39 protein-coding genes and 1 riboswitch are annotated in these 49,857 nt (G+C 45.2%); of the genes, 25 read left to right on the top strand and 14 right to left on the bottom strand.

What is annotated here, in order from left to right:
* The first annotated feature begins 4 nt into the window (after nucleotides 1–4).
* The 10 genes from Xets_RS00365 to Xets_RS00320 all read left to right on the top strand — a co-directional run bounded on the left by Xets_RS00365 (nucleotide 5) and on the right by Xets_RS00320 (nucleotide 14,160).
* Complete coding sequence (locus Xets_RS00365; RefSeq protein WP_370588188.1) at nucleotides 5–142, top strand: hypothetical protein; 138 nt, start codon at nucleotides 5–7, stop codon at nucleotides 140–142.
* 336 nt (nucleotides 143–478) lie between these two features.
* Nucleotides 479–862 (top strand): preprotein translocase subunit SecE, encoded by a 384-nt coding sequence (secE, locus tag Xets_RS00360; RefSeq protein ID WP_099130913.1) that lies wholly within the window; start codon nucleotides 479–481, stop codon nucleotides 860–862.
* A gap of 2 nt (nucleotides 863–864) precedes the next feature.
* Nucleotides 865–1,410: a transcription termination/antitermination protein NusG gene (gene nusG / locus Xets_RS00355; RefSeq protein ID WP_092519796.1), complete on the top strand. Its 546-nt coding sequence runs from the start codon at nucleotides 865–867 to the stop codon at nucleotides 1,408–1,410.
* A gap of 215 nt (nucleotides 1,411–1,625) precedes the next feature.
* Nucleotides 1,626–2,054, top strand: a complete 429-nt coding sequence (gene rplK, locus Xets_RS00350; RefSeq protein ID WP_074020842.1) for a 50S ribosomal protein L11 — start codon at nucleotides 1,626–1,628, stop codon at nucleotides 2,052–2,054.
* Nucleotides 2,055–2,057: 3 nt separating this feature from the next.
* A complete protein-coding gene (rplA, locus tag Xets_RS00345) occupies nucleotides 2,058–2,759 on the top strand; it encodes a 50S ribosomal protein L1 (RefSeq protein ID WP_074023706.1) in 702 nt (233 codons plus the stop codon).
* Nucleotides 2,760–3,095: 336 nt separating this feature from the next.
* Nucleotides 3,096–3,593 carry a 50S ribosomal protein L10 gene (gene rplJ, locus Xets_RS00340; RefSeq protein ID WP_187651028.1) on the top strand — a complete coding sequence of 166 codons (498 nt, stop codon included), beginning with the start codon at nucleotides 3,096–3,098 and terminating at the stop codon, nucleotides 3,591–3,593.
* A gap of 63 nt (nucleotides 3,594–3,656) precedes the next feature.
* Nucleotides 3,657–4,022 carry a 50S ribosomal protein L7/L12 gene (rplL, locus tag Xets_RS00335; protein WP_045972989.1) on the top strand — a complete coding sequence of 122 codons (366 nt, stop codon included), beginning with the start codon at nucleotides 3,657–3,659 and terminating at the stop codon, nucleotides 4,020–4,022.
* 382 nt (nucleotides 4,023–4,404) lie between these two features.
* Nucleotides 4,405–8,433, top strand: a complete 4,029-nt coding sequence (gene rpoB / locus Xets_RS00330) for a DNA-directed RNA polymerase subunit beta (RefSeq protein ID WP_099130912.1) — start codon at nucleotides 4,405–4,407, stop codon at nucleotides 8,431–8,433.
* A 148-nt stretch (nucleotides 8,434–8,581) separates the two neighbouring features.
* Nucleotides 8,582–12,808, top strand: a complete 4,227-nt coding sequence (gene rpoC, locus Xets_RS00325; RefSeq protein WP_099130911.1) for a DNA-directed RNA polymerase subunit beta' — start codon at nucleotides 8,582–8,584, stop codon at nucleotides 12,806–12,808.
* Between the two features lie 89 nt (nucleotides 12,809–12,897).
* Entirely contained in the window at nucleotides 12,898–14,160 is a 1,263-nt protein-coding gene (locus tag Xets_RS00320; RefSeq protein WP_187651027.1) for a polysaccharide deacetylase family protein, read from the top strand.
* Nucleotides 14,161–14,618: 458 nt separating this feature from the next.
* Here Xets_RS00320 and malM read toward each other — a convergent pair whose 3' ends face one another.
* From malM to malK, 3 genes are read right to left on the bottom strand one after another with little or no spacing between them, the layout of a single operon-like run.
* Nucleotides 14,619–15,605 carry a maltose operon protein MalM gene (gene malM, locus Xets_RS00315; RefSeq protein ID WP_099130909.1) on the bottom strand — a complete coding sequence of 329 codons (987 nt, stop codon included), beginning with the start codon at nucleotides 15,603–15,605 and terminating at the stop codon, nucleotides 14,619–14,621.
* Nucleotides 15,605–16,870 (bottom strand): maltoporin, encoded by a 1,266-nt coding sequence (locus tag Xets_RS00310; protein WP_099130908.1) that lies wholly within the window; start codon nucleotides 16,868–16,870, stop codon nucleotides 15,605–15,607. Before Xets_RS00310 ends, malM begins: the two co-directional genes overlap by 1 nt.
* 34 nt (nucleotides 16,871–16,904) lie before the next feature.
* Nucleotides 16,905–18,014 (bottom strand): maltose/maltodextrin ABC transporter ATP-binding protein MalK, encoded by a 1,110-nt coding sequence (gene malK / locus Xets_RS00305; protein ID WP_187651026.1) that lies wholly within the window; start codon nucleotides 18,012–18,014, stop codon nucleotides 16,905–16,907.
* Nucleotides 18,015–18,442: 428 nt separating this feature from the next.
* On the opposite strand from malK, the gene malE reads away from it, so the two are divergent.
* The 3 genes from malE (at nucleotide 18,443) to malG (ending at nucleotide 22,191) form a co-directional block, all read left to right on the top strand.
* Complete coding sequence (gene malE / locus Xets_RS00300; protein ID WP_187651025.1) at nucleotides 18,443–19,642, top strand: maltose/maltodextrin ABC transporter substrate-binding protein MalE; 1,200 nt, start codon at nucleotides 18,443–18,445, stop codon at nucleotides 19,640–19,642.
* An 89-nt stretch (nucleotides 19,643–19,731) separates the two neighbouring features.
* Nucleotides 19,732–21,288 (top strand): maltose ABC transporter permease MalF, encoded by a 1,557-nt coding sequence (gene malF, locus Xets_RS00295; protein ID WP_099130906.1) that lies wholly within the window; start codon nucleotides 19,732–19,734, stop codon nucleotides 21,286–21,288.
* A 12-nt stretch (nucleotides 21,289–21,300) separates the two neighbouring features.
* Nucleotides 21,301–22,191 carry a maltose ABC transporter permease MalG gene (gene malG / locus Xets_RS00290; protein WP_099130905.1) on the top strand — a complete coding sequence of 297 codons (891 nt, stop codon included), beginning with the start codon at nucleotides 21,301–21,303 and terminating at the stop codon, nucleotides 22,189–22,191.
* Between the two features lie 95 nt (nucleotides 22,192–22,286).
* On the opposite strand, the gene malQ is transcribed toward malG, so the two are convergent.
* Both malQ and malP read right to left on the bottom strand, forming a co-directional pair.
* Complete coding sequence (malQ, locus tag Xets_RS00285; protein ID WP_187651024.1) at nucleotides 22,287–24,431, bottom strand: 4-alpha-glucanotransferase; 2,145 nt, start codon at nucleotides 24,429–24,431, stop codon at nucleotides 22,287–22,289.
* Nucleotides 24,432–24,440: 9 nt separating this feature from the next.
* Nucleotides 24,441–26,885 (bottom strand): maltodextrin phosphorylase, encoded by a 2,445-nt coding sequence (gene malP / locus Xets_RS00280; RefSeq protein ID WP_099130903.1) that lies wholly within the window; start codon nucleotides 26,883–26,885, stop codon nucleotides 24,441–24,443.
* A 368-nt stretch (nucleotides 26,886–27,253) separates the two neighbouring features.
* On the opposite strand from malP, the gene malT reads away from it, so the two are divergent.
* The 6 genes from malT to Xets_RS00250 all read left to right on the top strand — a co-directional run bounded on the left by malT (nucleotide 27,254) and on the right by Xets_RS00250 (nucleotide 35,098).
* Entirely contained in the window at nucleotides 27,254–29,968 is a 2,715-nt protein-coding gene (gene malT, locus Xets_RS00275) for an HTH-type transcriptional regulator MalT (protein ID WP_099130902.1), read from the top strand.
* Nucleotides 29,969–30,204: 236 nt separating this feature from the next.
* On the top strand, nucleotides 30,205–31,458 hold the full coding sequence (locus Xets_RS00270) for an aspartate aminotransferase family protein (RefSeq protein WP_099130901.1): 1,254 nt from the start codon (nucleotides 30,205–30,207) through the stop codon (nucleotides 31,456–31,458).
* Complete coding sequence (locus Xets_RS00265; protein ID WP_099130900.1) at nucleotides 31,452–32,513, top strand: zinc-binding dehydrogenase; 1,062 nt, start codon at nucleotides 31,452–31,454, stop codon at nucleotides 32,511–32,513. The genes Xets_RS00270 and Xets_RS00265 overlap by 7 nt, the downstream gene beginning before the upstream one ends.
* Nucleotides 32,514–32,538: 25 nt before the next feature.
* A complete protein-coding gene (locus Xets_RS00260; protein WP_187651023.1) occupies nucleotides 32,539–33,207 on the top strand; it encodes an HAD family phosphatase in 669 nt (222 codons plus the stop codon).
* Between the two features lie 128 nt (nucleotides 33,208–33,335).
* Complete coding sequence (locus tag Xets_RS00255; protein ID WP_099130898.1) at nucleotides 33,336–34,487, top strand: MFS transporter; 1,152 nt, start codon at nucleotides 33,336–33,338, stop codon at nucleotides 34,485–34,487.
* 14 nt (nucleotides 34,488–34,501) lie between these two features.
* Nucleotides 34,502–35,098: a DUF1349 domain-containing protein gene (locus Xets_RS00250; protein ID WP_187651022.1), complete on the top strand. Its 597-nt coding sequence runs from the start codon at nucleotides 34,502–34,504 to the stop codon at nucleotides 35,096–35,098.
* 117 nt (nucleotides 35,099–35,215) lie between these two features.
* Here the strand turns inward: Xets_RS00250 and thiH are convergent, their stop codons facing one another.
* From thiH to Xets_RS00215, 7 genes are all read right to left on the bottom strand, one after another.
* Nucleotides 35,216–36,340, bottom strand: coding sequence for a 2-iminoacetate synthase ThiH (gene thiH / locus Xets_RS00245; RefSeq protein ID WP_099130896.1), 1,125 nt, complete (start codon nucleotides 36,338–36,340; stop codon nucleotides 35,216–35,218).
* Entirely contained in the window at nucleotides 36,337–37,107 is a 771-nt protein-coding gene (locus Xets_RS00240; RefSeq protein WP_099130969.1) for a thiazole synthase, read from the bottom strand. The genes thiH and Xets_RS00240 overlap by 4 nt, the downstream gene beginning before the upstream one ends.
* 19 nt (nucleotides 37,108–37,126) lie before the next feature.
* Nucleotides 37,127–37,327: a sulfur carrier protein ThiS gene (gene thiS / locus Xets_RS00235; RefSeq protein ID WP_099130895.1), complete on the bottom strand. Its 201-nt coding sequence runs from the start codon at nucleotides 37,325–37,327 to the stop codon at nucleotides 37,127–37,129.
* The gene (locus Xets_RS00230; protein WP_099130894.1) at nucleotides 37,324–38,109 is read right to left on the bottom strand and encodes a HesA/MoeB/ThiF family protein; all 786 of its coding nucleotides are present in this window, start codon (nucleotides 38,107–38,109) and stop codon (nucleotides 37,324–37,326) included. The genes thiS and Xets_RS00230 overlap by 4 nt, the downstream gene beginning before the upstream one ends.
* Nucleotides 38,103–38,777 carry a thiamine phosphate synthase gene (gene thiE / locus Xets_RS00225; RefSeq protein WP_099130893.1) on the bottom strand — a complete coding sequence of 225 codons (675 nt, stop codon included), beginning with the start codon at nucleotides 38,775–38,777 and terminating at the stop codon, nucleotides 38,103–38,105. The genes Xets_RS00230 and thiE overlap by 7 nt, the downstream gene beginning before the upstream one ends.
* Nucleotides 38,761–40,737, bottom strand: coding sequence for a phosphomethylpyrimidine synthase ThiC (gene thiC / locus Xets_RS00220; RefSeq protein WP_187651021.1), 1,977 nt, complete (start codon nucleotides 40,735–40,737; stop codon nucleotides 38,761–38,763). The genes thiE and thiC overlap by 17 nt, the downstream gene beginning before the upstream one ends.
* Nucleotides 40,738–40,884: 147 nt before the next feature.
* Nucleotides 40,885–41,009: riboswitch (TPP riboswitch) on the bottom strand.
* Nucleotides 41,010–41,079: 70 nt separating this feature from the next.
* Nucleotides 41,080–41,742: an HAD family phosphatase gene (locus Xets_RS00215; protein ID WP_099130891.1), complete on the bottom strand. Its 663-nt coding sequence runs from the start codon at nucleotides 41,740–41,742 to the stop codon at nucleotides 41,080–41,082.
* Between the two features lie 155 nt (nucleotides 41,743–41,897).
* Between Xets_RS00215 and nudC the strand changes: the two genes are divergently transcribed.
* From nudC to Xets_RS00185, 6 genes are all read left to right on the top strand, one after another.
* Nucleotides 41,898–42,665, top strand: a complete 768-nt coding sequence (gene nudC / locus Xets_RS00210; protein WP_187651020.1) for an NAD(+) diphosphatase — start codon at nucleotides 41,898–41,900, stop codon at nucleotides 42,663–42,665.
* A gap of 106 nt (nucleotides 42,666–42,771) precedes the next feature.
* Nucleotides 42,772–43,836, top strand: coding sequence for a uroporphyrinogen decarboxylase (gene hemE, locus Xets_RS00205; protein ID WP_187651019.1), 1,065 nt, complete (start codon nucleotides 42,772–42,774; stop codon nucleotides 43,834–43,836).
* Between the two features lie 4 nt (nucleotides 43,837–43,840).
* Entirely contained in the window at nucleotides 43,841–44,518 is a 678-nt protein-coding gene (gene nfi, locus Xets_RS00200) for a deoxyribonuclease V (RefSeq protein ID WP_187651018.1), read from the top strand.
* 76 nt (nucleotides 44,519–44,594) lie between these two features.
* Nucleotides 44,595–45,185, top strand: a complete 591-nt coding sequence (locus Xets_RS00195; protein ID WP_099130887.1) for a YjaG family protein — start codon at nucleotides 44,595–44,597, stop codon at nucleotides 45,183–45,185.
* 185 nt (nucleotides 45,186–45,370) lie between these two features.
* Nucleotides 45,371–45,643 carry a nucleoid-associated protein HU-alpha gene (gene hupA, locus Xets_RS00190; RefSeq protein ID WP_010848914.1) on the top strand — a complete coding sequence of 91 codons (273 nt, stop codon included), beginning with the start codon at nucleotides 45,371–45,373 and terminating at the stop codon, nucleotides 45,641–45,643.
* Nucleotides 45,644–45,690: 47 nt separating this feature from the next.
* A complete protein-coding gene (locus tag Xets_RS00185) occupies nucleotides 45,691–46,359 on the top strand; it encodes a DUF1481 domain-containing protein (RefSeq protein WP_244208840.1) in 669 nt (222 codons plus the stop codon).
* Nucleotides 46,360–46,399: 40 nt separating this feature from the next.
* Here the strand turns inward: Xets_RS00185 and purD are convergent, their stop codons facing one another.
* Together purD and purH are read right to left on the bottom strand one after the other, a co-directional pair.
* Complete coding sequence (gene purD / locus Xets_RS00180) at nucleotides 46,400–47,698, bottom strand: phosphoribosylamine--glycine ligase (protein ID WP_099130886.1); 1,299 nt, start codon at nucleotides 47,696–47,698, stop codon at nucleotides 46,400–46,402.
* A gap of 30 nt (nucleotides 47,699–47,728) precedes the next feature.
* A complete protein-coding gene (gene purH, locus Xets_RS00175) occupies nucleotides 47,729–49,318 on the bottom strand; it encodes a bifunctional phosphoribosylaminoimidazolecarboxamide formyltransferase/IMP cyclohydrolase (RefSeq protein ID WP_187651017.1) in 1,590 nt (529 codons plus the stop codon).
* Between the last annotated feature and the right edge of the window lie 539 nt (nucleotides 49,319–49,857).

Here is a 49,857-nt window from a genome sequence, read left to right as displayed (position 1 = left end):
AGAGATGGTAATGCCAGGTGACAACATCAACATGGTAGTTAACCTGATTGCGCCAATCGCCATGGACGAAGGTCTGCGTTTCGCAATCCGTGAAGGTGGTCGTACTGTAGGCGCCGGTGTTGTTGCTAAAGTGATCGCATAATTTTTTTAATGTGTTCATTTTGGAAGGGCATCGATAGATGCCCTTTTTATACGTTGTCTTAAGAAGAACCTATCTCATCAATAGTTGTTCATAATTGGATAATTAATGGCAGATAAATTGCTATTTGATTGCTATTCTTAATTATTGGTGAGATAGGCTCTGATACAACGGATGGGCTTAGATATCATCGATATACAAAAGTCCTGCTGAATTATGGTGCCGAGTCAGATACAATTACAATTATCTTTGGGTTCGGTCTGATTTGTTTTGCTCTTGCGAGGCAAGCTGGCTATCTATTTACATCATAGTTACTTACATATAGTTACAGGTTGGTTTATGAGTGCGAATAGCGATGCTCAAGAAAGCGGGCGTGGTCTTGATATAGCAAAATGGCTATTGGTAGCAGTGCTACTGGTGGTTGCTATTGTGGGTAATTACTATTACCGAGAGTATAACCTGCCTCTGCGCGCGATAGCCGTGGTTGCTATTGTTGCCCTTGCAGGAGCAGTTGCATTGTGGACTGTAAAAGGTAAAGTTGCATTAGCCTTTGCCCGTGAAGCCCGCATTGAAATGCGTAAAGTCATTTGGCCAACTCGCCAGGAAGCACTGCATACGACTTTAATTGTTGCAGTTGTGACGGCTGTCATGTCTCTTATCTTATGGGGGCTTGATGGTATTCTGGTGCGTTTAGTTTCATTTATTACAGGCCTGAGGTTTTAAAAATGTCTGAATCCCCAAAAAAGCGTTGGTATGTCATCCAGGCATTTTCTGGGTTTGAAGGTCGCGTCGCTCAATCTCTGCGTGAACATATCAAATTACAAGAGATGGAAGATTCTTTTGGCGAAGTGATGGTGCCGACAGAAGAGGTTGTTGAGATCCGTAGTGGCCAGCGCCGTAAAAGCGAGCGTAAATTCTTCCCTGGCTATGTCTTGGTACAGATGGTAATGAACGATGCGACTTGGCATTTGGTTCGCAGTGTACCTCGCGTAATGGGTTTTATCGGTGGTACTTCTGACCGCCCAGCACCAATCAGCGATAAAGAAGTTGATGCGATCATGAATCGCCTTCAACAGGTTGGTGATAAACCACGGCCAAAAACTCTGTTCGAACCAGGCGAAATGGTTCGAGTCAGCGATGGTCCGTTTGCAGACTTCAATGGTGTGGTGGAAGAAGTTGATTACGAGAAGAGCCGTTTGAAAGTATCGGTTTCTATCTTTGGTCGTGCTACACCTGTTGAGCTGGATTTCAGCCAGGTAGAGAAAGCCTAACCTGGTGATTAAGTAAGCGCTTATGCTTGCAAAGGGTGTGAAATTAGCGTACAATTTCGCGCCTTTTGTTTTTTATCCAGGCATCATTTTTAGATGATACTTAGATAATATTAGGTTAGTTAAAGTCTTAGGGGCCTGGTCTTTAATAGACGGGGTTCAAATTGTCAGGGGAGCCTCATCTTGAGGCGATAAGACCCGCATAGAGGAAAAAATAAATGGCTAAGAAAGTACAAGCCTACGTTAAGCTGCAAGTTGCAGCTGGCATGGCTAACCCAAGCCCACCAGTTGGTCCAGCTCTGGGTCAGCAGGGTGTTAACATCATGGAATTCTGTAAAGCGTTCAATGCTAAAACTGAAAGCATTGAGAAAGGCTTGCCAATTCCAGTTGTTATTACTGTTTACGCAGACCGTTCTTTCACTTTCGTTACCAAAACCCCACCAGCGGCTGTTCTGCTGAAAAAAGCAGCAGGCATCAAATCTGGTTCTGGCAAACCGAACAAAGATAAAGTTGGTAAAGTAACCAGCGCTCAGATTCGTGAAATTGCTGAAACTAAAGCTGCGGACATGACTGGTGCTGACGTTGACGCGATGATGCGTTCAATCGAAGGTACTGCTCGTTCCATGGGCCTGGTAGTGGAGGATTAATCAATGGCTAAACTGACCAAGCGCATGCGCACTATCCGTGAAAAAGTTGATGTAACTAAACAATATGACATCAACGAAGCTGTTACTCTGCTGAAAGAACTGGCTACTGCTAAATTCGTAGAAAGCGTTGACGTAGCTGTTAATCTTGGCATTGATGCTCGTAAATCTGACCAGAACGTTCGTGGTGCAACTGTACTGCCACACGGTACTGGCCGTTCAGTCCGTGTTGCTGTATTTACTCAGGGTGCAAACGCCGAAGCAGCTAAAGCTGCTGGCGCTGAACTGGTAGGTATGGAAGATCTGGCTGAACTGGTTAAGAAAGGCGAGATGGACTTCGACGTTGTTATCGCATCTCCAGATGCAATGCGTGTTGTTGGCCAACTGGGTCAAATCCTGGGCCCACGTGGTCTGATGCCAAACCCGAAAGTAGGTACTGTAACGCCTAACGTTGCTGAAGCTGTACAGAACGCTAAAGCGGGTCAGGTTCGTTACCGTAACGACAAGAACGGTATCATCCACACCACTATCGGTAAAGTTGACTTCGACGCTGACAAACTGAAAGAAAACCTGGAAGCTCTGCTGGTTGCGCTGAAAAAAGCTAAGCCATCTTCTGCTAAAGGCGTTTTCGTTAAGAAAGTTAGCCTGTCTACTACCATGGGTGCAGGTGTTGCGATCGACCAGTCTAGTCTGAACGCATCAGTTTAATGATTTAAGCTGAGAATAACGCTTTACCTTATCGTCAGATTTGTCTAAAATCTGACGCTTAAAATTTGCTGATCAGTGTGTTTTATAACATACAACCTTCGAAAAATAAGGCCGTATCGGCAAATAACAAGTTTTCGGTTGGAGCTTGGCCTAATCCAAGCCCCGTCCAAGACCGCAGGCGTAAGTAATTACTTAATATCCTGCGTAGACGGTGACAGAGCCAAATGAAATTTATTTTCTGGATTCTGCTCACCGTGTTTCAGCGCTCAGGCACATTTGGTGTTTTGAGTGAAGTGAGTCCCGGGTTTGCCCGGTTAATCCAGGAGCAAGAAGCTAATGGCACTAAATCTTCAAGACAAACAAGCGATTGTTGCTGAAGTCAGCGAAGTAGCCAAAGGCGCGCTGTCTGCGGTTGTTGCGGATTCTCGCGGCGTTACCGTAGATAAAATGACTGAACTGCGTAAAGCAGGTCGCGAAGCTGGCGTTTATATGCGTGTTGTTCGTAACACCCTGATGCGCCGTGCTGTTGAAGGTACTGAATTTGAGTGCCTGAAGGAAGCGTTTGTTGGTCCAACCTTGATTGCTTTTTCTAACGAACATCCGGGCGCAGCTGCTCGTCTGTTCAAAGATTTCGCGAAAGCGAACCCAGCATTCGAGATTAAAGCAGCAGCCTTTGAAGGTGAGTTTATCCCAGCGAACAACATCGATCGTCTGGCAACACTCCCAACTTACGAAGAAGCAATCGCACGCCTGATGTCAACCATGAAAGAAGCCGCTGCAGGCAAACTGGTTCGCACTCTGGCTGCGCTACGCGATCAGAAAGAAGCTGCTTAATTGCTTATTTCCTTCGTTGCTTTTTAACGTATAAATTTTTTCTGAATTTTAGGAACACTTGTTATGTCTATCACTAAAGAACAAATTCTGGACGCAGTTGCAGAAATGTCTGTAATGGACGTTGTTGAACTGATCAGCATGATGGAAGAAAAATTCGGCGTTTCTGCTGCTGCAGCTGTAGCTGTAGTTGGTGGTGCTGCTGAAGCCGTTGAAGAAAAAACTGAATTCGACGTAATCCTGACTGGCGCTGGTGCTAACAAAGTTGCTGTAATCAAAGCAGTACGTGGCGCAACTGGCCTGGGTCTGAAAGAAGCGAAAGACCTGGTTGAAAGCGCACCAGCAGCTCTGAAAGAAGGCATCAGCAAAGACGACGCTGAAGCTCTGAAAAAATCTCTGGAAGAAGCAGGTGCTTCTGTTGAGATCAAGTAAGATCTGTTTGAAGTTCGCAGCCTGATTTTTTAAGGCTGGCGGCTGGCGGTTTTTTAATCGCCAGCCTTTTTGCGCTGTAAGGGCATTGTCTGAAAATCAGATTTGCCTGAAAGGCATTAATAGGGAGTTAGTAGCATTTCACACTGTTTGGCTGCTAATAAACCCAAAATACTTCTTCCTATTGACGACTTAATATACTGCGTTCTCAGCTACGATCCACTCGGGTAGCTCGGTAGTAAGGTAACGCAATGAAATGATTTAAGAGTAATAGTAATGAGTATTACGGAAAATATTCTGTTTTCTGTTCGAAAAAATAGTGTTGCAGAGTGCTGTCCTTAAGGGCGGACAGAGTGGGTCACTTATCAGCGAGCTGAGGAACCCTATGGTTTACTCCTATACCGAGAAAAAACGTATTCGTAAGGATTTTGGTAAACGTCCACAAGTTTTGGATGTTCCATACCTTCTTTCTATCCAACTTGACTCGTTCCAGAAGTTTATCGAGCAAGATCCTGAAGGCCAAAATGGACTGGAAGCGGCCTTCCGTTCAGTGTTTCCAATTCAGAGCTACAGCGGCAATTCAGAGCTGCAATATGTAAGCTATCGTCTTGGCGAACCTGTCTTTGATGTCAAAGAGTGTCAGATCCGTGGAGTGACGTTCTCCGCACCTCTGCGCGTTAAGTTGCGTCTGGTGATCTATGAGCGCGAAGCGCCAGAAGGCACAGTTAAGGACATCAAAGAACAAGAAGTCTACATGGGTGAAATTCCACTCATGACTGATAACGGGACTTTCGTTATCAACGGTACTGAGCGCGTTATCGTATCTCAGTTGCATCGTAGCCCAGGCGTTTTCTTTGATAGCGATAAGGGTAAAACCCATTCATCCGGTAAGGTACTGTATAATGCACGTATCATTCCTTACCGTGGTTCGTGGTTAGATTTCGAATTTGATCCAAAAGATAACCTGTTTGTGCGTATCGACCGCCGCCGTAAGTTACCGGCTTCGATTATTCTGCGCGCGATGGATTATTCCTCTGAAGACATCCTGAATCTGTTCTTCAAAAAAACCGTTTTCGAAATTCGCGACAATAAATTGCAGATGATGCTGGTTCCAGAACGTCTGCGTGGCGAGACTGCTTCATTTGATATCGAAGCAAACGGCAAAGTTTATGTTGAAAAAGGCCGTCGTATCACAGCTCGCCATATCCGCCAGTTAGAAAAAGAGCAGGTAGACCGTATTGAGGTGCCTGTTGAATATATCGCGGGTAAAGTTGTAGCAAAAGATTACATCGACCAGAACACAGGTGAAATCATCTGTGCTGCTAACATGGAACTCTCTTTGGATCTGCTGGCCCGTTTAAGTCAGGCTGGTTACAAATCTATCGAGACTCTGTTTACCAATGATCTGGACCACGGCGCTTATATTTCCGAAACCCTGCGTGTTGACCCAACCAATGATCGCCTGAGCGCACTGGTTGAAATCTATCGCATGATGCGTCCGGGTGAACCACCAACACGCGAAGCCGCAGAAAACCTGTTTGAGAACCTGTTCTTCTCTGAAGATCGTTATGATCTGTCTGCGGTTGGTCGTATGAAGTTCAACCGTTCGTTGGATCGTGACGAGGTTGAAGGTTCCGGTATCCTGAGCAAAGAAGACATCATCGACGTGATGAAGAAGCTCATCGATATCCGTAACGGTAAAGGTGAAGTCGACGATATCGATCACTTGGGCAACCGTCGTATCCGTTCCGTGGGTGAAATGGCTGAAAACCAGTTCCGCGTCGGTCTGGTTCGTGTAGAACGTGCAGTGAAAGAGCGTTTGTCTCTGGGCGATCTGGATACCCTGATGCCACAGGACATGATCAACGCCAAACCAATTTCTGCGGCGGTGAAAGAGTTCTTTGGTTCGAGCCAGCTATCCCAGTTCATGGACCAGAACAACCCACTGTCTGAAATCACCCATAAACGCCGTATTTCTGCGTTGGGTCCAGGCGGTCTGACCCGTGAGCGTGCAGGCTTTGAAGTTCGAGACGTACACCCAACTCACTATGGTCGTGTATGTCCAATCGAAACACCTGAAGGTCCAAACATCGGTTTGATTAACTCATTGTCTGTTTATGCGCGTACCAATGAGTATGGTTTCCTTGAAACACCTTACCGCTTAGTTCGTGATGGTGTGGTGACTGATGAAATCCACTACCTGTCAGCAATCGAAGAAGGCAACTACGTCATTGCTCAGGCGAACACCGTATTGGATGAAGAAGGCCACTTCGTTGAAGAATTGGTCACTTGCCGTCATTACGATGAATCCAGCTTGTTCAACCGTGATCAGGTTCAGTACATGGACGTTTCGACACAACAGATCGTGTCCGTCGGTGCTTCTCTGATCCCATTCCTTGAACACGATGACGCCAACCGTGCATTGATGGGTGCGAACATGCAACGTCAGGCGGTTCCAACTCTGCGCGCAGATAAGCCGCTGGTCGGAACAGGTATGGAGCGTGCGGTAGCGGTTGACTCCGGTGTAACCTCTGTTGCTAAACGCGGTGGTGTGGTTCAGTACGTTGACGCATCTCGTATTGTTATCAAGGTTAACGAAGATGAAATGTACGCAGGTGAAGCGGGCATTGATATCTATAACCTGACCAAATATACCCGCTCAAACCAAAACACCTGTATCAACCAGACACCCTGTGTTTCTTTGGGCGAACTGGTAGAACGCGGTGACGTGCTGGCTGATGGTCCATCCACTGACTTGGGTGAACTGGCACTGGGTCAGAACATGCGTGTGGCGTTCATGCCTTGGAATGGTTATAACTTCGAGGACTCCATCCTCGTATCTGAGCGTGTTGTTCAGGAAGACCGTTTCACCACCATTCACATTCAAGAACTGGCTTGTGTGTCTCGTGACACTAAACTGGGGCCTGAAGAGATTACGGCTGACATCCCTAACGTGGGCGAAGCTGCTCTGTCTAAACTGGACGAATCCGGTATCGTTTATATCGGTGCGGAAGTGAAAGGTGGCGACATTCTGGTTGGTAAAGTGACACCGAAAGGTGAAACTCAGCTGACTCCAGAAGAAAAACTGTTGCGTGCGATCTTCGGTGAGAAAGCGTCTGATGTGAAAGACTCTTCACTGCGCGTACCAAACGGTGTTTCTGGTACTGTTATCGACGTACAAGTCTTTACCCGTGATGGCGTAGAGAAAGACAAGCGTGCGTTGGAAATCGAAGAGATGCAGTTGCGTGAGGCTAAAAAAGACCTGACAGAAGAACTGCAAATTTTCGAAGCTGGCCTGTTTGCTCGTATTCACTCTGTACTGGTTGCCGGTGGCATTGAAGCGGAAAAACTCAGCAAACTTCCTCGTGGGCGTTGGTTGGAGCTGGGACTGGCTGATGAAGAAAAACAAAATCAGCTGGAGCAGTTGGCAGAACAGTATGACGAACTGAAAATAGAGTTCGAGAAAAAACTGGATGCTAAACGCCGTAAGATCACTCAGGGCGACGATCTGGCACCAGGCGTGCTGAAAATTGTCAAAGTGTATCTGGCTGTGAAACGTCAGATCCAGCCTGGTGACAAGATGGCAGGTCGTCACGGTAACAAAGGTGTTATCTCCAAGATCAACCCGATTGAAGACATGCCTTACGATGAAAACGGTACACCAGTAGACATCGTACTGAACCCGCTGGGCGTACCATCACGTATGAACATCGGTCAGATTCTGGAAACTCACTTGGGCATGGCGGCGAAAGGCATTGGTGACAAGATCAATGCGATGCTGAAACAGCAGCAAGAAGTTGCCAAACTGCGTGAATTTATCCAGAAAGCTTATGATCTGGGTGATGATACCCGTCAAAAAGTTGACTTGAGCACCTTCACCGATGAAGAAGTGATGCGCCTGGCAGAAAACTTGAGAAAAGGTATGCCGATCGCAACACCTGTCTTTGACGGTGCAAAAGAGACCGAAATCAAAGAGTTGTTGAAACTGGGTGGCTTGCCGACTTCCGGTCAGATCACTCTGTTCGACGGCCGTACAGGTGAACAATTCGAGCGTCAGGTAACCGTTGGCTACATGTACATGCTGAAATTGAACCACTTGGTTGATGACAAGATGCACGCCCGTTCTACCGGCTCTTACAGCCTGGTGACTCAGCAGCCGTTGGGTGGTAAGGCACAGTTCGGTGGACAGCGCTTCGGTGAGATGGAAGTGTGGGCATTGGAAGCATATGGTGCGGCGTACACCCTGCAAGAAATGCTCACCGTTAAATCTGACGATGTTAACGGTCGAACCAAGATGTATAAAAACATCGTGGATGGTAACCACCAGATGGAACCAGGCATGCCGGAATCTTTCAACGTATTGCTGAAAGAAATCCGTTCGTTGGGTATCAACATCGAGCTGGAAGACGAATAAATCGTTTTCCCGCTGGTACTGCCCGATATAAGAATGTCGGGCGGTTTACCAGCCAGTGGTTGCACTGGTCCCAGTGGTTATACTGGTTATAGAGGGGAGTGGCATGGGCCACTCACCTAACAGGTCTAACTCCGACAGGAGCCATTTCGTGAAAGACTTATTGAAGTTTCTGAAAGCGCAAACCAAGACCGAAGAGTTTGATGCGATCAAAATTGCTCTGGCCTCTCCAGATATGATCCGTTCGTGGTCATTCGGGGAAGTAAAAAAGCCGGAAACTATTAACTACCGTACGTTCAAGCCTGAGCGTGACGGTCTTTTCTGTGCGCGTATTTTCGGGCCAGTAAAAGATTACGAATGCTTGTGTGGTAAATACAAGCGATTGAAACACCGTGGTGTGATTTGTGAGAAATGTGGCGTTGAAGTAACCCAGACTAAAGTTCGTCGTGATCGTATGGGTCACATTGAGCTGGCATCTCCAACCGCTCACATTTGGTTCCTGAAATCTCTGCCATCCCGCATCGGTTTATTGCTGGATATGCCTCTGCGCGATATTGAACGCGTACTGTACTTCGAATCCTATGTGGTTGTTGAAGGGGGTATGACCAGTCTTGAGCGTGCGCAAATCCTGACTGAAGAACAGTATCTGGATGCACTGGAAGAGTTCGGTGATGAATTTGACGCAAAAATGGGTGCAGAAGCAATCCAGGCTTTGCTGAAAAGCATCGATCTGGAAAACGAATGTGAAACCTTGCGCGAAGAGCTGAACGAAACCAACTCTGAAACCAAGCGTAAGAAGTTGACCAAGCGTATTAAACTGCTGGAAGCGTTCATTCAGTCTGGCAACAAACCAGAGTGGATGGTTCTGACCGTTCTACCAGTTCTGCCACCGGATTTGCGTCCATTGGTTCCACTGGATGGTGGCCGTTTCGCAACTTCAGACCTGAACGATCTGTATCGTCGCGTTATTAACCGTAACAACCGTTTGAAGCGTCTGTTGGATCTGGCTGCGCCAGATATCATCGTACGTAACGAAAAACGTATGTTGCAGGAAGCAGTTGATGCGCTGCTGGACAACGGCCGTCGCGGTCGTGCGATTACCGGTTCTAACAAGCGCCCTCTGAAATCCCTGGCAGACATGATCAAGGGTAAACAGGGTCGTTTCCGTCAGAACTTGCTGGGTAAACGTGTTGACTACTCAGGCCGTTCTGTAATTACCGTAGGTCCATACCTGCGTCTGCATCAGTGTGGTCTTCCTAAGAAGATGGCACTGGAACTGTTCAAGCCATTTATTTACGGCAAACTGGAACTGCGTGGCCTGGCGACGACTATCAAAGCCGCCAAGAAAATGGTTGAGCGTGAAGAAGCGGTTGTATGGGATATCCTGGATGAAGTCATCCGTGAGCACCCAGTTCTGCTGAACCGTGCACCAACTCTCCACCGTTTGGGTATTCAGGCATTTGAACCAGTTCTGATCGAAGGTAAAGCTATTCAGTTGCACCCACTAGTGTGTGCGGCATATAACGCCGACTTCGACGGTGACCAGATGGCTGTTCACGTACCGTTGACACTGGAAGCTCAGTTGGAAGCGCGTGCGTTGATGATGTCTACCAACAACATCCTGTCTCCAGCGAGCGGTGAACCAATCATCGTTCCATCTCAGGACGTTGTATTGGGTCTGTACTACATGACCCGTGACTGTGTTAACGCGAAAGGCGAAGGCATGGTTCTGACCGGTCCTAAAGAAGCAGAGCGCGTTTATCGTGCTGGTCTGGCTTCTCTGCATGCCCGTGTCAAAGTTCGTATCACAGAAGAAGTGAGAGATGGCGAAGGCAACGTGACTATCAACACAGGCTTGGTTGATACCACCATCGGTCGTGCCATCCTGTGGATGATTGTACCGCGTGGCTTGCCATACTCATTGATTAACCAGCCACTGGGTAAAAAAGCTATCTCTAAGATGCTGAATACCTGTTACCGCATACTGGGTTTGAAACCAACCGTTATTTTGGCTGACCAGACCATGTATACCGGTTTTGCTTACGCTGCTCGTTCCGGAGTATCCGTAGGTATTGACGACATGGTTATTCCTGAGAAGAAAGAAGGCATCATCGCGGAAGCAGAAGCAGAAGTGGCCGAAATTCAGGAACAGTTCCAGTCAGGTCTGGTAACTGCCGGCGAACGTTATAACAAGGTTATCGATATATGGGCTGCGGCAAACGAACGTGTTGCTAAAGCGATGATGGAAAACTTGTCTACTGAAACGGTTATTAACCGTGACGGTGAAGAAGAACAGCAGGTTTCTTTCAACAATATCTTTATGATGGCCGACTCCGGTGCGCGTGGTTCTGCGGCTCAGATCCGCCAGTTGGCGGGTATGCGTGGTCTGATGGCAACGCCAGATGGCTCCATCATCGAAACCCCAATTACTGCGAACTTCCGTGAAGGTTTGAACGTACTCCAGTACTTCATCTCAACCCACGGTGCTCGTAAAGGTCTTGCGGATACCGCATTGAAAACGGCGAACTCCGGTTACCTGACCCGTCGTCTGGTTGATGTTGCTCAAGACTTGGTAGTAACTGAAGATGACTGTGGTACTCTCGATGGTATCCTGATGACTCCGGTTATCGAAGGTGGTGATGTTAAAGAGCCACTGCGTGAACGTGTATTGGGACGTGTAGCGGCAGAAGACATACTGAAACCAGGTACAGCGGACATTTTGGTTCCACGTAACACATTGCTGAACGAAAAATGGTGTGATCTGTTAGAAGAGAACTCCGTTGACAGCGTGAAAGTACGTTCCGTCGTTAGTTGTGAAACTGACTTCGGTGTTTGTGCGAACTGTTACGGCCGTGACCTTGCTCGTGGTCATCTGATCAACAAAGGTGAAGCGATCGGTGTTATCGCAGCACAGTCAATCGGTGAACCAGGTACACAGTTGACGATGCGTACGTTCCACATCGGTGGTGCGGCATCTCGTGCGGCAGCAGAATCTAGTATTCAGGTGCGTAACAAAGGTCATCTGAAGCTGATCAACGCGAAATTCGTTACGAACTCAGCAAGCAAATTGGTGATTACCTCTCGTAATACCGAATTGCGTCTGATCGACGATTTCGGTCGTACCAAAGAGAGCTATAAAGTACCTTACGGCTCGGTATTGACGAAAGGTGATGGTGAGACAGTAACTGGCGGTGAAACCGTTGCGAACTGGGACCCACACACCATGCCAATCGTGAGTGAAGTATCCGGTATTATCCAGTTCTACGACATGGTTGATGGTCAAACCATTACCCGTCAGACGGATGAGCTGACCGGCCTGTCTTCACTGGTGGTTCTGGATAGTGCAGAGCGTACCGGTAGCGGTAAAGACCTGCGTCCAGCACTGAAAATCGTAGACGCCCAGGGTAACGACGTTCTGATCCCAGGTACAGATATGCCTGCTCAGTACTTCCTGCCGGGTAAAGCGATCGTTCAGTTGGAAGATGGTATGTCCATCTCTGCGGGTGATACATTGGCGCGTATTCCTCAGGAGTCTGGCGGTACTAAAGATATCACCGGTGGTCTGCCACGCGTTGCGGACCTGTTCGAAGCTCGTCGTCCGAAAGAGCCTGCTATCCTGGCAGAAATCAGCGGTATTGTTTCCTTCGGTAAAGAAACCAAAGGCAAGCGCCGTCTGGTAATTACTCCACTGGATGGTGGTGAACCTTACGAAGAGATGATCCCTAAATGGCGTCAGCTCAACGTGTTCGAAGGTGAAGTTGTTGAACGTGGTGACGTGATCTCCGATGGTCCAGAATCTCCACATGACATTCTGCGCCTGCGTGGTGTTCACGCGGTTGCTCGTTACATCACTAACGAAGTACAGGAAGTTTACCGTTTGCAAGGCGTTAAGATTAACGATAAACACATTGAAGTTATCGTTCGTCAGATGCTGCGTAAAGCAACTATTGCGAATGCGGGTAGTTCCGAATTCCTTGAAGGTGAGCAGGTTGAATACGCACGCGTTAAGGTTTCGAACCGCAAACTGGAGCAGGATGGCAAAGTACCAGCTATCTTCCAGCGTGACCTGTTGGGTATCACCAAAGCATCATTGGCAACAGAATCCTTCATCTCTGCGGCGTCGTTCCAGGAAACAACCCGCGTTCTGACTGAGGCAGCTGTTGCAGGTAAACGTGATGAACTGCGTGGCCTGAAAGAGAACGTCATCGTTGGTCGTCTGATCCCTGCGGGTACAGGTTATGCTTACCATCAGGATCGTATCCGCCGTCGTCAAGAAAACGAAGTGGTTGAAGCGCCACAATTTAGCGTTGACGAAGCCACTGCAAACCTTGCTGAATTGTTGAATGCAGGTTTTGGTAGCAGCAGCGATAACGAGTAATCGTGATGCGTAGGATACTCTATATAGATAGTTAATCGTGAAATGCCCTCTCCTGGTAGAGGGCATTTTTTATTGGATGGAAAATTAAAATGAGACGAATTATTTATGTTATTACAATGGGTTTCTTAGTATTTTTGATATTTTTTTCTAATCCGGTTTTATCGCAATACCACTATTTTCCACATTATCATTACATGGAAGTGACTAAAGAGAGTGAAATCTATTCTTGGGTAGGTGAGCATATCATTAAGGTTGGTTTATTCAAGAAAGAACAAGTCCTTAAAGTTGCTGAAGAAGAAGGGGAAGAAAGCGGTAACTATGCGTTTCATTTCGGAAATGGGATAGGGTATATAGCCAAAGGAAATCTAAAGGAAATTCAGAAAACTGCGTTCCCCAGTGATCCCTTTAGCACCAATCCTCTTCACAAAAAAGCCGCCCAAAATTTGATGATAACTAAGGTGGCTCAAGTCTATAGCACGCCTGATACGGATAGCCAACCAATTGCAATTTTGAGGGAAAATCTCCGCTATCCGGTTTTAGACAAATTACAAGATGTTTTCCACCATACTTGGTACGAAATTAATTTGGGTGATCGATTAGGCTACATTAGTGATCGGGATGCTGAATTGGACAATGGCATTCCTTTGTTAACTTATCATCATGTTCTTAAAGATACTAAACGTTTTTTACATACCTCAACAACAACATCCCTGGCTGCCTTTCGTGAGCAGATGGCTTATTTGAAGCGAGCAGGTTATACCACAATTTCATTATATGAATTAGAAGGCTACTTAAATGGTTCCATTAACTTGCCAGCAAAAGTGGTTGGCTTAACCTTTGATGATGGGTTGAAATCCGTTTATCGTTATGCCTATCCAATTTTAAAAGAGAATGGTCAGAAAGCGACACTCTTTATTATTTCATCCAGAGTTAAACGTCATCCGCAAAAATGGGATCCTGATACCCTGCAATTCTTGAGCCTCCCAGAATTATATGCCATACAAGATGTATTTGATTTTCAGTCTCATACCCATTTCTTGCATCGTTTTAGCAAGAATCAACAGCCCATACTATTAAGTCGATCATATCACAATATCCTGTATGATTTCAGGCGTTCCAGACGGGCATTATCACAATTAAATCCCCATGTGCTTCATCTCTCTTATCCTTTTGGTAGATATAATTTAAAGGCAATGAAAGCGGCTAAGCAAGCTGGATTTCATTTGGCTGTTACTACGGTAAAAGGAAAAGTTAAGTTGGGAGATAATCCCTTTTCTTTAAAACGGTTATATATATTGCGCACAGATCCGATTGAAAAAATGGCAAAAATGATTGCTAATAACCCTATTTAACGCCTTTAGGATCGCTTAATAATTGAATATAGGATGTAACATCATTTAGTTGATAAATAATAAGAGAACATTCCAAATGTGATGATTTTTTACTGAGGATAAAAGTGATGGATTTCCTGGGGGTAATATTGGAGTTTTTTACGGTTTCATAAAGTGTATTATCAAGTTCTTTGCATGGATGTTTAATATTGCCATAAAAGAAACTGTTATTTTATTGGTTTCTATAAGTGTTTTATTATTACTAATGTTTATTTGCTGGGTTTATTAAGTTATTGAAGGAAAAAATAATAAACTATCTGAATAAGAAAGAATTATTTTAAGTAAATATAATGGTAGCAATAGTATGGATATGTAATGAAAACTTATCTGAGAAGAATGATGAATTTTTATCATGTTAAGAGCCTATTCCCTTAGGCTCTTAAGTTAGATATATCTCTATAATTATTTGATGAATCAATTTATTTTTTGTTTTTTATCATCTTGATAAAAGTTTCCCGTGCAGTTGGGGAACCAAGTCGTTCTGCTTCATCTAACAGTTTCAATGCCTTATCAACATCACCATTGTTAATAGCTCTTTTGATAGCGTCATTGAAATACCGTTCGGTATCGTTCAGTACAGGTTTAACTACTGGGGCAGCAGATTGCGGTGCATCAGTCGGGGTTGTTCTTAACGGAGATGTAGATACTTGTGTAGAACCGATGGTGACTGGTTTAGGTGTAGGTGAAGAAAATACCTGGCCTATCAGGATATTACCTGCATTGCTTTCTGATTGCACTTTTAACGTTAATGTACCTGTTTCTGTGTGGTGAGCGATCGGATCTGGAATATCCGGCACAGAATTACCGACACCTTTAGCATAAGCCTTAGCAGGATCGACCATTTGTGTCGAAGCTTGTAAATCAGAACGAGTGGTATAAATCAGTAAATAGATTCTCTGTTGTCCCAATGCTGGTGTCAGCTTTAACACTCCTTCAAGCCGATCGGTGGACATAATACCTGGTTGTTGATAGCGGAAATAGTGGCTTGGATAAAAGGCCGCAGGATGGAGTTGTTCATCAAAGACTAAAACATTTGGTGAGTATACCTGCTTATCTTTTATCAGACTGTTCAGGGTGATTGCCAATGAGCCTTGATTGGCCGGTAAAGCAAATGTGGCTACCGCACCTTGAACATGATCATCATTAAGCTGCTGTGATGTGCTCTCAAGAATAATAGTCTGTGTGTCATGAGTATTGATGGGTTGCCACTGTAATTTCTGCAAGGTTGACAAAGGCAAAGTTGGCGCAGCACTGGTTGTTTCTATGCCAGGTTTTGCCCTATTGGTTATTGCGATACCGGATGTTGCTGTATCAGACAGTGCGATATCTGACGCGGCATAACTCACTGCCGGAATCATGTTGCAGAATAGGGCACTGAGGCAAAGTGAGAGTAATTGCTTTTTCATTACCACCAAGCCTCAAATTGGGCACCAAATGTAAACTCATCGCTGTTCCCACGACTGAATTGATGTACGGGTGTATCATGGTAGGCAATGCCATTGTCATAGCCCCATTTTTCATTCCATTTGGAGTAAGTGGTGAATAAACGGATAGCAGGGCGTGACCACATGCTGTCACCTGCTTGCCACTGTTGGGCCAGCGTGATTTTGAACTGATCATTGTTTGCTTTGGTGCGTTGTGACTTCACATGGTCATAACCCACTTCCATTAAGGTACTCATTATCGGTGTCCACTTATACATTGGGCGGACACCTACGGTGTACCATGTGTTGCCATTGTTATTGTCGAGGTCAATGTTTTGATACATGGCGGCATACATGAGATCCCATTTCTTGGTGATACTAATGGCACCATGATTCAGAACGCGCAGCATATGACCGTCATTATTCACATTAGCACCTTCGGCACGCCCATTACCGCTGGAAGTCATAGCGTCAGTTGCGTACTGTAAGACAAATTTGTTGAAACCACCTAACAGGCTTTGGGTATGTTCGGCAGTCAGCATTACGCCGTCTTTAGGTGCTTGTTTATTAAGGTGATATCCCTTACGTGTATTTGCCCGCCCATAATCAATACCAAGCTCCAGTGTACCGCCAGCATTAACAGGTAAGTTGGCTAACCGTATATCAAAAATGTCATTTGAGGTTGATTGACCTTTTTTATCGGATTTATCATCAATCCATCCATATGAACCGCCTTCTTCTGTATTACGGGTTACAGCGAAGGAAAGTTTGCCAAAACCAAGGTCAATATTTTCCAATCCTGCACCTGGACCAGAAATATCCCAATAATAGAAGTCGATCATATGTACATCGTGACGCTGGTAGAAACGTTTACCGGCCCACAGTGTTGAACCAGGCAACCAATCAATGAGATTGGTTGCTTGCACATTGACTTCACGAAAACCAGGTTTGGTATCTTCCCAGTCTTTTTGCTGACTGACGGAATAGGCTAAATTGGTATCAAAATAGAAACGTTTATTACCTTCTTTCCATAACTCTTGCCCTAACTTAAGTTCAGCATAGGTTTCACATTCGTTGCCGAGACGGTATTTACTCGGTGCTCCAGTGACTTTGGCACATTTCTGCTCACCACCATTACCAGTCCAGCCAATGCCTGAACGGGCATAGCCGTGGAAGTCAACAGCAATAGCTTGCGTGGATAATAAACCAGTAGTTAGCATAGCCAATGAGAGAGACAATATACGCATAATGATTCTCCTGTTATTTTTTATGGCCGCGGATCTAGATTCCGGGTTCTTTATGTAAACGCTGACATGCAGTTCCATCTTCACGGAAAAGATGACATCGGTGAGGAGCTAGTCCGATAGAGAAATCTGCACCTTCTTTAACGAGAACAATATCAGGTTGGCGGTAAACCAAATTTTGATGAATGGCAGGTATGCGGATGTGAATCTGGGTTTCGTTCCCCAGTTGTTCAACGATCTGTACTGTCCCCTCTAACGTAACATCGGCTACATCATTAGGCAAAAGATGTTCGGGGCGAATTCCCAAAGATACATTACTACCGACCGTTAGCCCTTTGCTTTCAACTGGCAACCAAACTGGCTGACCGTTAGGCAGGATGATTTGTACCTGATCAACAGCAATTGCTGAGACTTTGACTGGCAGGAAATTCATTTTCGGTGAACCAATGAAACCTGCAACAAAGCGATTGGCAGGATAGTGATAGATTTCAAGTGGCTTACCAACCTGAGCAATATTGCCCCCATCCAGAACCACAATTTTATCTGCCAGAGTCATGGCTTCGGTTTGGTCATGAGTGACATAGACCATTGTACGTTGTAGTCGTTTGTGTAGACGTGAAATTTCAATTCTCATCTGTACACGCAGAGCCGCATCCAGATTGGAAAGCGGTTCATCCAGCAGAAAGATATTGGGTTCAGCAACGAGTGTTCTGCCAATGGCGACTCGCTGGCGTTGGCCACCGGACAGTGCCTTAGGACGGCGTTCCAGTAGATGGGCAAGCTGGAGGGTTTCTGCAACTTGTTGCACTCGTTTGTGGATATCGCTTTTTTTGACTCCAGCCAGCTTCATGCCGAACGACATATTGTCTGCAACAGAGAGATGGGGATATAGTGCATAAGATTGAAAAACCATGCCGATACTGCGCTTGGCTGGTGGAACATCATTCATTCGTTTTCCGTCTATCAGCAAATCACCGGATGTAATGTCTTCCAATCCCGCGATCATCCTTAGTAGCGTCGATTTCCCACATCCTGACGGACCGACAAATACGACGAATTCTCCTTCCTGAATATCAAGATTAAGATTTTTGGAGATGACAGTTTCACCATATGATTTAGATACATTGCGGAATGTGATGCTAGACATTTGTTCCCTCCCTCGGATTTGCCATCTCAGTTTTTTTGTTCGTTTCCGATTCGTCTTCGTTTCCTATTTGTCGCCACGAGAAACTTAGTGAAAAACTGATGGCTGGATTGTGTATAAAATAACAGGCGCGACAATCCTCCATCCCAGAATTTTTGATGGTGGAGGAGCCAGGAGGACGAGATTAATGTGATTGAGAAAGAAAGAAGAAAATTGTCAGGTAAGATGTGATTTAAATCGCAAAAAAGGACGCTATATTGATGTTAACGTTCTGATTTTAATTGTTTTTGTAAGCGAGTTCACACTCATACAGTATGAGGCGTAGAACAGGGGAGGATGAGTCTTTTTTACATTGATTGCACACTGGTGCCATTTTATCGCGATGTAACAAAGATAATTATCTTGAACTAACAAATGAAAAAGGCGGAATGATGACCAAGAAAATTTTAAAAGTGGGGACTCATACCCTGATGCTTTCCGTTTTAACAACATGTGTATTGTCTGCTTCGGTTTTTGCGAAACCGGAAGAAGGAAAGTTGGTCATTTGGATCAATGGTGATAAAGGTTATAACGGACTGGCACAGGTTGGTGAAAAATTTGCAAAAGAAACGGGAATTCCTGTCACTGTCGAGCATCCAGACAAACTGGAAGAAAAATATACCCAAATTGCAGCCAGTGGAGATGGGCCGGATATTATTTTCTGGGCACATGATCGCTTTGGTGGTTATGCCCAATCAGGGTTAGTTGCTGAAATTACTCCTGATAAATCGTTTATTGATAAGCTATTTCCCTTTACGTGGGATGCCGTTCGTTACGATGGTAAATTAGTAGGATACCCTGTCGCAGTTGAAGCCCTTTCTCTTATCTACAATAAAGACTTGATTAAATCTCCCCCTAAAACATGGGAAGAAATCCCTGCCTTGGATAATGCGCTGAAAAAGCAAAATAAAAACGCAATCATGTTCAATTTGCAAGAACCGTATTTCACTTGGCCACTGATTGCTGCTGATGGTGGATATGCCTTCAAGGCAGAGAACGGTACTTATAATGTTAAAGACAGCGGAGTGAATAATGCGGGTTCTAAAGCGGGACTGAAATTTCTGGTTGATTTAGTCAAAAATAAACATCTCAATGCAGATATCGATTACTCCATCGCCGAAGCTGCCTTTAATAAGGGCAAAGCAGCAATGACGATTAATGGTCCTTGGTCATGGGCGAATGTCGATAAAAGTAAGATCAATTACGGCGTTACCCTATTACCAACCTTTAAAGGAAAACCCTCTAAACCTTTTGTTGGCATTTTAACTGCGGGAATTAATGCGGCCAGTCCTAATAAAGAGTTAGCGAAAGAATTTTTGGAAAATTACCTGCTTACCAATGAAGGGCTGGCAACGATGGACAAAGATAAACCGCTGGGAGCGGTGGCTTTGAAATCCTATCAGGAGATCTTGACGAAAGATCCACGTATTGCTGCCACGATGGCAAATGCTCAAAATGGAGAAATTATGCCGAATATTTCCCAAATGAGTAGTTTTTGGTACGCAATGCGTAGCGCTGTTCTTAACACGGTCAGTGGGCGTCAGACAATAGATGCTGCCCTTAATGATGCTGAAGCGAGAATGACAAAATAAACGAATGACAGGCTCCTGAGTTTAAGGAGCCTTAGCTCTTATTGTGATGGTGTTGGATAATCACAATTGTTGGTAACAGGAAGTGCAAGATGTCAGCGACATTAGAAAAAACAGTATGGTGGCAGCATCCTGCCCTGAAATGGTTTGCTGTAGGTATTTGCCTACTTTTTACAGGTTATCTGGTTGTGCTGATGTATGCACAGGGAGAGTACCTGTTTGCTATGGTGACACTGGTATTACTGGGAAGCGGTATCTATGTTTTTTCCAACAGGAAAGCATCTGTTTGGCGCTATACCTACCCTGGAATTGCTGGAATAGGGATATTTATACTGTTTCCACTTATCTGCACGATTGCTATTGCTTTTACAAATTATAGCAGTACCAACCAATTAACGTTTGAACGCGCTCAAGTGGTATTAATGAGTCGTCACTATCAGACAGGGGAACCATTTAATTTCAAACTCTATCCGGTATCTGAACAGTGGGTCTTGGCTTTGAGCGCTCCTGATAGCACTCATTTATTGGCATCAGAGCCTTTTTCGCTGGCGGGAACGGAAGAAATTATTCTGTCTCTCCATGAACAGGAGAAAAAACTTGAAGGCAATGCTGCGACATTGCGCACTATTACTCAGTATCGGCAGGCATTGAGCCAATTGGTAGTCGTTCTTCCTGATGGCAGTAAACTGAGAATGAGTTCCTTACGTCAGTTCTCTGCTATAAATCCGCTTTATTCCCTTGATGAAGATGGGATTACACTGACCGATAGACAAACTGGTATACGATACCAACCGAATATGGATACAGGGTTCTACCAATCCATTAATGCTGAAGGAGAATGGACTAAGGAAACGTTAAGTCCTGGGTTTACGGTTTCTATTGGTTGGAAAAATTTTCTACGGGTGATACAGGATGAGGGTATCCAAAAACCTTTTCTGTCCATTTTTGTCTGGACAGTAGTTTTCTCCCTAGTGACAGTGGCATTGACGGTTACCCTAGGAATGGTTCTCGCTTGTATTGTACAGTGGGAGGCGCTTAAGGGACGAGCGATTTACCGTGTACTGCTTATTTTACCTTATGCTGTTCCTTCGTTTATTTCCATTCTGATTTTCAAAGGATTATTTAACCAAAGTTTTGGTGAAATTAATCTGGTGCTAAATGGGTTGTTTGGTATTAAACCGGATTGGTTTACAGATCCGACACTAGCTCGAACCATGTTGATTATTGTAAATACGTGGTTGGGTTATCCCTATATGATGATTCTTTGCATGGGATTACTGAAATCTATTCCTGATGACCTTTATGAGGCATCAGCACTTGATGGTGCAGGGCCATGGCGGAATTTTACCAAAATTACTTTTCCATTATTGATTAAGCCATTGACGCCGTTGATGATTGCCAGCTTTGCTTTTAATTTTAATAACTTTGTCCTGATTCAATTGCTAACCACTGGTAAACCTGATCATATTGGTACATCGACCCCAGCGGGTTATACCGATCTTTTGGTAAATTATACCTACCGTATCGCATTTGAAGGGGGTGGTGGACAGGATTTTGGTCTGGCCGCAGCAATTGCAACATTGATCTTCTTATTGGTGGGGGCATTAGCCATCATCAATTTGAAAACTGCCCGCATGAAATTTGATTAAGGAGGAAAGAAGATGGCGATGGTACAACCCAAATCGCAACGATGGCGGGTATGGGGAACACATGTATTAATGCTGGCTTTTATTGCCATGATTTTGTTTCCTCTGCTGATGGTCATTGCTATTTCTTTGCGTCCGGGTAATTTTGCTACGGGTAACCTGATTCCAGACACCGTTTCATGGGAACACTGGAAGCTGGCACTTGGTTATAGGGTGGAATCTGCTGATGGACACGTCATGCTTCCCCCATTTCCGGTTATGCAATGGCTTTGGAACTCTGTAAAGGTTGCCTTGATTACGGCCACTGGCATTGTGGCATTATCAACGACGTGTGCTTATGCCTTTGCTCGAATGCGTTTTCGTGGAAAAAGCACCTTACTTAAAGCGATGTTAATTTTTCAAATGTTTCCGGCGGTACTTTCTTTGGTGGCACTATATGCCTTGTTTGATCGGTTAGGAGAATATATTCCTTTCCTTGGTCTCAATACCCACGGTGGTGTGATTTTTGCCTACCTAGGCGGAATTGCTTTGCATGTATGGACGATAAAAGGTTATTTCGAAACGATAGATCGTTCTTTGGAAGAAGCAGCTATGTTGGATGGCGCGACATCGTGGCAAATTTTCCGTTTGATACTGTTGCCACTGTCTGTGCCTATATTGGCTGTAGTATTTATTTTGTCGTTTATTGGTGTGATTACCGAAGTACCAGTTGCATCTCTGCTATTACGTGATGTGGATAATTACACACTGGCAGTGGGAATGCAGCAATATCTTCATCCACAGAACTATCTCTGGGGAGATTTTGCCGCTGCGGCTGTGCTGTCTGCTATTCCTATCACGGCGGTTTTCTTACTTGCCCAACGTTGGTTAGTAGGTGGATTAACATCGGGAGGCGTGAAAGGCTGATCCTCTCCCCAATCATATTTAGCTATATGATTGGGGATTTGTTTTATTGCCGCTGGGATGTAATTTGGGTAAATAGCTGTTAGTTCAGTCAGTTATTAACCCTGTTTTCGGCATTCTCCAATTGTTTGTAACAGATGGTTGATATGGGCATCTGCAAATATAGTTTCCAACGTAGAAGTAAGTTTTCGTCGCCAGTTGGGATATTCCTCTGTTGTGCCAGGAATATTAACGGGGCGTTCCATATCCAGCCAATCTTCAGGTTGTAATCCTAATAAGGCACAGGCGCTATGGGCTATATAGCGGTGTATGCTTTGATTTATAGCGTGTGACATCGGATATTCTATTTGTGCCAGTGATACCGCTCCCTGAAATGGGGAGAAGGTATCTGTCTTGGGCAATTCTTCTGGTAAATAGCCGTGACGATTTAAACTGGTTAATAGCGCTTGCTTGCAGCGTTTGCGTTCTGAATATAAATCAGCAAGAAGAGCTTTATCAGGGTATAAACCGATGGCTTCACCTAAGGTGAGATCTTCATTTTGCCAGAATCCGCGCAAAGTAGGTAAGTCATGGGTAGTAATGGTTGCCATTGCCTGCACGGGATATTCATCGGGAGAACGGTATTCACCCTGCTCATTGCGTTCGAAATAAAATACCTTATAGGAATAAACACCTCTGTCCCGTAACTTATCGACAATTTCTTCCGGTACAATCCCCAAATCTTCGCCTATCACCAGGCAATGATTGCGTTGGCTTTCTAATGCCAATATTGCCAGCAGATCGTCAACTGGATAATGGACATAAACGCCTTTATCGGCAGTTTCTCCTTGTGGTATCCACCAGAGCCTGAGCAATGACATCACATGATCGATACGCAATGCGCCGCAATGACGCATATTGCTACGCAGTAATTCAATGAAAGGTTGATAGGCTTGGGCTTTTAATACATGGGGATTCATTGGCGGAAGCCCCCAATTTTGCCCCCGTGGCCCCAGAATATCGGGGGGTGCTCCGACAGATGCCTTAGTGCAATAGATGCTTCGGTTACACCAGGTTTCTGAACCTCCTTGGGCGACACCGACGGCAAGATCGCGGTAAATGCCAATCGGCATGTGATGAGTTTGGCTGGTAGTGAAGCACTCGGCAAGCTGGGTATCAGCCAGCCATTGCAGCCAAAGGAAAAACTCTATCTCCTGTGGATGTGCATGACAGAATGCCTTAACCGCATCACTCTCTGGTTCATGGTATTCTTCCGGCCATACAGGCCAGCCCCAATAAACATTATTTTCCCCATATAGCTTATGGTGTAGAACATCATACACAGCTTGATAATAAAGGTTTTTGCCTCCTTTGATTACAAACTGTTGGAAAGCGATCTGTTGGGGGTCATCGTCAGAACGGCGCTTAAATTGCGGATAAGTCAGACGCAATGCAGCCATTTTTAGAGACATTACTGTGGTGTAATCAACCCATTCTTCTTGGCGGGCTTGCTGGAGTTTGGATTGTGTTTCCGCTGAATGCCACCACTCTTGTGCTTCGACGCTATAACTAAAGTCTTCTATCTGGTGCACGGCAATATAGATGATATTGAGCCAGTGGCGGGAAGATGGACTGTAAGGGCTGGCATTTTCAGGCATTGCAGGATATATGGTATGAAGAGGATTCAGGCCAACAAAGGCACCACCACGCTGTGCCAGTTCTTGCAGCATATATTTCAGATCGCCAAAATCACCAATTCCCCAGTTATTTTCTGATCGCAGGGTGTAAAGCTGGACGCAAGCACCCCAAAGTTTTTCTCCACGTGTTATGGCATCGGGTTCATAACAACGTTCAGGGGCAACAATAAGTTGTATAGAGTATTGCTGAGAGTCAGTTTCTGGTTTCGTCTCCGATATCAGGTTCAGCGTGTGGTATCCCAGGGGGAGATTTGCAGGCAACATGAGCTGATGTTGGCAGTAACCCTGGAATATCTGCCCTTGTTCAGTATGTATCTGCCACTGGTAATTATCTATATCCTCCAGAGGCAGGGTTATCCTTTGTTCCTGAATAACCACCTTAACATTAGGTAAGGGGGAAGCGTGTAAATGAGAAACCGGCCTCCCGACCGGTATATCTGTACTCATGGCTTCCAATATTCGATGCCTGATTTCAGCGGGGATCGCCTGGGGTTTTCCATAGGCATTAATATATTCGCTGACAATGCCGGCCTCAGTTGCCAATTCATTGAGGCAGTTGTTTTCCATACTAAACCCTTATTTGGTTTGCCAGATACGTTGTTGATAATCCTGAATAGCACGATCAGAACTAAAGTTACCCATTCGGGCGGTATTGAGTACAGTACTGCGCGTCCAGCCTTGGGCATCGCGATATCGAGTGTCAATTTGTTTGTGGGCATGGCAATAAGAGGCAAAATCAGCCAGCACTAAATAAGGGTCACCACCGTCAGTCAGGCTATGTATCATAAGATCAAATGCGTGCGTATCTCCGTGGCTGAATTCACCATTAGCAAGGGAACCAAGGATATCTTTCAGATGCTGATTCTGTTGAAGTACATCTTGTGGATTGTAGTCACTGTTTAGTAAAGCTTTGGCCTCTTCTACGGTCTTGCCGAAAATAAAGATATGGTCGTTTCCAACTTGTTCGGCAATTTCGACATTCGCGCCGTCTAGTGTCCCAATGGTTAGTGCGCCGTTTAAGGCCAATTTCATATTGCCTGTACCAGAGGCTTCTTTGCCCGCTGTAGAGATTTGTTCTGACACATCGGCCGCTGGGATCATCAGTTCCGCAGCGGAAACATTGTAATCGGGGATAAAAGCAATTTTGATGCGATCACGGACAAGCGGATCATGATTGATCTTTTCGGCGGCATGATTGATGGCCGAGATGATGTTTTTCGCCAGATAGTAGCCGGGAGCTGCTTTGGCACCGAACAGGAAAACACGGGGATGGATATCTAAGGCCGGATTTTCCTGAATCTGCCGATAAAGTGACAAGATATGGAGCAGGTTCAGATGTTGACGTTTGTATTCATGCAGACGTTTTATCTGTATATCGAAAATAGCATGGGGATCAATTTTCAGTCCCATTACTTTATTGACATAGTTGGACAGGCGAATTTTATTGTCTTGCTTAACGGCTCGATAAGTGTCACGGAAGGCAGAATCGTCGGCATAAGGTTCGAGTTGTTTCAAAGCAGCGAGATTATTCACCCACTCATGACCTAATGTTTGGTCAATTAACGAAGAGAGTGCAGGGTTACATTGTTTTAACCAACGACGCGGAGTTACACCATTAGTCACGTTGTGGAATTTAGTTGGCCATAGTTGGTGATACTCAGGGAACAGATCTGTCACTATCAAGGATGAATGTAGGGCAGCGACTCCGTTGATGGCAAAGCAGGCGACAACACACAGGTTAGCCATTCTGACCTGATTGTCATGGATAACTGCCAATTTTTCCCAGATTTGTTGGTTATCAGGCCAGATTTGTTCCACAGTTTTTTTAAAACGTCGGTTGATTTCCTGGATGATGCGGTGATGGCGTGGCAAAAGCTCACTCATCAATTGTTCATCCCAACGTTCTAGGCCCTCTGGCAGCAAGGTATGGTTGGTATAGGCGAAAGTTTTTCCTGTGATTTCCCATGCGGTTTCCCAACTTAACTGGTATTCATCAAGCAGAAGACGCATCATTTCAGGGATTGCGATAGTTGGGTGAGTATCGTTAAGCTGGATAACTTCGTATTGTGCTAGCGCTTCTATTTTGCGCTCTGCTTGTTGGTGGCGGCGCAGAATATCTGCCACGGCACAAGCACATTGAAAATATTGTTGCATCAGGCGTAGTCGTTTACCTGCCTGATGATTATCATTCGGGTAGAGAACTTTAGTCAGGCTGGCGGCTTCAATGCCTTGTTGTTCAGCGTGCAGGAACTCCCCATCATTGAAAAGTGACAAATCAAAGGGGTTATCGTATGTTGCTTGCCATAGGCGAAGTGGTTGGGTTACACCATTGTTATACCCAATCACGGGTAAATCCCATGCTTCACCAATCAGAGTAAACGCGGGAGCCCAATTTTCATGGCCATCGGCAGTTGTCACGATTTCGCCACCAAAACTGACGTTGACTTTTAATTGTGTGTTATGGCGAAACCACGGATAGGACTCGCGTTCCCAATTATCAGGTGTTTCAATTTGTTGCCCCTTTTTAAAGGATTGGCGGAAAAGACCATATTGATAATTGAGACCATACCCTGTAGCAGGTTGATTGATCGTCGCCATTGAGTCGAGAAAACAGGCTGCTAGCCTCCCTAACCCACCATTGCCCAATGCGGGATCGGTTTCTTCTTCCAGTACGTCACTCAACATGATGCCATCTTCTGCCAGATAGGATTGAATATCGTTATACCAACCAAGATTCAACAAGTTGTTGGCTGTCAGTCGGCCTATCAGAAATTCCATCGAGATATAGTTCACGTGGCGTTGGCTGTCAGAGGATGGATTGGCATGGTTTTGCTGAGTGGCTAGGGGGAGTAATTCAGATACCGCTGCACTAATGGCCTGCCACCACTGATGTGGAGTCATTTCCTGGGCTGAACTGAGACCGAAAGATTGCCATTGGCGTGTCAGTGCGGCTTGAAATAAGGCTTTATCGAGTTTCAGATTTTTATCTAATGTAGATGATTTTAATGTAGATAATTGCATGGCGTTGCATCCTGTCACTAACTGAGGAAAGTTTGGAGAATTATTTACGGGGATATGCTGAAGGTTAGTGGCTTGGGAAACATCATCCTGTGAAAATATTCGCGGGGGAGGAGCGCAAGGGCGTAGCTATTTCTTTCGAGCTTTTTCGCAATTTCATAGAGAAATAGCAAGGTTGCAACCAAAGAATGTGACAAGGTGCAATTTAACACAATGAAATTAATCAACTTGTTTGCAAAAGATGGGCGTTTCTCTACATTTGTTGGTCGTAAAGGAATGTTAATGTGTAAGTGACTTAATAGTGTCAAACAGAATTCAGGTATCAGTTTTATTCGTTGCTTTTATTCATTGCGTGTGAGGGGAGAAATTTAATGCTTATCCCATCGAAACTCAGTCGCCCCCTTCGACTCAATAATATGGTTATGCGGGAGCGCCTGTTGGAAAAGTTCAATGAAATTCAGGATTATCGATTGGTATTGATAACCAGTCCCGCAGGGTATGGCAAAACGACCTTGATGTCACAATGGGCTGCCGGACAGGAGCATCTGGGATGGTATTCTCTCGATGATAGTGATAACCAGCCAGAACGTTTCGCTAGCTATCTGATTGCAGCCGTTCAGCAGGCAACGCAGGGACACTGTGTGAAAAGTGAGGTACTGGCCCAGAAACATCAATATGCCAGCTTATCTGCACTGTTTGCGCAATTATTTATTGAACTTAGCGAATGGCAGCAACCGATTTTTTTGGTGATTGATGATTATCATCTGATAGTGAATGGGATTATTCATGAAGCAATGCGCTTTTTTCTCCGCCACCAACCAGAAAATTTAACATTAGTGGTGCTATCACGCCATTTGCCATCGTTGGGAATTGCCAACTTACGCGTGCGTGAACAGTTATTGGAGATTGATAGCCAGCAGTTGGCTTTTGATTATCAGGAAACCCAGCAATTTTTTGCTAAGCGGTTAGCCAATCCATTGGCGCCTGAACACTGCGAACAGTTATGTAATGACGTTGCTGGGTGGGCAACGGCCTTGCAACTGATTGCCCTTTCTGCCCGTCAATCCGGTAATACGACTGAAAGTTCAGCAAAGCGCCTTTCGGGGATTAATGCCAGCCATCTTGCTGATTACCTTGTAGATGAAGTTTTAAACCGAGTGGATCAGAAGACGCGGAATTTCTTGTTGCATAGTTCTATTCTGCGCTCCATGAATGATGGACTGATTACTTGCCTAACGGGAGAGGAAAACGGTCAGCAACGTCTGGAAGATATTGAACGACAGGGGTTGTTTATTCAGCGAATGGATGATTCTGGTGAGTGGTTCTGTTTTCATCCTTTGTTTGCTTCATTTTTGCGTCAACGTTGTCAATGGGAAATGGCAGCAAAATTGCCCGAGTTACATCGAGCAGCCGTGCGAGGATGGCTGATGCAGGGATATCCCGGGGAGGCTATTCATCACGCCCTGGCAGCGGGAGATACTATCTTGTTACGGGATATTTTGTTGCAACATGCCTGGGAGTTATTTAACCACAGTAAACTTTCCCTATTGGGAGAGTGTATGAATGCACTGCCGTATGAACAGTTACTGGAAAGTCCTCGCCTGGTACTGTTGCAAGCGTGGCTGGCACAAAGTCAGCATCGCTACTATGAGGTAAATGCATTATTGAATCAGGCAGAGCAATCACTAAAGCAGAAGCAAATAGCCATTGAGCCGGAATTACTGGCAGAGTTTGATGCCCTGAGAGCGCAAGTGGCGTTGAATGATGGGCGACCCGTCGATGCTGATGTTTTGGCCGAAAAAGCGTTGGCTAACTTACTTCCAAGTAATCAATATGGCCGTATTGTAGCGATGTCAGTAAAAGGGGAAGTATTGCATTGCAATGGTCAGTTGGTCAGTGCATTGGCATTAATGAAGCAAACGGAGCAGCTTGCCCGCCTTTGTCATGTTTATCACTATGCTTTATGGGCGTTATTGCAACAAAGTGAAATTTTACTGGCACAAGGTTATTTGCAGGCGGCTTATGATACCCAGTCCCATGCTTTTGATTTAATCCGTGAACAGCATCTGGAGCAGTTGCCGATGCATGAGTTTCTATTGAGGATACGTTCACAACTTTTGTGGTGTTGGGCCCGTATTGATGACTCAGAAGAGGCAGCGCGTCAAGGGTTGGAAGTGTTGGACAATTACCAGCCACAGCAGCAATTACAATGTCTTACCCAACTGGCGAAATGTTCTTTGGTAAGGGGTGATATTGATAACGCTCGCCGTTACTTGACTCGCTGCGAAAATTTACTGAGTAATGGGCAGTATCACCGCGATTGGCGAACGAATACTGACGAGTTGCGTGTCATTATTTGGCAGACTTTGGAAGATAGCAATTCCTTGACTCAATGGTTGGTACAGGCAGAACGACCAGAGAGCTTTTGTAACCATTTCAATCAAAATCAATGGCGCAATATTGCACGGGCTAAAATCTTACTGGATCAGCATGAGGAAGCTGAATCTATTCTGGTGAAACTGAATGAATATGCCAGAAAATTGGCACTGGTCAGCGATTTGAATCGTAATCTTCTGTTGTGTAATTTGCTTTATTGGCAGCTTGGACGCAAGGCTGAGGCTCAGGATGTTTTGATAGAAGCCTTGAATTTGGCTAACTGCACAGGGTTCATCAGCCATTTTGTTATTGAAGGTGAGTTGATGGCATTGCAACTGCGCCAGCTTATCCAACTGAATATCTTGCCTGAAATGGAACAGCATAGAGCTCAGCGTATTCTCCGAGAAATCAATCGACAGCACCGGCATAAATTTGCCCATTTTGACGAAACGTTTGTAGAACAATTGCTCACTCATCCTGATGTGCCTGAGCTTATCCGTAATAGTCCACTAACTCAGCGTGAATGGCAGGTGCTGGGGTTAATTTATTCTGGTTACAGTAACGATCAAATTGCTACGGAACTGGATGTGGCAGCGACCACGATAAAAACCCATATACGTAATTTATACCAAAAAATGGGAATTACTCATCGACAAGAGGCTATTCAACAAGCCCAGAAATTAATGCAAATGATGGGATTGGGAGTTTAGTTATTAATTTCTAAATGTGATTTGTTTTGTATTTAATATAATTAATAGATATTAATGAATAAATATATGATTTTTCAAGTTTAAATTAAATTTTAAATTTGCTTAATATTTTTTATGGTATTTTCGTGATCGAAATAAAATTTGGATGTGCTTAATCTAGTCTCATCACAGTAGGTATGGTTTTTCGTTGTTTTATATAACTAGTCGTTTAATGTAACTAATAGTGGTGAGTCATTATGGAAAATAGAAACCATCTTGAAAGCATGCTTTCTCGTTTTATCGGTCATGGCCCTTATTTGATCATTGATGGTGAAAAATATATTGATGCGGCATCGGGAACTTTTAATTTGCCGCTCGGCTATACAAATCATCGGATTGCAGAAAAACTCAAACAACAGATTGACAGATGTACACATTTGAGCTCGGCTTATACACGTGAAATGTCACAATATATTTTAAGTAAATTAATTAAATATACACCTGAAGGAGTCGATCGCATCTGGCTGCGAGATGTTTCTGGATCGGGGGCAGTTGAATGTGCTATTCGCATAGCGCAAAAATCAACGGGACGCTCAGGCGTTATTTCACTCTTCCTTGCTCATCATGGGCAATCTCTTGCGACAGCTCAAATTTCTGGCAATGCATTCAGAATTAAAGACTTCCATATAAGTATTGATGGTTCAATAAAAATTCCTACGCCAGCCAGTGTCTTGGCAGGGCAATCACAGCCGAGTGAAGAACAATTTGTCGATTTAGAACAGTTTATTCAATTAGGCTCTAATGACAATATTGCATGTCTGATTATTGAACCGATTCAGGGGAATGGTGGCAACATGGTTTTCCCTGTGGCTTTCTACCGGAAGCTCAGAGAAATCTGTCGTCAGCATGGCATCATCATTATCGCGGATGAAGTACAAACAGGTTTTGGTCGCACAGGTACGTTCTTCGCATCGACGGGTTATGCCAAAGAACTGGAGCCAGATATCATCGTTTTCGCCAAAGGAGCAGGGGGTATCGGTATTCCAACGGGTGGTGTATTGATGCGTCATTCATTGGATATCTTGGAATCATTCGAACATTCCAGTACCTCTGGTGCTAATCCGCTCTCTTTGGTCGCCCTCAACGAAATTATCGATATTATTGAAGATGATCATGTTTTGGAAAATGTGCAACAAAATGAAGATTATCTGCGTGATGGTTTGTTGAAATTACAGGAGCGATATCCAGAGATTACGGGAGTGAGAGGTGTGGGGTATATGTATGGCTTTGACACACCAAACCCAGATTTTGCAGCGCAGGTGATTGCTACTGCTAACCGCCATCATTTGATCTTGCGTGGCTCCCGTTATGGCAAAGGAAGGGCAATCAAAGTTCGTCCACCATTGATTTGCACACAGGAACATTTGGCAGAAATTCTCCATAAACTGGAGCTGACTTTCTCAGAATTAACGACTATCACACAGGTACATAAGGAGGCTGTATCATGTTAGTACTTAAATATCATCAAACTTGGGATGTTGAAGTCCAGCAAGTTGAGCCTTTGTCTTGTATTGAACCCGATGATGTTGTTGTTGACATTGCAGTGTGTGGTATTTGTGGCACGGATGTGGGAATTATTACTGGTGCTTACCCTGTTGCCATCCCAGGAACCACTTTGGGGCATGAAACCACAGGCGTGGTATCCCAAATTGGCAGTGGTGTTACTCAATTTCAGGTGGGTGATCGTGTTGTTGTTAACCCAACTTACTTTTGTGGGCATTGCCGGATGTGTCAGACAGGTAGTCCTAACCATTGTGAGAGAAAACTGGGCACAGAAGCCGGGGTTTCCTATGATGGCGCGTTCGCAGAGCAATATTTGGCAAAAGAAAATTTGCTTATCAAGCTGGATGATCATGTCAGTATGGAGGAAGCCTCACTGACCGAACCACTAAGCTGCACAATAACCGGCGTGGATAAGCTGGGGATCACTCACACTAATATTCGTGCGGCAGTGGCAGGTGCTGGCCCGATGGGGATGCTGTACATTTGGGCGTTGCATGAGCGGGGCGTAAAAGCATTTATGGTCGAAAAGAATGAGAACCGAATTCAGTTTGCAAGAAATAATTTGCCACCGGAATGCCAGTTGTATTCTGACTTTAATGAAGCATTAATGCAGGAATATGGTGATACGTCAGCCCTGATTGATTTATGTGTGGATACAACGGGGCAGTTGACTGAATATATTTTTGATCATCTGGCACCGGGTGGAAAATTATTAAATGTTGCCCTGAAAGATAAACATGCCAATTTGGACATTATGAGAATTGCAGATAAAAGTCTTTCAGTAATAGGTTCCATTGATTCCCTGAATAATAGTTTTGAACGTGCCTATGCCATGATCCGTGATGGTGTAATCCCTGTTAAGCGTTTTATCAGTCAGATTTTTGATTTCAAAGATTACCAACAGGCTTTTCTTACTGTCGGCTGTGATATTGCATCGAAAACGCAAATTCCTCTCAGTACACCAAACTGCAAGGTATTAATTCGTATTTCTGACCTAAAATAATGGATTATTTTGAAGGACGACTTCGATGAATAGATGCAATGTTATTTTTGATATCGACGGAGTTATTGTCGATAGTGAACAACTGCATTTTGATGTATTGCTTGATGTATTAGGTAATGAGTTAGGTAATGAATTAGGAGAACAGGCACCTATTCAAATAAGTAATATCCAACCGCAGCAACTAATTGGGTTAAGTTTGGCGGAAACCTTAGATAAGGTTGGTGTTTCTCCATCGATGCAACAAGATATTACCGAAAAAATTATTTCGCGTTATCAAGAGAAATTGTCTGTACATTACTTGCGTCCGGGAATTAATGATTTGATTGCCGCCTTACAACAAGATGGCACTAACTTTGGGTTTGTTTCCACTGCGCCGCGTAATGTGTGTTTGGCCAATCTTGGTTTGTTGGATCTACATGAACCACCTGCCTTAATTTCTGGCGATGATGTGGAAAGAACTAAACCCTTCCCTGATCCTTATTTGGCTATGCTGAAATTGAAGAAGATGGATGTTCAGCAAACGTTGGTGATTGAAGATACTGATTTGGGGATTGCGGCGGCAAAGCAGGCCGGTATTCCGTGGATATATGCCTGGCCCCATGCATTGTCGGTAGCAGAGCAGTATGAGCAGGCTTCCCGTGTCATTGAGAAGCTAACGGATATTCCCCAGTTTTCAGGAATAAATATAAAGTGATTTTTTATTGAGGACCACTATTTGGCGCTTTCCGCCAGAACGGTGGAAAGCGTTGTTTAAAAGGTATTGTTTTAAAAGGTATTGTTTTAAAGGGTATGGTTTGAAGGATATAGTTTGGAGGAGTCAAATTGTCTGAAGAATATGCAGTCTCTTCAATAAAGCAGCCTATCATAGCAACGCGAATTTCGTTTTTTATTGCGGGATTCAGTATTGCGAGTTGGGCGCCGCTGATCCCATTGGTGAAGGAACGACTGGGTCTGGATGATGGTTCAATGGGGCTTCTGATACTGGTGTTTGGTATTGGTTCTTTCATTATGATGCCAATAGCGGGAATGTTGGCAACTCGCTTTGGCTGCCGGAAGGTTTTTGCCTTTTTTGCCTTGTTAGCTGTTTTGATATTACCGGGGCTAAGCGTGTTCTCAGCCCCGCTGACATTGGCTTGTGCTTTGTTTGTATTTGGTATGGGAATTGGGGCGACAGATGTGGTGATCAATATCCATGCGGTCAATATTGAGAAAAGAGTACATCAACCGATTATGTCGGGTTTTCACGCATTATTCAGCTTAGGGGGAATTGCGGGAGCCGGTACTGTCAGCCTATTGTTGTTTTTGGGGATCTCACCATTTCAGGTCACCATTGCCGTAGGGGTAATTGTTATCCTGTTATTGTTGCCAACATGGAATGGAATGCTGGATAACACCGAAACGGAGGATACGCCATTTTTTGCCTTGCCGCGTGGCATTGTTATCCTGATTGGCTCTCTCTGTTTTGTGGTTTACTTGATGGAAGGCTCCATGCTGGATTGGAGCGGGATCTTATTAAGTAGTGTGCATAACATAAGTAGTCATCAGGCGGGTTTTGGTTATACGCTATTTGCCATTACCATGACTGCGGGGCGATTTTTGGGTGATAAGATCATTGCAACATGTGGATATCGGCGCGTATTTTTAGGCAGTGCGATTTTGGCGACGTCAGGTTTTGTCCTGATCTATCTGGCAACCAGCACGATTCAGTTGGGAATTTCTTTCCTGATGATTGGAGCGGGACTATCCAATTTGGCGCCGATGTTTTTCACTGCTTCGGGCCAACAGAAAGTGATGCCTGATGCGTTGGCAGTATCTGCCGTTTCTACGATGGGATATTCAGGGATTTTGCTTGGGCCGGCAATTATTGGCGGTTTGGCACATCAGGTAACATTACATGGTGCTTTTGCCTGTATTGCTGTGCTTTCCCTTTCATTGTTAGCGGGATATGGTTTGGTTAATCCCACCAAGAAATAACAGGGTAAATATTGATGAATTTGCAGCAATGTCATTGGTTGAATGAACCTGCTTTATGGCGGTATCAGGATAATGAACTTCATGTCACGACAGACAATAAAACCGATTTCTGGCGTGATACATGGTATGGTTTTCAGCGTCATAGTGGTCATGTGTTTGGTGGCTATCTTGATGATTTTAAACTTGAAGAAGGTTTTACCTTCCAGTTTTGTATCGAAGGCCAGTTTGAACAATTATATGATCAGGCTGGTGTTATGTTATTGGTGGATGAGCAACATTGGCTAAAAGCGGGGATTGAACATTCTGATGGGCAGGCAACCATCGGCAGTGTATTGACAAATGGATGTTCTGATTGGGCCATGGGAATTTTCCCTGGTAATCCAGCGAAGTTTTGGTTACGGCTGACTTACCATGGTGGTGCTATCAGGTTGCAGTATTCCACCGATGGTGTGACATGGCCGTTACTGAGATTGTCTCCTTTTACCGTTAGCAATCAGCGGATTTTTGTCGGGGCGATGTGTTGCTCACCAGAACGTGAAGGATTGCAGGTGAGGTTTTCAGACTTTAGCCTAACGTCATCGTTGAAAAAGTACCTGCATGATTTAAGTTAGATCTCTATTAAGAGAGAGCGGGTTGCAGCGTGGTAACAAGGGAACGTATTTCTGAGCACCCGTTTCATTAATGACCATAATGTGCATTTTACTGCACATTAATGGTTTTCTAGCAAATCATCGGCCTAAGTAATTATCCCAATCTTTCCAGACGGGTTGTAAACCTGATTTGACCAAGGCTTCGGCGACCTGAAAAACAGAACGATTGTCGTGGGGGGCGAATTGTTCCAGCTCGTGGTGTTCATCGGCGTAACCGCCTGGCTGGGTTTTTGAACCTGCACTGATATTGTTGATCGCGAGAGGGACAACGTGATCACGGAAAAAGGGCGATTCACGGGTGGAAAGGGAAAGCTCGACATCGGGTGCCAGCAGGCGGAAAGCGCAAATCAGTTGCACCAGTTCGGCTTCATTCATTAAAGAAGCGGGTTCTATACCGCCTGCACAGGGGCGCAAGCGTGGAAAAGAGATGGAATAACGGCTTTTCCAGAACTGTTTTTGCAGAAAGAAGAGGTGCTCAGCCACCATATAACAATCTGTTCGCCAATTGTGGGATAGCCCAATCAAGGCTCCCAGCCCAATCTTGTCTATTCCCGCTCGACCAAGGCGTTCCGGTGTTTCCAATCGCCAGTGGAAATCCTGCTTTTTACCTTTCAAATGATGCAGTTGATAACTGGGCTGATGGTAGGTTTCCTGATAGACCATCACGCCATCCAATCCCAATGTTTTCAGTTCAGTATATTCCTCTTGCGCCAATGGCTGAACCTCCATTGAGACAGAGCTGAAATGACGGCGGATCAAGGGAAGATAGCGCCGAAAATAATCCATGCCAACTTTGTTTTGGTGTTCCCCTGTCACCAGCAGAATATGCTCAAATCCCAGTTTTTTTAGTGCGAGGCATTCTGCTTCAATTTCCTGTTCATTGAGTGTCTTGCGCTTAATGTGATTGCTCATGGAGAAACCACAATAAGTGCAGTCGTTGGCACACAGATTGGAAAGATAGAGCGGGATAAAAAATCCCACGGTATTACCAAAACGTTGGCGAGTGAGTTGTTGTGCGCGTTGGGCGAGTAGCTCAAGATAAGGTAGTGCAGCAGGGGAGAGCAGGGCCATAAAGTCATCCAACGTCAAGCGAGTACTGTTTAGTGCATGTTCAATGTCCGGTGATGTTTTACTGTTGATGCGTAGGGTGATGTCATCCCAATCCAGTTGTTGCCAGCGCTGGCTAAATGTTCTGTTTGTCATAGTACCCCCAGAAAATCGGTCAGCGGGCTGGAAGCCTCAGCATGGGATTTCTGGCTTGCTACGCCTGCTTGATGTGAAAGTTCACCGGCTTCAATGGCGGTTTTGAATGCCTGGGCCATCTTAACGGGATTGCGGGCAACAGCGATGGCGGTATTAACCAGCACAGCATCCGCACCCATTTCGATGGCAGTCAGTGCATGGCTCGGTGCTCCGATCCCTGCATCCACAACAACGGGTACGTTGGCCTGTTCGATGATGATTTGTAGAAAATCGCGGGTCAGTAACCCTTTATTTGAGCCAATAGGGGCACCTAATGGCATAACGGCAGCACAGCCGACTTCTTCCAATCGGCGGCACAGGACAGGATCCGCGCCACAATAGGGTAAAACGATAAATCCCTCTTTGACTAGCTGTTCTGCCCCCTTTAATGTCTCAACGGGATCGGGCAATAGGTATTTTACATCGGGGTGGATCTCCAATTTAATCCAGTGAGTTGCCAACGCTTCCCGTGCGAGGCGAGCGGCGAAGATGGCTTCTTCCGCGGTTTTAGCTCCAGAGGTATTGGGTAGCAGTTTGATACCCAATTGTTGCAGTGGTGCAAGAATGCCATCGTCATTATTGCCGTGAAGATCGATGCGTTTCATTGCCATTGTTACCAGTTGGCTGCCAGAAGCGCGGATTGCATCGATCATGAGTCCTGCATTGGCAAACTTGCCTGTTCCGGTAAATAAGCGGGATTGGAAGGTAGTATCTGCAATTTTTAACATAAAATAACCTCCGGCAATATCAGCCACCAGCAATGGCCTGAAACAGCAAGATAGTGTCCCCGTCATTAATCTGATGGGTTTGCCACTCTGAACGCGGAATAATGGTTTGATTGATAGCCAAAGCGGTCCCTGATTGCGTGCGTTCTATATGTTCCAGCAATTGTTGCACTGTCATGGGTGCATTCAGTGTCATTGGTTGATCGTTGACAATAATGTTCATGCGACTTCTTTTCCTAACCGTTTTTTATCGGCATGTCTGGTCGCGCCACAAATTGGGCACTGCGATGAGCGAGTAAGCTGTAATGTGCTCCAGCTTTGCTGTTTACCATCAAACAGCCGGAGTTTTCCGTCTAAGGAAGAAGAAAGGCCAGCCAGCATTTTTATGGCTTCCAAGGATTGCAAAGTGCCGATGACTCCAACGATAGGGCCTAAGATACCGGCTGTCCGGCAATTTCGGTGAGGTTCTTCTTGGTTAGGATAGAGGCAGGCATAGCAACCGTGCTGGTAAGGGGGAGTCAATACCATTAATTGCCCACTAAAGCCAACGGCACTACCGCTGATGAGTGGTTTATTTTCTGCAATACAGGTGGCATTGATGGCATGGCGAGTTGCCATGTTGTCACAGCAATCCAAAACCAGATCGACTTTACTGACAGCATTAACCAAAGATTCACGACCTTGCCGCTCAGTGAGTGCAGTGATATTGATTTGCGGGTTTAGTTCAGCTAGTTGTTTTGCTGCTAATTGGGCTTTGTTGGCAGGAATATCTGCTGTGCGATAGATAATCTGGCGTTGCAGGTTTGAGATATGCAACTTGTCATCATCTGCCAAATAAAGGTGTCCTACTCCTGCTGCCGCGAGATAGAGCGCAGCCGGTGATCCTAATCCACCCAAGCCGACAATTAATACTTTGCTGGCTTTTAGTTTCTCTTGCCCTTCGGAGCCAATGTCTTCCAGCAATAATTGGCGGCTGTAACGCATAAATTCTTGATCGTTTAACATAAAAGCCCCCGATCTTGTCCTTCAACCAGATGAAGCAATCTTGCCGTTGCCTGTCGCCAATCTTTCGCTTTTGTAATGGCACTGACCAGTGCTACACCACCGACTCCTGTTGCTACCACGTCCGGTATTCGTTCCAGCGAAATGCCACCAATGGCGATAGTAGGATATTCCGGTGTGATCTCCACCTGATGTTTTAATGCTGCAAGGCCCTGTGGTGATGAGGGCATCTCTTTGGTGGTGGTGGGGAAAATATGCCCTAACGCGATATAAGAGGGGCGCAGGGATTTTGCCCGCGCCAGTTCTTGTTGATCGTGAGTAGAAATTCCCAGACGCAATCCGGCTTGCTGGATGGCATTGAGATCGGCGATATCGAGGTCTTCCTGCCCCAAATGAACGCCATAGGCCTGATGCTTGATTGCCAGACGCCAATAATCATTAATGAACAAACGGGCGTTATATTGGCGACCAAGCGCGATGGCGGATTGAATATCCTTCTCTGCTTGTTCTTCAGACAGGTCTTTGATGCGCAATTGCAGGGTTCTGACACCGGCTTCCAGTAATCGCTCAATCCACATTAGGGAATCCACAACCGGATAGAGTCCCAACCTATGCACTGTTGGAGCAAAAGGGGTTTGTGGGAGTGTTGGAATATCAGGCTGATTTTTCATGCACCACCTCCTCCGCACTGTGATAGAGTTCGCTGCCACGGGAACGGAATTCTTCTGACATCTGTTCCATACCTGCTTTCTGTTCTAGTTTTGCTGCATAATCTCGCACGTCTTGTGTGATTTTCATTGAACAGAACTTTGGTCCACACATGGAACAGAAGTGGGCAACTTTGCCGGATTCCTGTGGTAAGGTTTCATCGTGATAAGCGCGAGCGGTGTCAGGATCAAGCGCCAGATTGAATTGATCTTCCCAACGGAATTCAAAGCGCGCTTTCGACATGGCATTGTCACGGATTTGTGCACCCGGATGGCCTTTGGCGAGATCAGCCGCATGTGCCGCGATTTTGTAAGTAATCAGGCCTTGTTTGACATCTTCCTTGTTGGGCAGACCGAGGTGCTCTTTGGGAGTGACATAACACAGCATGGCACAGCCAAACCAGCCAATCATGGCGGCGCCGATGCCAGAGGTGAAATGGTCATAACCAGGGGCGATATCAGTCGTCAGTGGCCCTAATGTATAAAATGGGGCTTCGTGACAATGCTCCAGCTCTTCCGTCATATTACGGCGGATAAGTTGCATTGGGATATGCCCTGGCCCTTCAATCATGACCTGAACATCGTATTCCCATGCGATTTTAGTCAGCTCACCGAGGGTATACAGTTCTGAAAATTGGGCTTCGTCATTGGCATCCTGAATTGAGCCAGGACGCAATCCATCCCCCAAAGAGAGGGAGACGTCATAGGCTGCACAAATTTCACAAATTTCGCGGAAGTGGGTATAGAGGAAATTTTCTTTATGATGGGAAAGGCACCATTTCGCCATAATTGAGCCGCCACGGGAAACAATACCTGTCAGGCGCTTAGCGGTCATTGGTACATAACGCAGCAGTACACCAGCATGAATAGTAAAATAATCTACGCCTTGTTCGGCTTGTTCCAGTAAAGTGTCGCGGAACATTTCCCATGTCAGGTTTTCTGCGATGCCGTTAACCTTTTCCAGTGCCTGATAAATCGGGACAGTACCAATGGGAACCGGACTATTGCGCAGTATCCATTCGCGGGTTTCGTGGATGTAGCGTCCGGTGGAGAGATCCATCACTGTATCTGCACCCCAGCGGGTAGACCAAATCAGTTTTTCCACCTCTTCTTCAATGGATGATGTGACGGAGGAATTACCGATATTGGCGTTCACTTTCACTAAGAAATTACGACCAATAATCATCGGCTCAGATTCAGGATGATTAATGTTGGCGGGAATAATCGCGCGGCCGGCAGCCACTTCTTGGCGGACAAATTCTGGTGTGATGTTTTCCGGTAAGTTAGCACCGAAATTTTGCCCTGCATGTTGCTGGCGCAAGATTTCACTGTGAATACGTTCACGCCCCATATTTTCGCGTAGTGCGATAAATTCCATTTCTGGTGTGATGATCCCTTGGCGTGCATAGTGCAACTGGGTAACCCGTTTGCCCGATTTGGCTTTTAGTGGATGCGGGCGATGATGAAAGCGCAGGTGATCTAGTCCGGCATCAGTAAGGCGCTGTTGCGTGAAATCGGAGCTGAGAACCGAAACAGGCTCGCTATCATTGCGTTCATCAATCCACGGTTGGCGGCGTTTAGGTAAGCCTTTCTCGACATCCAGTATGGCCGCCGGATCGCCGTAAGCGCCAGAAGTGTCATAAACGGGAACGGGTTCGTTTTCCTCAAATTGGGGATTTTCTTTTGTGCCACCAATGAGTGTAGGAGAAAGTTGGATCTCACGCATAGGTACTTGAATATCTTGACGTGAGCCTTCAAGGTAAATGCGATTTGAATTGGGAAAAGTGATCCCTTGAACGGAATGGATAAATGTTTGTGCCGCATCTCTTTGAGCCTTACGGGGCCGTGCTGGCTGGATTTTAGGCGAGATATCAGCCGTTGGAATAACAGTATCCGAAATAACGATATTGTTGGACTTAGACATAGCAAATTCCTGACTGTGTTATCGCCTGTCTCATTGTTGAGCAGGCTTAAGTTGAGAAAATTGCTTGTCTGGAGCTCGCAGGGAGTAATGGTTGGTGCTGATTGGTATCTGTACATGTATTTGCATAGATGTACGATGACTGGCAGCGGGGTGATTACTCTTGTTCCCTTCGCGGGTATTAGCCCGATCAGGTTCTGCGGATCCCGAATTAACGGTCTCAGCCTGTGTCCATCGTGATATACGTTGAACGCTAGGCACTCCGACAAGAAAAAACACCCCAAAGTATAAAGGGGATTGTGAAAACTACAACCCCCGTTTTGGGGAACAGCACACTAAATTATTTTATAAAACCCACTTCAACTGTTTCCAACCGCGTATTTCAGCTTCTGATTGCAATTTATTATCTGCGTTAATAGTAAAGACTTCGTCAGCAAATAAACACATTGGCAAGTCATTTATGGAATCGGTATAAAATGAGATATGTTGTGGGGATAAGTTTTGTTCTTCAAGCCATTGTTGCAGGCGGGCAACTTTGCCTTCACGGAAGGTTACAATTCCCTGAATATCGCCAGTATAGCACCCCGCTTTCATTACCATATCAATACCCATTGCTGTCTGGATGCCAAATGCAGCCGCGATTTTTTTAACTATGAAAGAAACGGTAGCGGAAATAATAATGATTGGGATGTTCTGCTGTTGGTAAATAGCCAATTGTTTTTTGGCGGCAGGATAAAAAATGGGTTTGATTTTGGTTTCCACAAAATCGGCCAACCAGATATCTATTTGTTCAGCAGGAATTTGTTGGAGTGCCTGTAAACTGAAAGCCAGATATTTCTGCATATCCAGCTTACCCGCACAGTAATCAGATATCATTTTTTGATCTGCTTCGATAAAACGAGGATCGGTAATAATTCTTTTTTCCCATAGATATTCCGTCCAAAGGCGGCCGGAATCCCCACAAATCAGTGTTTCATCCAGATCAAATACAGCGATTTTCTTTGACATTACTGTGATTCCTAATTGAAGAAGGGTATTCAGAAACAGGGTTAATATAACAAGATTGAAGACGAAATAAGATAAAAAGGCGTATGCTTTGTTTGTAGTGATTTTGGGCAAAGTATCATGGGAATAATGACATAACCAATGATGGAACAGATATTATGCAACAAAAACTGATAGGTAGAGAACAAGGCTGGTGGATTGTCAGTCTTGAAAATCGGGTTTGGCTACCACAAGGGGAGTTACCTTTAGGTACGGCCAATCAGTGGTCATTGCAAGGTCAGATAGCACAACCCATCGGTGAGTGGTTAGGGGAAACGGTTTGGTTGGTTCGTCAGAAAATGGCTTCAGATATGTCCTCTCCCCGTTTACTTGCTGATCGGGATGCTAAGTTATTTCAGTTGGTCGGGCGTGGGGTGCAATTGGCTGAGTTTTATCGGTCACATCACTATTGTGGTTATTGTGGTCATGAGATGCAGCATAGTCAGCGTGAATGGGCCTGTTTGTGCAACCATTGCCATGAACATTACTATCCACAAATTGCACCCAGCATCATTGTCGGCATTCGCCGTGACGACCATATCTTGCTGGCACAACATCAGCGTCATCGCAATGGGATTCATACAGTGCTGGCCGGTTTTGTTGAAGTGGGAGAAACTCTGGAAGAGGCTGTGCATCGTGAAGTGATGGAGGAGAGCGGGATTAAGATCCGTAACTTGCGCTATGTCGCCTCCCAGCCGTGGCCTTTCCCGAATTCATTGATGGTGGGTTTTCTGGCCGATTATGAGAGCGGTGAAATCAATATTGACCCCATCGAACTTATCAGTGCAGGTTGGTATCGTTATGATAATCTTCCCTTGATTCCTCCCCCTGATACGATTGCTCGCCGTTTAATTGAAGATACGGTTGCGTTATGCCGTCATCAGTAATCATCACGTTATTGGAGGTTATGCCAGAAGTTCAAATTCAGGCATGTTAAACTGCGCCAGTTTTCTCGTCTGTTTGTCGTGCATAAATTAATCAAGGGAGCTTGCCATGAATGAGTTGAAAAACGACCGCTATCTGCGTGCCTTATTGCGTCAGCCCGTCGATATCACACCGGTATGGATGATGCGTCAGGCCGGTCGATATTTACCTGAATATAAAGCTACGCGTCAGGCGGCGGGAGATTTCATCTCGTTATGTAAAAACACCGAATTGGCTTGTGAAGTTACTCTCCAGCCCTTACGCCGCTTTCCACTGGATGCAGCTATCCTGTTTTCTGATATTTTGACTATTCCTGATGCGATGGGATTAGGGCTGTATTTTGAAACGGGAGAAGGGCCACGTTTTCATTCTCCGATTCAGAATCATGCTGATGTAGAAAAATTGCCTGTGCCTGATCCCGAACTGGAGTTAGGCTATGTTATGGATGCAGTGCGGGTTATCCGTAAAGCATTGGCAGGGCAAGTTCCTTTGATCGGTTTTTCTGGTAGCCCGTGGACATTGGCCACATATATGGTTGAAGGCGGAAGCAGCAAGGCTTTCACCAAAATTAAAGCCATGATGTATACGGCGCCTGCTACATTGCATATGTTACTGGATAAATTGGCAAACAGCGTTATTCTATATCTGAATGCGCAAATAAAAACCGGCGCTCAATCTGTCATGATTTTCGATACTTGGGGTGGGGTTTTGTCTCATCGCGATTATCTGGCGTTTTCCCTGCAATATATGCATAAAATTGTTGATGGTTTGATCCGCGAACATGAAGGACGCCGTGTACCTGTTACTCTGTTCACCAAAGGGGGAGGGCAGTGGCTTGAGGCGATGGCGGCGACAGGATGTGATGCACTGGGTTTGGATTGGACAACGAATATTGCTGATGCACGTCGGCGCGTTGGAGATAAGGTCGCCTTGCAGGGTAATATGGATCCATCCATGCTATATGCCCAACCCGCACGAATTGAAAAAGAAGTTTCGACAATTTTACAAGATTTTGGTGTGGGCAGTGGGCATGTTTTCAATTTGGGGCATGGCATTCATCAGGATGTTCCGCCAGAGCACGCAGGCGCATTTGTCGAAGCAGTGCATAGACTTTCAGTAGAATACCATCAATGATTTTATGATTGATACAAAGGCATTACGTCAGGAACAGATAGAAAAATCACGGCTGGTTATCCGCCATGATGCTTTTTCTGCGTCTTTTACGCCAAGGTTCATTGCGGGTGCTGATGTTGGGTTTGAAAAAAGCGGTACGGTGACGCGTGCCGCCATTGCGGTATTGCAATATCCCTCACTAGAATTGGTCGAGTACCAAATTGCCAGAATTGATACGGTACTTCCCTATATCCCCGGTTTACTCTCATTTCGTGAATATCCTGCATTGATAGCTGCATGGCAAAAATTAAGTTTGCGGCCTGATTTGGTGATGGTGGATGGTCAGGGCATTGCCCATCCTCGGCGTTTTGGTATCGCCAGCCATTTTGGGGTATTAGTGGATGTTCCCACTATTGGGGTGGCAAAAAGCCGTTTGTGTGGTGAACATGTGCTGGTAGGCGAGGTTCAGGGAGACCGTCAGCCATTGATGGATCACGGTGAACAAATTGGTGTCGTATTGAGAAGTAAAAAAAGATGCAATCCGCTCTATATTTCCCTTGGACATAGGATCAGTATTGATAGTGCGGTCTTTTGGGTTGAGCAGTGTATGAAGGGGTATAAACTGCCTGAACCTACCCGTTGGGCGGACGGGATTGCCTCAAATAGACCGTTTTTTGAGCAAACAATACAGAAAAATCTATAATTGTGGCGGAAAAGTGTGGATATTCTTGATTTTCAGGTAAACTTCGACGCAAATTAGGCATTATGAGTAACGACCAATGTTAAGAAACCCGATCCACCTGCGGTTGGAGAAACTCGAAAGTTGGCAACATTTGACTTTTATGGCTAGTCTATGTGAGCGGATGTATCCAAATTATCAGGCATTTTGTCTCCAAAGCGGATTTGCAGACCCTGTACAATATCGCCGCATTCTGGATCTTGTGTGGGAAATTTTGGTCGTTAAAGATGTAAAAGTGAATTTTGATAATCAGCTGGAAAAATTGGAAACCATTATCCCATCATCAGAAGATTATGATATTTATGGTGTGTATCCAGCGATTGATGCGTGCATTGCATTGAGTGAAGTAATTCATTCTCGTCTGAGTGGCTCGACGTTAGAGCATGCAATAGCCGTCAGTGAAACATCCATCCGTACTGTTGCTATGCTGGAAATGACGCAGGCCGGTAGGGAACTGACTGAGGATGAGTTAAAAGTATTACCAGCCATTGAGGAAGAATGGGACATTCAATGGGAGATTTACCGTTTGTTGGCAAATTGCGAAGAACGGGACATCGAATTGATTAAAGGATTAAAGGCTGATCTCCGTGAAGCGGGGGTTAGCAATATCGGTATAAATTTGGCGCAATAACTTATAAAACGTGACTTAGTGCTTGATTTGCCGTATTTAAAGGCTTCACATTTGCCCTCACTCTGTTCTACATTGGGGGGCGAAAAGAAGTGGCTATCGGTGCGTGTATGCAGGGGTGCTGTCAAATCGGCATATCCGTCGCACTCGATGCTTTGCAAACGATAAACACACTGTAAGGATAATCTATGAATAAGACTGAATTAGTTGATGCAATTGCAGCAGGCGCAGACCTGACCAAAACTCAGGCTAAAGCTGCTCTGGAGTCAACTCTGAATGCAATCACTGAATCTCTGAAAAACGGTGATGCAGTGCAGCTGGTAGGCTTTGGTACTTTCAAAGTTAATCATCGTGCAGAGCGTACTGGTCGTAACCCACAGACTGGTAAAGAAATTAAAATCGCAGCAGCAAACGTACCTGCTTTCTCCGCTGGTAAAGCACTGAAAGACGCAGTTAAGTAATCGAATTGCGAAAAAAAATAAGAGGGGGAAATAAACCCCTTTTGTTGATTCTACAGGGGCTGTTAGCATTAGGGTTCATCTCTTTGCTCAGCGCCTGTTCGATTCAGCCAAAAACACCTCTTTTCAGCGCCAGCGGTTTTGTAACTGACAGCGGCGTTATTCGTTTATGGCGTTTAAACGATCAAAACAGTAAACCTCAGGTTATCATGAGTGTTTACAGCCCCTACCACAATAAAGCACCCCATAATAAAGATACCATTGTTACTTTCTACGAATATCGTCATGGCAGTTTGTGGCAAATCCGCCGCAATGTGTTTGATAATCCACCAATTGCAGAGACATTACGTATTTCCCAAGATAATTCTGTCATTTTTAAACTACGGCAATTACAAAAACGTAATGAACCGTTGTCCGATGATGATGTGGCTCGTCTGACATTTGATGCTAAGCAGATAGAAAAAATCAGCGACGCTTTAATTGCAGATGAGGTTAAGTTGTTACAAGGGCATTGGCAGAATGGACGAGTTACCACCTGTTCAGGAAAACAATTATTCATTGAATTTGAGCCTCACGCGCAAAAATGGCTCGAAGAAAGGCAAAGCAATAGCTCCGGTTTACTGACTATTGCATGGTTAGATTCGACTGAAGGCAAAAAGTTATTGTTGGTCGCCAATGATGATTTTTGTCGTTGGGAACCGACGAAAGATAAGCTGTAATTCTGTACTTCCGTCGGCTTAGGTTGAGCTATTTCTTGGTCTACTTCAAACGGGCAATAGCTCGGTAGCCAATATCTTTACGATAAAAGCACCCTTCCCAGTTAATTTGTCCGGCTCTCAGATAAGCTTTTTTCTGGGCATCTGCAATATCGTAACCTAAGGCAGTAACACATAAGACACGCCCGCCCGCGGTGATAATATTTTCATCCTTAAAGGCTGTCCCTGCGTGGAAGACTTTTTCATTGATATCAGATTCATTGACATCTGATTTTTTCTCTAACCCACTGATAACGTCACCTTTGGTATAACTGGCCGGATAACCTCCCGCCGCCAGCACGACGCCTAAGGCAGGACGATCGTCCCATACAGAGATTTTTTCACCTAACTGACCTTTAGCTCCGGCAAGACACAGTTCGACCAAATCAGAACGTAGACGCATCATGATAGGTTGGGTTTCGGGATCACCAAATCGACAGTTAAATTCGATCACTTTCGGTTCACCCTGTTTATCAATCATCAATCCCGCATAAAGAAAACCAACATAGGTATGGCCTTCAGCTGCCATTCCTTCCACAGTAGGGTAAATGATTTTTTCCATCACTCGTTGGTGGATCTCATCCGTGACTACCGGTGCGGGGGAGTAAGCCCCCATTCCTCCGGTGTTCGGCCCTGTATCACCGTCACCTACGCGCTTGTGATCTTGACTGGTTGCCATAGGAACTACATTGTTGCCATCCACCATGACAATAAAACTGGCTTCTTCTCCTGCCAGGAATTCTTCAATGACAATACGATGCCCGGCATTACCAAATGCATTACCTGCCAGCATATCTTTGACAGCGCTTTGTGCTTCTTCCAGGGTTGTGGCAACTACTACACCTTTACCGGCAGCCAAACCATCAGCTTTGATAACGATTGGAGCGCCTACCTTTTCCAGATAAGCCAGTGCGGGTTCAATTTCTGTGAAATTCTGGTAGGCCGCTGTAGGTATATGATGACGGGCAAGGAAATCTTTGGTAAAGGCTTTGGAACCCTCCAATTGAGCAGCCGCTTTTGTCGGGCCGAAAATAGTCAGCCCTGCCTGTTGGAAAGCATCAACGACACCGATAACCAGTGGTGCTTCAGGACCAACAATGGTCAGGCCAATATCATGATCTTGAGCAAATGCCAGCAACCCTTCAATATCTGTCGCGGCAATATTCACATTTTCTAAGTTAGCTTCCAACGCGGTGCCCGCATTACCTGGTGCGACATAAACCTTGTTTGCCAGAGGTGATTGCGCTGTTTTCCAGGCTAATGCATGTTCTCTTCCGCCACTGCCAATAACCAATATGTTCATCTGGGTTTCCTATTAATAAGACATAAGCTGTTAATGGCGAAAATGGCGCATGCCAGTGAAAATCATGGCGAGACCGTGTTCATTGGCAGCGGCAATCACTTCATCATCACGAATGGAGCCACCGGGTTGGATAATACAGCTCACACCTACAGCCGCTGCGGCATCAATACCATCGCGGAATGGGAAAAATGCATCTGAAGCCATGGCACAGCCCTGAACTTTTAATCCTTCATCTGCTGCCTTAATACCAGCGATTTTGGCAGAGTAAACACGGCTCATTTGTCCGGCTCCAATACCAACGGTCATATTATCCTTGGCATAAACAATCGCATTGGATTTGACGAACTTAGCGACTTTCCAGCAGAACAGGGCATCTTGCATCTCTTGTTCCGTTGGCTGACGTTGGGATACAACAACCAGATCATCGTTTGTCACCATACCTAGATCGCGATCTTGTACCAGCAAACCGCCGTTAACACGTTTGAAATCCAAGCTGGCAACAGGAGAATGCCATTCGCCGCACGCCAAAACGCGGACATTTTGTTTTGTCGCCAGAATTGACAGTGCTGCTCCACTAACAGAAGGCGCAATGATGACTTCAACAAATTGACGTTCAATAATGGCCTGAGCGGTGTTGGTATCGAGCTCACGGTTAAAAGCAATAATGCCACCGAATGCGGAAGTAGGATCGGTTTTAAAGGCGCGATCGTAGGCGGTATAGATATCAGATCCAATCGCAACGCCACAAGGATTGGCATGTTTGACAATGACACAGGCTGGTTTGCAAAAGCTTTTTACACATTCCAGGGCGGCATCGGTATCCGCGATATTATTATAAGAGAGTGCCTTACCTTGTAACTGGGTTGCCGTAGCAATTGAAGCTTCTGTGATTTGGTCTTCTATATAGAAAGCAGCATCTTGGTGGCTGTTTTCACCATAACGCATATCCTGCTTTTTAATGAAGTTGAGATTCAGCGTGCGGGGGAAACGTCCTGATGGCTGATCAGTTTCGCCATAGTATGGCGGAACCAATTTGCCAAAATAATTGGCAATCATGCTGTCATAAGCGGCGGTATGTTCAAACGCCTTGATGGCTAAATTAAAGCGAGTGGAATGTGTCAGCGAATTTTGGTTGTTATCCATCTCATCAATAATTATGTCGTAATCCTGGCTACTGACAACAATCGCCACATCTTTGTGGTTTTTGGCAGCAGAGCGAACCATTGTTGGGCCGCCAATATCAATATTCTCTACCGCGTCTTCCAGAGAGCAATCTGGTTTTGCTACGGTTTGAGCAAAGGGGTAAAGGTTAACGACCACCATATCAATCTGTGAAATCTGGTGTTGTGCCATGACTTCATCATCCTGTCCACGTCGACCCAAGATGCCGCCATGAATTTTAGGGTGAAGTGTTTTGACACGCCCATCCATCATTTCGGGGAAGCCTGTATAGTCAGAAACCTCGGTGACATTCAATCCTGCTTCGGCCAGCAGACGAGCAGTGCCTCCCGTTGAAAGCAGTTCGACACTGCGATTGGATAAAGCTTTGGCAAATTCAACAATCCCCGCTTTGTCAGAAACACTCAGCAGGGCACGACGGATTGGACGAAGCTGTTGCATTGGTGTGATATCCCTTGAATTTCATAAAACAAGAATGTGCTATTGGGAAAATCCACTGATTGAGAGAAAAAAATGGTTTCTGCAATAACATTTCAAAACAATCTGAAAAAACACTTGGTGATTTTTCCTGCGCAGATTGTAACGAAAACGTTTGCGTGATGCTCGATAAATTTTATCAAAATATCACTTTGTGGATAAATCTGTGCATATATAGGTATAAGGCGGTATTTTGCTGTGTAATTCATCAAACGATAATTATTTCAAAAAAAACTATTGCCAGCGCCGTAAAACCCCCTATAATGCGCCACCACTGACCGACGCTGAGCTGAAACAGGCCGCGCAGGACGGTGAGAGAAAAGCGAAAATAATCGCTTGACTCTGGCGGCGAAAAGCGTAAGATACGCAGCCTCGCAACCCGGAGGGCACTTCCGGTTGCCAACGCTCTTTAACAAATTAATCAGACAATCTGTGTGGGCACTCGCAAGACACTATCGATATGCCGAAAGGCAAAAAAGATTAAAGTCTTAAAGAGTGACCTG

Origin of the sequence: Xenorhabdus sp. TS4, from assembly GCF_014467265.1 — a bacterium.
Taxonomy (GTDB): domain Bacteria; phylum Pseudomonadota; class Gammaproteobacteria; order Enterobacterales; family Enterobacteriaceae; genus Xenorhabdus; species Xenorhabdus ehlersii.
Note: the sequence above shows the minus strand (reverse complement) of the source record. Positions and strands in the feature narration are given on the sequence as shown.

Excerpts from the sequence above, each read along its gene's own strand:
- Xets_RS00365 (WP_370588188.1), top strand. The coding sequence starts at position 5 with ATGGTAATGCCAGGTGACAACATCAACATGGTAGTTAACCTGATTGCG.
- secE (WP_099130913.1), top strand. The coding sequence starts at position 479 with ATGAGTGCGAATAGCGATGCTCAAGAAAGCGGGCGTGGTCTTGATATA.
- nusG (WP_092519796.1), top strand. The coding sequence starts at position 865 with ATGTCTGAATCCCCAAAAAAGCGTTGGTATGTCATCCAGGCATTTTCT.
- rplK (WP_074020842.1), top strand. The coding sequence starts at position 1,626 with ATGGCTAAGAAAGTACAAGCCTACGTTAAGCTGCAAGTTGCAGCTGGC.
- rplA (WP_074023706.1), top strand. The coding sequence starts at position 2,058 with ATGGCTAAACTGACCAAGCGCATGCGCACTATCCGTGAAAAAGTTGAT.
- rplJ (WP_187651028.1), top strand. The coding sequence starts at position 3,096 with ATGGCACTAAATCTTCAAGACAAACAAGCGATTGTTGCTGAAGTCAGC.
- rplL (WP_045972989.1), top strand. The coding sequence starts at position 3,657 with ATGTCTATCACTAAAGAACAAATTCTGGACGCAGTTGCAGAAATGTCT.
- rpoB (WP_099130912.1), top strand. The coding sequence starts at position 4,405 with ATGGTTTACTCCTATACCGAGAAAAAACGTATTCGTAAGGATTTTGGT.
- Xets_RS00320 (WP_187651027.1), top strand. The coding sequence starts at position 12,898 with ATGAGACGAATTATTTATGTTATTACAATGGGTTTCTTAGTATTTTTG.
- malM (WP_099130909.1), bottom strand. The coding sequence starts at position 15,605 with ATGAAAAAGCAATTACTCTCACTTTGCCTCAGTGCCCTATTCTGCAAC.
- Xets_RS00310 (WP_099130908.1), bottom strand. The coding sequence starts at position 16,870 with ATGCGTATATTGTCTCTCTCATTGGCTATGCTAACTACTGGTTTATTA.
- malK (WP_187651026.1), bottom strand. The coding sequence starts at position 18,014 with ATGTCTAGCATCACATTCCGCAATGTATCTAAATCATATGGTGAAACT.
- malE (WP_187651025.1), top strand. The coding sequence starts at position 18,443 with ATGACCAAGAAAATTTTAAAAGTGGGGACTCATACCCTGATGCTTTCC.
- malF (WP_099130906.1), top strand. The coding sequence starts at position 19,732 with ATGTCAGCGACATTAGAAAAAACAGTATGGTGGCAGCATCCTGCCCTG.
- malG (WP_099130905.1), top strand. The coding sequence starts at position 21,301 with ATGGCGATGGTACAACCCAAATCGCAACGATGGCGGGTATGGGGAACA.
- malQ (WP_187651024.1), bottom strand. The coding sequence starts at position 24,431 with ATGGAAAACAACTGCCTCAATGAATTGGCAACTGAGGCCGGCATTGTC.
- malP (WP_099130903.1), bottom strand. The coding sequence starts at position 26,885 with ATGCAATTATCTACATTAAAATCATCTACATTAGATAAAAATCTGAAA.
- malT (WP_099130902.1), top strand. The coding sequence starts at position 27,254 with ATGCTTATCCCATCGAAACTCAGTCGCCCCCTTCGACTCAATAATATG.
- Xets_RS00270 (WP_099130901.1), top strand. The coding sequence starts at position 30,205 with ATGGAAAATAGAAACCATCTTGAAAGCATGCTTTCTCGTTTTATCGGT.
- Xets_RS00265 (WP_099130900.1), top strand. The coding sequence starts at position 31,452 with ATGTTAGTACTTAAATATCATCAAACTTGGGATGTTGAAGTCCAGCAA.
- Xets_RS00260 (WP_187651023.1), top strand. The coding sequence starts at position 32,539 with ATGAATAGATGCAATGTTATTTTTGATATCGACGGAGTTATTGTCGAT.
- Xets_RS00250 (WP_187651022.1), top strand. The coding sequence starts at position 34,502 with ATGAATTTGCAGCAATGTCATTGGTTGAATGAACCTGCTTTATGGCGG.
- thiH (WP_099130896.1), bottom strand. The coding sequence starts at position 36,340 with ATGACAAACAGAACATTTAGCCAGCGCTGGCAACAACTGGATTGGGAT.
- Xets_RS00240 (WP_099130969.1), bottom strand. The coding sequence starts at position 37,107 with ATGTTAAAAATTGCAGATACTACCTTCCAATCCCGCTTATTTACCGGA.
- thiS (WP_099130895.1), bottom strand. The coding sequence starts at position 37,327 with ATGAACATTATTGTCAACGATCAACCAATGACACTGAATGCACCCATG.
- Xets_RS00230 (WP_099130894.1), bottom strand. The coding sequence starts at position 38,109 with ATGTTAAACGATCAAGAATTTATGCGTTACAGCCGCCAATTATTGCTG.
- thiE (WP_099130893.1), bottom strand. The coding sequence starts at position 38,777 with ATGAAAAATCAGCCTGATATTCCAACACTCCCACAAACCCCTTTTGCT.
- thiC (WP_187651021.1), bottom strand. The coding sequence starts at position 40,737 with ATGTCTAAGTCCAACAATATCGTTATTTCGGATACTGTTATTCCAACG.
- Xets_RS00215 (WP_099130891.1), bottom strand. The coding sequence starts at position 41,742 with ATGTCAAAGAAAATCGCTGTATTTGATCTGGATGAAACACTGATTTGT.
- nudC (WP_187651020.1), top strand. The coding sequence starts at position 41,898 with ATGCAACAAAAACTGATAGGTAGAGAACAAGGCTGGTGGATTGTCAGT.
- hemE (WP_187651019.1), top strand. The coding sequence starts at position 42,772 with ATGAATGAGTTGAAAAACGACCGCTATCTGCGTGCCTTATTGCGTCAG.
- nfi (WP_187651018.1), top strand. The coding sequence starts at position 43,841 with ATGATTGATACAAAGGCATTACGTCAGGAACAGATAGAAAAATCACGG.
- Xets_RS00195 (WP_099130887.1), top strand. The coding sequence starts at position 44,595 with ATGTTAAGAAACCCGATCCACCTGCGGTTGGAGAAACTCGAAAGTTGG.
- hupA (WP_010848914.1), top strand. The coding sequence starts at position 45,371 with ATGAATAAGACTGAATTAGTTGATGCAATTGCAGCAGGCGCAGACCTG.
- purD (WP_099130886.1), bottom strand. The coding sequence starts at position 47,698 with ATGAACATATTGGTTATTGGCAGTGGCGGAAGAGAACATGCATTAGCC.
- purH (WP_187651017.1), bottom strand. The coding sequence starts at position 49,318 with ATGCAACAGCTTCGTCCAATCCGTCGTGCCCTGCTGAGTGTTTCTGAC.